Source organism: Bacteroides sp. MSK.20.12 (assembly GCF_019052435.1).
Lineage (GTDB): Bacteria > Bacteroidota > Bacteroidia > Bacteroidales > Bacteroidaceae > Bacteroides > Bacteroides xylanisolvens.
Window position 1 is genome coordinate 173015 of record NZ_JAHQVH010000001.1, and the last position, 57671, is coordinate 230685.

The window sequence follows — 57671 nt, forward strand, 5'->3', positions numbered from 1 at the left end:
ATTGAATACATACGTGTTTACACTTCCCGGATATCCTCTGGTAAGATAATAGTTTGGGTCATCTTCCCTTCCCAGACCTGCTATCAGATTGGTGACATGGTCGAATCCCACTTCAAATTCTTCAGGTATAATGATGTTTCCGGCTTTTACTGCTTTTTCCAATACGGGAGCCAATATCATTTTCCGGCGTCTGTCAAGGAGTGCTCTGTCCGTGGGAATTAAATAAGGATCGCTGGGATTGTCTTCTCCAAACATACAAGTGCACCAATAATCCAGCCCATCGTAATTTTCGTGTATGGGTACAATCCAGCTTGCTAGGATTACGCCTCCAATTTCTAATACGCTTTTACTATAGACATTGTATCCTAAATACCAATACATCGGCAGAACTTTAGAAGTGATCGGCGGATTCAAGTATGCAAAGATATGCTTTTTCATAAATTCGACATAGTAATTGGTCATTTCATCATTTACACAGCCTTGGCCTTCGTAGCCACTACCATATGATGTACCTGTCCAGCTACGGTTAAAATCAGCTCTTTGCAGATCTTTATAAATAAGATATACATTATAGTTTTCGTATATTTGGGCGATGTCATCGTCCCAACTATTATTTCCTTGAGGTACTTTGAAACGTAATTCAACGCCTCCTTCTGTAGGAGTCAGTGTGTCTTCTTCGTAACATGAGGTGAATGCCATACAAGCAAGTAATCCCCATAATATATATATATTTCTCATATTCATTTCTTTTGTTTAATTTATAAGATATATACTATTAATTTTCACGTTTTGGCGCTAATGGATTCTGTTCCAGTTTTTTATTTTTAATTAAGACGGCGTCTGGTATAGGCATGGTATAGGAAGGATCATTCTGTTTTAATGTATATACTTGTTCTCCCCATCTATGAACAATTTGTGGCATTCCGTAGCGTCGGAGATCAAACCATCGTTGCCCCTCAAAACAAAGTTCTTTTCTTCTTTCATTTTTGATGAAAGTTTTGAGCGCATCACCTGTTAATCCGGTAGGCTCAACAAATTTGTCGGGTTCATAACGTTTAGCCAGTAAGGTTTTTAAAGCAGAGAGTGCTGTACTTTCGTCATTATTATGAGCAGCTGCTTCTGCTAGATTTAAATAAGCCTCACCTAGTCTGAAGGATAAAGCAAAGTTTTCCGATCCACTAGGCTCACCTGTAGCCGAAAGTTTGTATTTGCCGAAAGTAGTATAAGAGTCTTCATAGAAAACTTCATCATCTTTATTGAACTCTTTTGCTATATACTTTTCTTTTCTTAAATCTCCATCTTCAAAGCTTTCAATCAGGTTATCAGAAGCGATAAAAGCTTCTCGGTAGTAGGTGGTATTACCGAAGTAACCTTGTTCCTCATACTCTACCGACTGATCATTGAATACAGTTAAGTCTGAAACGCTTCCATATAACCAAATAACCTCAGATGATTTTAAAGATGTAAAATTGTAATAAGGCTCTGCCACTGTTGGAGAAGGGAGGTTATTTAAGTCTACTAAAGCGAAGGACCAGTCTTTTATTACTTTGTTGGCGTATATAGCAGCATCTTTCCAGTTTTCCATATAAAGAAAGACACGTGATTTCAGTAATTGTATCATTGGAAGGCTGACCAGATAATTCGGCTCATATTGTTTATCTTTGCTCAATGTAAGAAATAAACGTTCAGCTTCATTCAGGTCGTCCACAATTTGGTTGTATACTTCCTCAACGGTGTTTCGTGTCATTAATAGTTGGTCTTCAGGGAGCAGGTTGCTGTCTAATTTGAGCGGAACTCCTAAAGCTTGTTTGTTATAGTTGTATGGTGCTCCAAAATGATTAACCAACATAAAATAATAGAAAGCTCTTAATCCGAGGGATTGGGCTATTACATAATTTTTTTCAGCCTCCGTACCATTTACGTCGTCGATATAATCAAGAGCTGCATTTGCGCCTAAGATATAGTTATAGTATCCTTCCCAGATATTCTGAAGAGGATAACCATTCCTTTCCATAATAAAAAACATATCCGGTTGCCATGTATAAACAGCTTGTTTGGCTTCCACATCTTTTAGAGAGTTAGTGCTAAATTCATAGTCAGTTTTATGGAACTGAATGTCATCGTCTAAGAAGCTAAGAAAGGGTAGTAGGAAATTGCTTTTATCCTGTTTGGGATAAGCAGAACCGATTAACATTTCTTGCAAAGCATTTGCATCTTTGGGAACGTACTCACTTTGAGATTTAGGCTCTAGAAAATCTGAGCAAGAGGATAGTGATAGTAAGACTATTCCTGTTAGTATATATATAATTCTTTTCATTGTCTATCTTTTTATTTTTTTAGAAACCAATGTTAATACCTAATGAATAATTCCGTGGAAGTACACTGTTGCTAACTTCCGGGTCGAAACCGTTGAAACGTTTGCTGGCGATAACAAAGATGTTATCCATGTTAAAGTTGAGTGATAGATTTTTCATATATATTTTTTCGCACCACTCACGTTTCATTTGCCAGGATAGGCCGATGTTACGGCAGCGTAAGAAAGAACCACTGACCACCATAGCGTCAGATTGTTCCCATAATGGAATGCTATAAACATTCTCATTGTTGGGCAATTCTATATAAGCCATTCCTGCTTTGGGTAAAGAAGGAATGATTGTATGGGCTTCGTCTCCCGGTTCTTTCCAACGGTTCAGTAAATCGCGGTTTATATTTGTATATGGATCCGGCATATAATAAGAACTAGCGAATTGGTTGTATGGTGATGGCAGACGCTTCTTGTTGCCGAGTAAAAGTGAAAAACTGGTGTTTAAAGTTAATGATTTATAGCGGAAACTTAAGCTCAATCCACCGGTGAAATAAGGCTCTTTCTGACCAGAATATACCAGATAAGTAGTCGGATCTATTTGTCTGCTACGTTCTTCTTCCGGAATATCCAAAAGATTGAATAAAGCTTCACCGGTTTTTCCGTCTAATCCTGCAAAAGAGTATGACCAGAAACTGCTGAGCGGATATCCTTCTTTTAATACAATATCTGAACGTCCACTTAAGAAGGAAGCTGCATTGACATCAATGTCTGTATGTCCGCCTTCATTCCAGTTCTTGGAAGCATTCAAACTGACACTTAATGCATAGTCCCGTTTCTGTATCGGGGTAAAAGTTAATGTGTATTCGATACCTCTGTTGTGGATAATACCACCGTTGCGTTTCATGGATGTTATTCCATATTCATAAGGTAATTCCAGTTCAACAATGGCATTGGAGCGTCTTGTATAATATTCCAAATTCATATAAAACATACTGAATAATTCCAGGTCTACACCGAAATTCCATGATTTGGTACGTTCCCATGATAGATTCGGATTTGGGATTTGGGAGATGGTAGACTGATATCTGTTGTATAGATTAGCCACTTTCCCCTGATTTAAAATCAAATCCGGACTAATGCGCGTTACTGCATTTCCTTGAATACCATAGGTGCCGCGGAAGTTTAAAGTTGTTATCCATTTTACATATTTCCTCATGAAGTCCTCTTCTGAAGCTCTCCAGGAGAAACCGAATGAATAGGTAGGATCAATACGGTGATTGGCATCCTGACCGAAACGGTTGGATGCATCATTACGTATATTTGCATTAACAACATATCGGTTTTTGAGTGAATATGCTAGTGTGGCGAATACGGAAAGATAATTGTCTGTAGTATTGACTTTTCTCCATCCACCATCATATATCTTTTTTAAAAGCCCCCATCCTTCGTCTTTAGAACCTGTAATAGGTGTAAAAGCTTGTGGAGTGGTTGGTAATGTTATTACTTCTCCTCTATCTGGGGCATATCCCCATACCGTATTGCTGACACCTTTATTAGTGGAAGAACGTAATTCCATACCTACTAAAGCATTAATTCGGTTCTCATTATTAAAGGCTTTACTGAATTGCAGTTTATTTTGGATGTTGTAAGAGTATTGCTGTGCGTTATTTGTGAATAATTCGCCTCCGAATGGGAGTAAGGCTGCTCCAAACTCTTTACTGTTTGGTGAGACAGAGTTGAAATCATAACCACGATATGTTTCAGCAATATAAAACGTTTGTTCAGTTTCCCAAGCTTCGTTTGTGCTGTTATTATTGGAATATCCACCAGTAAATTGGTAAGTTAACCAGTCCAATATATTCCATTTCAAGTCTAGCGAAGCTGACATGAAACTTGATTTTGATTTAGAACCACTATTATTCCGTTCATTTTCGAAATTGTATGATAATGATTTGACTCCGCTATTGTATGGGTATGAGGCTTTCATTTGATAGTAAGCATCAGGGTCTATAGAACGATTGGTAGTAGTAGCATACCCCATAGGATTGACTCCTCCGGCAAAACCGTTATTCGTACTTACGCTACCGTTGATCGTTGCATTAATCGTTAGTTTTTGTACCGGGCGTATGGTGATGGCAACGCGTCCGGTCATACGTTCACTGTCGTTTCCTATTTCCTGCCCTTCGCTATTGGAATATCCCATAGAAGCTGCATAACTGTATTTATTTGTTCCACCGGAAACACTTATATTATGGTTATGGCTAAAAGAACGGCGGGTTAGTAGTTTGAACCAATCTGTATTTTGTGTTTCCAGAACGTTGCGTTGTGCCAGAAAATCTTCAGAAGATATATCGTGCGATAGATACATATTCAATAATCCTTCATAAGTATATATTTGTTTGATTGGTTCTGTGCCATAAGGTGTTCCCCAGTTAAAAGCTTCTTGTGAGAATAGTACTCTTTCTTTGGAGTTCATGTAATTAAACTGTCCATAGTTGGGACGCGTGCCCATTACAAAGTTAGATGTGTAATTGACGCTTAGACGATCAGTTGTATTCTTTTTGGTTGTGATTTCAATAACACCATTCGATGCTTTTGAACCGTAAATAGCGGTCGCAGAAGCATCTTTTAAAATACTAATGCTTTCGATATCAGCAGGATTCAACCAAGAAATTTGATTACCGATAATGTTTTTCAAGTCCTCTGTCATGAGAGAAGATGCATTCAATTCCAGGGGGTCTTCCTGAATGATGCCGTCGACTACCCAAAGTGGGTCTTGATTACCCAGTAAGGTACTGGTACCACGGATTTGAATTTTCGGGGCAGTACCTACACGACTACTTGTATTGGTGACAATCATACCTGCCACACGTCCTTGCAACATTTGGTCAATAGTGGTATATGAAGGCATTAAAATATCTTTTGCTTTTACTGTGGTAATAGAACCTACTAGGTCACGGCGTTGAATATTCTGATAACCGGTTACAACTACTTCGTCGATTTCAGTACTGGAACTGTTTAGAGTGACATTAATCGTTTTCTTTCCTGTATATCTTACAGTCTTTTTCTCCATTCCGATGAATGAATAAGTTAATATTAACCCTTCTTGCGCAGGAATATTGAAAGTGTAATGTCCGTCTAGTCCGGCGATAGCTCCATGCTTTGAACCTCGGACAGTGACCGTAGCTCCGGGAAGTGCTTCACCGCTTGCATCACGTATCCATCCACTAATCGTGATTTTATTAGTCTTTCTTTTCTTAATAACGATAGCAGTACCTGATACTTCATAAGTTAGGTTAGTTCCTTCCAGACATTCATCCAGAATCTCGGTGATCGTTTTGTTTTTTGCCCTTACGCTGATATCGGTTATGTTAGCGATATCTTCTGTTGCGTACATAAAGATGAATTTTGTACGGTTTTGCAAATACCAAAGTGTAGATTCCAGGCTTTCGCCTCTCAGATCAACGGAGATTCGCTGATTGTCTTGTGCTTGAATCATAAGTGAAGAAAGGGAGAATATCCATAAAAGGCAGAACTTAACGAATTTTCTGCTTACATAAGATACTCCCTTTGAGGAGGGTTGTGTTCGTTTTTTCATAATGCGTTAGTTATAATATGTATTAATAGTTATTGTTTATAAGAAATGTGCAGTATACCTTCTCTCTGTTTTATGTCTACCATATTTAATTCCATTATCATGTTGATAATTGGGTTCATGTTTGCATAGCGGTTGAGATAAGCTCCAATTTGTACCTGTCTGGCTGCGTCGTCTTCAAAAGTGTATTTGAATCCGTACCATTTGGAAAGATACGACATTACATTCTGGAGAGGAACATTTATAAAAATGAATGATCCGGACTCCCAGGAAGTATATAATTCAGTATTTACGTTAGATACGGTACTTTTTCGACTGTTTTTGTCATATACGAAATGTTGGTTTGGAATCAATTCATAATCTTTATTTTCACTGCTAATTTCTATAGCTCCACTAACTAGTGTAGTACTTTCTACTTCTTCATCCGCATAAGCCCTTACATTGAATGAAGTTCCTGTCACTCGAATAGAAGTATGCGGTGTTTGCACGATAAAAGGATGTGCTTTATCCGGAGCAACATCAAAATAGGCTTCACCTTCAACCTGTACGATACGTTCCTTATCGCTGAAACAAATCGGATAAGTCAGTTGTGATTCTGCGTTCAGATGTACTTTTGTTCCATCTGAAAGGACAATGTGACATTCCATACCATGCAGTGTACGAAGCGTATTTTTGATTTCTTTCACTTTGGGCTTGTTGGCAGGAGTATGATAATTAATCCCTTTGGAGTCAATGATGAACACTTCAGTTGCACCCTCCGGAAGGACATTCTCAAAAAGGTTGAAGGTGTTGCCATTACTTAAAGTCAGTTCTCCGCCATGGGTTCCTGGAGTAATTTCACCGATTGGTTCTCCGATTGCCCAATTATATATAAGGAATGAAGCCGGTATTATCAATAGCAAAATAAGAGCCGCATATTTCAGACTCCTTTTCCACGAAAAAACAATACCAGATTGATTGCCTCCTAGTAGCGGGTAGACTTTCTCCCATGCCTTTTGTGAAGAGAAACTTTTTATTAACCGGCTGTTTTCTTCATACGTTTCCTTATTTAATATCCGGTCTGCTATTTTTTGATGTTCCGGATTTTCATCCAACCACGCGCGATAGTTTTTTTCCTCTTCGGGAGTAGACGAATGAGTAAATAAGGAAGCTAAGATTTTTGCAATTTTAAGTTTTTCTTTGAATGAATTCATCGTTTTTTCGATTTGTTATATAAGTAAAACAATCCAATCGGAAAAACGGGGTAATCAAAAAGTTACTTTATTTGCATAAAAATAGTAATAAGGTATAATTTATGCCTTTGAGACTTTCGCGAAGTTTGCGATAGGCGAATTTCTTTAACGTATGGACAGTACCCTCTGAAATTTGCAATTTGTCAGCAATCTCATGGTTTTTTAACCCTTTCATAGAGTATAAGATGATATTTCGCATTTGGGTAGGCAATTCTTCTACCGCTTTGCGAATCATGTGGAATGTTTCCTGTTCGATAATGGCAGCTTCGAAGCCACTATCGAATTCTTCCTGTCCGGAAAAATTAGGAATATCTAATTGTTCATGTTTTAGGTGATTCAGACATTTATTTCGGGTGACGGTATAAAGGAAGCTTTTTACTTTCAAAATGTCGTCGAAATCTTCTTTCCGTTCCCAATAAGCTAACAATACATCTTGCGCGATGTCTTTGCAGACTTCTTTGTCATCAATATAATGGTTGGAGAAAACACAAAGAATAGGGTAGTAATTATCAAATAGCTTTTTGAAAGCCTGTTTGTTACCACGCCTGATGTCTGCAATTATATTTTCTATATGTATGTTCACTATTTAGGGTGGAGCGATTGGTGCAGGAATTTTCTTATCCAATCTTACTTATTTTCTTCAGCTTTTCTTCTTCGATGATTTTTATTTTTCTTCCGTCGATCGTAATCAGTCGTTCCGTAGCGAACTGCGACAATGTGCGGATAGCATTCGAAGTCGTCATATTAGAGAGATTAGCTAAATCTTCGCGTGAAAGATAAATGCTCAAAGTAGATCCGTCCTCTTCCAAGCCGTAGCTTTCTTTCAGGAAGATGAGAGATTCGGCCAGGCGTCCGCGGATATGCTTTTGTGTCAGATTGACGGTACGTTCATCAGAAATACCGAGATCAATAGACAGCTGGCGGATAAAAAACATGGCCAGGTCATTATTCTGGGCAACTAAAGTTAAGATAGCATTCATGGGAATCAGACAAACAACAGAGGGTTCGAAAGCTGCTGCGGCAGTTACAAAATCTTGTTTGGCAAAATAAGCACGATAAGCAAAGTATTCGCGTGGTTTAATCATGCGAATAATCTGACTTCTACCCCCTACGCCATCTTTGAAGATTTTTACTTTCCCACTGATAAGGCACATCAGATGAGAAGGAGTTTCTCCTTCGCAGTAGATGGTTTCATTTTTTTTGTAGGTTTGTATCGTATAATTGTTCATCAGAAACTCCTTTTGCTCGTTATTTAAAGGAGCTAACATATCGGATAACGGTTCCGAAATATCGATGTCTGACATATTCATTTTTACCATGAGTGCTACAAAACTGTGTTATACAGCACAAAAGTAAAAAGAAAAAATGAAAAAATGAACGAATCTATAAAAAGATTGCACAAAAGTGGGAGCTTTCGTGCAATCTTACAGGCATTTTATTTAGCAAACAACAGTTCTCTGTATTTGGGTAACGGCCATATTTCATCGTCCACTTCCATCTCCAGGTGGTCGATGTGGTCGCGGATCTGGTCGAGATACGGGCGTACTTTTTCTTCATACTCAAATGCTCTTTCCTTGTAGTTCTCCATGTGGTTGGCAACTTTTCGTGCTTCGGTCATTTCGCGAACCAGTACTTTGATGGAAGTGACCCGGTGTGAAATTTCACGGATCAGCTCTTTGCGGTCGGCACTCAACACTTCGTACTCTTCAGCCGGGAATATTTCTTTCAGTCCGCGAAGATTTTCGAGCAATCGGTTCTGATAGGCAACGGCAGTCGGTACGATGTGATTGATGGCGAGGTCGCCCAATACACGGCCTTCGATTTGCACCTTCATGGTATATTTCTCCAGTTCCACTTCCAGACGGCTGTTCAATTCGGTTTCGTTGAAGATACGTTCGCCAATCAGCACTGATTTGGATTGGTTGTCAATATAGTGCATCAGGGCTTCCGGTACGTGGCAGATGTTAGTCAGTCCGCGGCGTGCGGCTTCCTGTTTCCATTCTTCAGAATAACCGTCGCCCTCAAAACGAATCGGTTCGGAGGCGATAATCGTTTCTTTCAGTATGCGGAAGATGGCTTCATCTTTGCCTACTCCTTCTTCCATCAGCTTTTCTACTGATGCGCGGAATTCGTTCAACTGGTTTGCCATGGCGGCATTGATTGCAATCATGGAGGCGGCACAGTTGGAAGAAGAACCTGCGGCACGGAATTCGAAACGGTTTCCGGTGAATGCGAAAGGAGAGGTGCGGTTACGGTCGGTAGTATCCAGTAGGATTTCGGGAATACGTCCGATACCTAATTTAAGAGTAGTTTTTTCTTCCGGTGTCATTTTCTCGTTTCCTACCTGGCGGACAATTTCGTCGAGAGTGGACGATAGTTGTGAACCCAGGAAGCAGGAGAGAATGGCGGGAGGAGCTTCGTTGGCTCCCAAACGGTAGCTGTTGCTAGCGCTCATGATGGAGGCACGCAGTAAATCCTGGTTTTTATAAACCATCATTAAGGCGTTTACCAGGAAAGTGAGGAATAGCATGTTTCCTTTTGGATTCTTTCCGGGGGCGAACAAGTTGATGCCGGTGTCGGTGCAGAGCGACCAGTTGTTGTGCTTGCCCGAACCGTTTACTCCGCTGTATGGTTTCTCGTGCAGGAGTACATTGAAGTGATGTTTCCTTGCAATACGTTTCATCAAATCCATGACAAGTTGGTTGTGGTCGTTGGCAAGGTTGCAGTTTTCGAAGATAGGGGCCAACTCAAATTGGTTGGGGGCTACTTCGTTATGACGGGTTTTGGCAGGAATACCCAGTTTGTGACACTCAATTTCGAGTTCTTTCATAAATGCCGTGACACGTGGAGGGATGGAGCCGAAATAGTGGTCTTCCAACTGTTGGTCTTTGGCGGAAGAGTGTCCCATCAGTGTCCGTCCTGTCAGGCAGAGGTCGGGGCGTGCATTATATAAGGAAGAGTCAACTAGAAAATATTCCTGTTCCCATCCTAAATTGGTATATACGCGGGTGATGTTCTTGTCGAATAGTTGGCAGACATCCGTTGCTGCTTTATCTACGGCGGCAAGTGCTTTCAATAAGGGAGTTTTGTAATCCAGTGCTTCACCTGTATAAGAAATGAAGATAGTGGGGATACAAAGAGTGGTGTCTACCACGAATGCCGGTGAAGAAACATCCCAGGCTGTATATCCTCGTGCTTCGAAAGTGTTGCGGATACCGCCGTTAGGGAAAGAAGAGGCATCCGGCTCTTGCTGGATCAGTAGTTTTCCGGAGAAGCGTTCGATTACTCCGCCGTCTTCGCCGAATTCGATAAAACCGTCATGTTTCTCGGCTGTTCCGTCTGTCAGAGGCTGGAACCAGTGTGTGTAGTGAGTGACGTTGAGTGACTTGGCCCAACTTTTCATGCCGTTAGCAATCAAATCTGCTATTTCGCGGCTGATAGGCGTACCTTTTTCGATAGCATCGGTTACAGCTTTGTAGGCTTCTTTGGGAAGATACTCCTGCATCTTCTTGCGGTCGAACACGTGGCTACCATAATAATCAGAGAGTTTGTTGGAAGGAGCAGTTACTTCCAGAGGTTTCCGGTTGGAAAGCTCTTGTAAGGCAAAAAAACGCATTTTTGACATAAATGGTCTACTTTTTATCGGTTGATGGTGCAAAATTATATGTTTTTTCTGAAAGTACCCCTATTTTAAAGGGGGTATTTTTAGAAATGAATGTATTTTTCTAAAGATACCCCCTCTGTTGATTCTCCAACTTCTGTTCTTATTGCTTCTGTTGGTCCATTTCTTTAGCCATCTGTTTAACCAAACTTTCCACTTGGATATAATGGTTGTGGTAGTTCCTGAATAACTGTTTGAACACTGGACTGTCCATAGCCATTTGGGTGAGAAATTGTAGGTGTTTACCCGTAGAGGTGTTCATTTGCATACGTTTTTCTTTGCTCAAGTTATCTTGTAGGGAGTAAACACCGCATGAAATTTGGATTTCTGCGATGCCTTCATCCCAAGGATGGGTGTTGAGGTGAGTCAATGCTGCCAAGATTTTTTTCAGGTCTTTCAGCAGAATGTTTAATAGTTCGAATTCGGTGCGGTTTACGGAGCAGGAATCCGGGTTCAGGAGGAAAGCGAATTTAAGGTAGAAATCCTTTAATTCTTCTTTAGGAATAACAAATGAATCTTTGGAAGCCTTTATCATGCCTCCTACCGCTGGTTGAACGGTAACTTGTTTTGTTTCCATAATATAATTATGAATAAGGTGGTAGGCGAAGATTTTCTATGAAATAAGAGCGGTTCCGCCTTTCCCGTTACTCTTCACCAACCAGGCAGTGGGTGCATTAACACTCCACACGGGGGTACGAAACCGCCATATGAAGCATCAGGACAGGCATAAAAATGCCTGCCACGAAAACGAGGCAGGTTCCCTGCCTGGTTGATATGAAGAGTATCACAAAGATACTACAATTTTTTTCTTTGTCAAGAATAAAAGGAGAAATAAAAAGGTAAGAGTAAGTATTTCTCTTTTTTATGCAGTTTTTAATTAAATGAGAATTTAGCAGTTAGGCTGAAAGCCTTACAATTATATATTTATTGGGGTGCCCTGAAAGGGCTTAATTATATAGCGTAGGGCAACGCCCTACGAAAAAAACACACCAGCCACAAGCCCTGAAAGGGCGGAACTGTATACAATTATGCCCTTTCAGGGCGCAAATTCAGATTGTCGTTTTTACGTAGGGCGTTGCCCTACGCTATATAATTAAGCCCTTTCAGGGCACTCCGCAAAATTATCATTTAGTTCATTTATGCACCGTTATGAATCAAACTAGCGGTGGTTTGATTATTTTCAAAAATCATGGTAAAATAAAGTATATCAACTTCTCTGTCAACTTAGAAATAAAAGTTTACTTTTGCCTTCCACAAGTTTCACAGACTCGTAAGTTGTAGTATGACAGATGTTTGCTGTGATTTAATGACCTCGTTTTAGCTTTTCACATCCTTCACACTCTAACGAAAAGCCCCCCAGTTCAAACAAAAGCTTAGGCGTTTCTTTATATGGAAGGATATAAGAAGATGAATATGACCGGATAACAGATTGAAATAGTTAACATGGTATCAGCCGACTGCCGTTGACCATACAGCCGACTGCAGTTGTCTAAGTCGCTGACTTTAGTTGACCGAACAGACGACTCTAGTTGTCTATTCATAAATCAACTTTAAAATCGTGATATAGAGTCGATATTGCGTAGTATCAAACCATATACTTCATGTTAGGTATTGGTTTTATTTTATTTTATCCCATACTTGACACTATTCAACAAAAAAACTCTATCTTTGTTCTATAATTGAGATACAAGAAATAATGGGAAGATTTATCAATCCCTTTACCGATTTTGGCTTTAAGTTTTTATTCGGCAGAGAGGTAGAAAAGGAGTTATTAATCGACTTCTTGAATGATTTGCTCGTAGGAGAGCATGTAATTACCGACATCCAGTTCCTAAACAACGAACAGCAGCCGGAAGTAAAAACAGAACGAGGACTTATCTATGATATATATTGTAGAACCAATACGGGGGAACATATTATCGTAGAAATGCAGAACCGGGAACAGCCTTACTTTAAAGACCGTGCCCTTTTCTATCTCTCTAGGGCTATTACCCAACAAGCGAGAAAAGGGATTTGGAACTTTCAATTAGATGCTGTGTACGGAGTGTTCTTCATGAACTTCGTGATGGACAAGGATATACCCTCTAAAATCAGAACGGATGTTGTCCTTTCTGACAGGGATACAGGTAAGCTTTTCAATAGTAAGTTCCGGCAGATTTTTATTGAATTGCCGAACTTTAATAAAGAAGAGGATGAATGTGAAAATGATTTTGAACGCTGGATTTATATATTAAAGCACATGGATACACTTGATCGAATGCCTTTCAAGGCTCGTAAAGCCGTTTTTGAACGACTGGAAAAGTTAGCCTCCAAAGCGAATATGACCCAGGAGGAAAGAATGCAGTACGAGGAAGAATGGAAAGTTTACAACGATTATTTTAATACGTTGGACTTTGCAGAACAAAAAGGTATACAAAAAGGTATACGAGAAACAGCCCGTAAATTGAAAGAATTAGGGGTGGATAATGATATTATCATAAAATCTACGGGTATTTCGAAAGAAGAAATAGAGAAATTATAACCTTTCTCCTATTATTAATAGACGACTCATGCATTCAAACATGAGTCGTTTTTGTTTATTCTTATATTTATATTAATCAAGTGTGAAAAGCTTCCTTCCCCTGATAACTCTTTTTAGTAGCTTAATTCCATTGCTTTTCGATATTCTTTTTTATATTTGCCTACGTTAATGAAGGAGATACGACAATTGAGAGATAAAATATTGATAGGATGCATATTGTGTCTGTTCTCTTTTATATCAAAGGGGGCAGCCAATAATTATATAATGAATCCTTATACCCATCAGGAAATCTCTGCCGACTCCATCATAGAACGTGTGATGACCTTTGCGCCTTTGTATGAAACGATAGTCAGCGATTATCGCGCGAACCTATATATAAAAGGTAAGATGGACATTCAGAAGAAGAATTTTATTCTCCGTTATGTGCCTTCCATGTTTCGTTTGCAAAAGGGTGTTCGCGAATATCTGCTTGAAACGTACAGTGACCTGCATTATACGGCTCCCAATATTTACGACCAGAAAGTAAAAGCCTCCCAGGGAACGGTGAGAGGAAACAGGGGATTGCCGGGCTTGCTCGAATACTTTAATGTAAATATCTACTCTTCGTCTCTGCTGAATGATGAACGCTTGTTATCACCACTGGCTAAAAACGGACAGAAATACTATAAATACCAGATAGACAGTGTGATGGGAGATCCTAATAATCTGGATTATCGAGTCCGCTTTATTCCCCGTACCAAGAGCGATCAGTTGGTAGGTGGATATATGGTGGTTAGCAGCAACGTCTGGAGTGTTCGTGAAATCCGTTTTTCGGGAAGATCGGAACTGATAACATTTACCTGTTGGATTCAGATGGGAGATGTCGGCAAGAAAAATGAATTCCTGCCGGTGCGTTATGATGTAGAAGCCCTTTTCAAATTCCTCGGAAATAAGGTGGATGGTAATTATACCGCTTCTTTAGATTATAAATCCATCGAACTGAAAGAAAAGAAGGTACGTAAGAAAGAGAAGAGGAAATATAATCTTTCGGAATCTTTCTCCTTGCAGTGTGATACGAATGCTTATAAGACGGACGCCTCTACCTTTGCTATCATGCGCCCGATCCCTTTGAACGAGAGCGAGAAAAAACTATATTTCGACAATGCGCTTAGACGTGACACGGCTACCATACAAAAGCCATCCAAGAGTCAGGCCTTTTGGGGAACAATGGGTGACTTGATGGTAGAAGATTATAAATTCAATTTGTCCAATATCGGAAGCGTACGGTTCTCTCCGTTTATAAATCCGCTTTTATTCAGTTATAGCGGAAGCAACGGTTTGTCTTATCGACAGGATTTCCGTTACAACCGTCTTTTCAGAGGGGATAAATTACTTCGTATTGTGCCGAAACTCGGATATAACTTTACGCGTAAAGAGTTCTACTGGTCGTTGAATGCCGACTTTGAATACTGGCCGCAGAAACGGGGATTCTTCCGGTTGAATGTGGGTAATGGTAACCGTATTTATAGCAGTAAGGTGCTGGATGAACTGAAAGCTATGCCGGATAGTATCTTTAATTTCGATTTAATTCATCTTGATTATTTCAAGGACTTGTATTTTAACTTCCGCCATACAGTTGAGATAGTCAACGGACTGGATATCGGTCTGGGTTTCTCTGCCCATAAAAGAACAGCCGTAGAGCCTTCCCGTTTTGTGATTACCGGTGATTATCCGATGCCGCCTCCGGAGTTTATGGATAAATTCAAGAACACTTATATCAGTTTCGCTCCCCGCATCCGGATAGAGTGGACGCCGGGACTCTATTATTATATGAACGGAAAGCGAAAGATAAACTTACATTCTATCTATCCAACTTTCTCGGTTGATTATGAACGGGGAATTAAAGGAGTATTTAAAAGTACGGGCGAATATGAAAGAATAGAGTTTGACCTTCAGCATCAAATCCGGATGGGATTGATGCGTAATATTTATTATCGTTTCGGATTCGGGGCATTCACCAATCAGGATGAACTGTATTTTGTGGACTTTGCCAATTTCTCCCGCCATAATCTTCCCGTAGGTTGGAATGATGAAATCGGCGGAGTATTTCAGGTGCTTGACTCACGTTGGTATAACTCCTCCCGTCGTTATGTGCGGGGACATTTCACCTACGAAGCTCCGTTCCTTATTCTCCGGCATCTGATGAAGTACACCCGTTATGTGCAGAATGAACGTATTTACATCAGTGCACTTTCTATGCCGCATCTTCAACCTTATCTGGAAGTCGGATATGGCATCGGTACGCATGTTTTCGACGTGGGAGTCTTCGTAAGCAGCGAAAACTGGAAATTCGGAGGAATAGGCTGTAAGTTCACGTTTGAGTTGTTCAACCGATAGTTTTTCCCCGTTCCGGTTGTTTTATCGAAAGATTATACTTATCTTTGTATAAGAGAGGATGAGGGCCGAATTTAGCATCAAAGAGGTGTAGTCGCCTCGTAAGCACAGGTATTTTTCCTAGAAAATAAATTCTAAGGTATAAATACCTAAATTTATTTTAGTAAATAACTCATCCTCTCTTCTCTTTGTTTATATACATAATACAAAATGGACGGAATTCTAATAACGATACTTATTGTCACTGGTTTTCTGATTTATAAGATGATTTCCTCAAGCAGAAAACAAGAGGGGTATAAAAGATGGAAAGCGACAGACGGTAGTAAGGAAGAAAAGACTACTAAAGTAAAATGGGAGCATGGAGCCTGGCTTAGGCATGCTTTGGGAGCGACAGTTTCAAGAGCACAGTATGTTCAAAAGTATGATGAATCGGCTGTTGTCTGGTGTGCCAATCTGTTGGGAATGGAAACGGGACAATTGAAGGAAATACTACGAAACGTTTCTGTACATTACCGGGAATTTTGGATGAGAAAAAGAAAAGGAGGGTATCGTATGATCTCTGCTCCTAACAAAACAATGCAATCCATTCAAGCGACTATTAATTCTCGTATATTATCACCTGTAACGATGATTCATCCGGCAGCGGTAGGTTTCCGGAACGGTCATTCTGTAGTCGACAATGCCAATCCTCATTTAGGAAAGCGGTATGTGTTGAAAATGGATATTCATGATTTTTTCTTTTCTATACGGAGTCCGAGAGTGAAAAAGACATTTGAGAAGATCGGTTATCCGGAAAATGTATCTAAAGTATTGGGAACGTTGTGTTGTTTGCACAGACACTTGCCGCAGGGAGCGCCTACAAGTCCGTCGTTAAGTAATATCGTTAGTTATGAGATGGATAGGAAGTTGGCGGCATTGGCAGCGGAATACGGACTGACTTATACCCGGTATGCCGATGACCTGACTTTTTCGGGAGATGTATTTCCCAAAGAGCAGATTATTCCCCGTATTAAACAAATCATTCGTGATGAGAAATTCGAACCGAATCATAAAAAGACCCGTTTCATCAATGAGTATGGTAGAAAGATTATCACGGGAGTGTCCATCTCTTCCGGTGTGAAACTGACTATCCCTAAAGCCAGAAAGAGGGAAATCCGGAAGAATGTCTATTTCATTCTGACGAAAGGTTTGGCAGAACATCAGCGACGGATTGGTTCGAGTGATCCTGTCTATCTAAAACGGCTGATTGGAGAGCTGTGTTATTGGCGGTCAATAGAACCGGACAATAGCTATGTATCCGATTCTATTGCTGCCCTGAAACGTTTGGAGAAAGGGTATTGATCTAATTCCTGTCACCTGAATCTACTAGACAGGATCACTCGAACCAACATTTAATCCGCAATCGTCACCCGTTCGTTTTCAATTTTGGCATAATTCCTTTTCACGGCTTCGCGAATACCTCTTTGCATGGCAGCGTCTATGTTCGATCCCATACGGGCAAAGCCGAATTGTTGTGCACATGCTTTTATCAAATCTGCCACAGGCAGGCTGATGGAGTCTGTCAACAGTTGTCGGATGGCATTGGCTATCTCTTCAGGAGCTATATCTGTCGCTTCCCGCTCGGAAACCGGACGATAAATAGAGTAGGAGATACATTGCTCTCTGTTTTTCCAGCAGAAAACAAATCCTTCATGTTCGGTGCGATAGATATTTAGTGTATCTAAAGCCGTCTCTATCTGTGTTTCTACCCGTGCTCCCAAACGACTGATTCCCCATTCAGACAGAATCTTCTTGCAAAGCAATGATTTGCTGACCGGAGCTTCGTTCTCTATAATCTTCTGTATTTGAGAAGTGAGGATAGAATAGCTTTCACTAAAGAAAAAGTCTTCCGGCGAATAGCTGCCTGGAGTGATCTTTGCCGATCGGTACTTTTGCTGTATTCCGCTTTGTGCGGAAGATGCGGAAGCAGTTTGCTTTTCAGAAGTGGCAGGTGATGCTTTGAGTACAAATGAAATTTCATTGTTATCTCTCTCTGCAGTCGGTACTGCTTCTTTTATTGACTCTTCTTTTGTTATTTTTTCTTTGTCTGTCGACTCTTTGTTCACAGATTCTTTTTCTGCTGTCATTGGATCAGATCCAATTCCGATGCTTGTCGTTGTTTTGGCATTAACCTTTGAACTCATTTTGCGTGCGATAGCCTCTTGAATAGCTGCTATTACTTCGTCTGGTTTTTCCCACCAGTCCATAGTCCATATTCGGTAGATATCCCAGCCGAGTGCTTTCAGTACATTGTTTTGCACAATTTCCCGGTCACGTGCGGTCTTGGTACGTTTGTAGTTTTTGCCGTCGCAGATAATACCTAATTGATAGTTGGAGGTATTTTCGGTGTCAACGATACCTATATCTATTTTGTAACCGGAGCATCCGATGTCTGTATGCACGGTGTATCCCAATGAACGCAGTTTATCGGCAATGATATTCTCGATGGAGGCTGCTGCTTCCGTTGATTGGGCTGTCACACTGTTGATTGTATTCCTAGTTCCTTTCTCCGCATATTCGAGGAAACGTTTTAATCCGGCCACTCCGATAGAGGAAGTCCGGTTCAGGTCAATCATATCCGATCTTAAAGTGGAATAGATAATCATCTCATACCGGGCACGTGAAACGGCCACATTCAACCTTCTTTCGCCACCTACCCGGTTCAATGGGCCGAAATTCATGCTGACACGTCCTTCTGCATCCGGACCGTAGCCCACAGAAAAGAGAATAACGTCCCGTTCATCTCCCTGCACATTCTCCAGGTTTTTGATAAACAACGGTTCGTCACATTCCAGGGCAAGAGTTTCCAGTTCAGGATGGAAGATAAAGAGGTCGGAAAGTAAGTCTTCTATCAAGGCTTGCTGAACGATGCTGAAAGTCACCACACCGATACTTTTCTTTCTCAATTCCTCGCTTCTCAATCTTCTGGCTATTTCGTCTACTACCGCTTGAGCTTCCGCCCGGTTTTGGCGCGATTTGCCTTTATCATAATAACCGTTGATGTTGACTATCCTGACTTTCGATTCAATGTTGTCTGGAGAAGGGAAAGTCATCAGTTTGTTATCGTAATATTCGGAGTTGCTGAAAGCGATGAGGCTCTCATGTTTGCTCCGATAATGCCATAATAAATATTTGGAAGGGATAGACAAAGCAAGGCAGTCGTCAAGAATACTCTCCAAATCCTCCATCTCAATATTATCTTCATCTACGGTGCTGACCGAGAAGAAGCTGGTAGGAGGCATCTGTTTCGGGTCCCCCACGATAATCACATTTTTGCCTCGGGCAATAGCGCCCACCGCTTCATAAGTAGGCATCTGTGATGCTTCATCAAAGACAATCAAATCGAATTTGTCGGCATCCGTATCAATGAATTGAGCGACGGAAAGCGGGCTCATCAGCATACACGGACACATACGCGACAATAAAGTAGGAATCTGGTCGAACAGCTTGCGGATGGATATACCACGGGCATTGTTGCGGATATTCTTTTGAAGGATGCCCACTTCGGAACTTTGGATAGCTTCGTGAGTAAAAGACGGAATGTTGGAAGCCAGTCGCGCAAACAATTCTTTTTTGGTCGTTTCTTCGAATTTGGCGGATATTTGTTTGTATTTAGCAATAATATCGTTGAAAATCTTGCCGTTGAATAATTCCAACGTGGGTTCTTTGGCAATGATATACTGAATAACCGCCTGGTAGAAACTCTTGCAGAAGATGTCTGTCAGTTGGTCGGTAGGGATATTCTTTTCCTTATATTCTGTCGCGACAAATCCGATTCCCAGTTTATTCAGAGTTTGGTATGCTTGTAACCACTGATACCAGTCTTTGAGTTTGTCGAGGTTATCTTTCCAGGTTTGGGCTTTTGATAGCGCAATCGTTATCCAGTCGGCTGAAGAGGTATAAAGCTCTTCTGTTGATATACCCAACGTGCCGGACAACTTCTTTTCAATGACTGTGAGTGTATCCGACAACTGGTACAGTTCATTGAAAGAGTGAGCGTGAATATCTCTGAATGTTTGAATTCCTTCTGTGAGCTGTACAGACAAATTCTGTTTGATTTGTGACACCTTGGCTATGTCCTTTGCGTAATTCAGCAAATGTGAGTGAAGAGAAGCCATATCATTGATAATCTGCTCAATGGCAGTCCAATCCTCATTCTTGCCGAATCGTCCGAACAAAGAGGGGAGTTGGCCGGTGTATTTCTGAACAGCGTCCTCTTCTTCCTGATACCGGATAATCCGGTGGAGTAGCGGTTTGATGTCTTCTGTTTCAATGGTTTTTAAAGCATAGATGTTGATAGCCTTTTTGATTTTTCGCTGACCGAAATATCTGGGAAGGAACCATTGATCGGATACCCGGTTCCATTCGGCTACCGTCTGCTTTGCGTTGATAGACAGAATCTCTTTGGTGAATCCTGCCTCTATTTCTTTTCTTTGTTCATCACGTTTTTGCCCATGAACCACCACTTCACGATATTCATTCAGCGTTTCATTCAATAACGGCAGAGTCAGCAATCCCGGAGTCAGCTCCGGAATATCGAGTATTCTCCGGATGATACAGGCAATCGTTTGGAAATCCTTGCGTGTAGGATGTATATCCGTATCTTTCAGAAGTACGGAAAATACATCCAACTTCTGCCGAATGGTATTTAATAAATCAATGAAACCGGTAAGTAATTGAGAGGCTTCTTCTTTTCCGGCAGATGAATATTCGGAAATCGAGATACCTGTTAATGGATGCCGATAAGGGTGTCCGCACGCATTGGCGGTTCTGACCAACGATTCAATAGCCTCTTCCCATTGCGCAAATGTATCCTTGTCTAATGTATCCAGATAAGGTTGTGGAATCTCAAAACAAGGTTCGACGTCTACAGATTGATAATGGATAATGGCGTCGTATAGTGAAATTCCGAACGGATATTCTTTATGCAGGGCTTCAATATACTGATTCAGTTCTGCCCGCAAATTCAGCAAACGTTCCGCTTCCTTTTTGAATTCTTCGGGAGGTGTCTGCCTGATAATTTCCGTTGTTTCTTTCAGTTGTGAAATAACGGCGGATTTCTTTGTTTTGTTGGAATGAATTTCCAAACAGAACGGAGCCAAACCGATAGCTGCCAGTCGGTTTTGAACAACGGAGAGGGCAGCCATTTTTTCCGCAACGAATAAGACACGTTTTCCTTTGTAAAGCGCGTTGGCGATGATATTGGTAATTGTTTGCGATTTACCCGTTCCCGGAGGGCCGTGCAGGATAAAAGTCTTATCGTGTACGGCTTCGTAAATGGCTTCCAATTGCGAAGAATCGGCGATGATAGGCAAAACGATGTCCGTTGGCGACAGTTGTTTGTCCATATCCGTTGCGTCTATTTCTTCTGTTGCGGCTTCCCATTCTATCTTTCCGTTAATGAGGCTTGAAACAATTTTGTTCTGAACCAGTTTATTGGCATTATTGTGAATGTCATTCCACATGATGAACTTATTGAAAGAGAAGATGCCTAAGATGGCCTGCTCTTCCACGTCCCATTTGCGTTGGTTTTTGATACTGTTACGAATGATGGAATAAATCAGTTTGACGTTAACGCCGCTTTCATCGGTGGGCAACGGGTCTAATCCCGATACGGTAATTCCGAAGTTCTGGCGAAGCATTTCTAATAACGTAATATTCATCATCGTTTCCTCTTCCCGTGAACGGATCACATAGCCTTTAGCTGCCGATTTACGGATGATTTCAACCGGCATTAGCAGGATGGGAGCGTAGCGGGGACGTTCGCTGGAAGGAGTCTCGTACCATTTCAAAAGTCCGAGAGCCAGATAAAGAGTGTTGGCCCCGTTCTCTTCAATAGAGGTACGCGAGGAACGGTATAGGTGAGTCAGTGCTTTGCCTAAATCGTTTTCGGACAGATAAAAACGCAGTCTTTTCTGTGAAAGCTCCGAGTTGATGAAACCAACCACCGGATCAGACTCCGGTACAGAGGAATAAATTCCGAAATCCATCGCCGGGCTTTCCCAATCGGCAGGGCGGTGCAGGATGCGGAATTCTTCTCCGTCAGCTAATGCATCTTCCAGGCAAGCCAGATTAGCCGGGATCAGTTGGAGCGTGTTTTTGGTAATCCGGATATTCAGCAGGTTGTTGCGAAGGCTCAAGTCCAGCAATCGCCTTTCCCATAACAGTTGTTTGGTGATTACGGTCTGGGTTTCATTGCCCGATAAATCATACGGATTGATACTTTGCGGGGTGGCATGAACGGCACTTTTCTGAATGTTGGTCTCTTTTTCGTCGACTTCCCATACCTGTCCGTGCAAAATACGTTGAGGGATGGGGCGTACACCCGAATATCTCGCTCTCTTGATGTCTATTGCAAGAAGGAAGTTATTCCCGTCTGCCAACTTTCCGTTTGCTTTCTTCACCGCATCGTCAAAATCGGACGAATGTCCCATATTCATGCAGGTCGTTTCAACCAAAGTAATGTCGTAGATTCCTTCCGCTGTTCTTTTCGTTAATAGAGAAACATCATCAATCGTAGGATCCGGGAAAGTTTCCGGCACCAGCCAGGCTCCTGCAAAGGCATGCCCTTGCGTGATGACGATTAAAGCATTCAGCCCGATTGCCTCCAGACAGGAAGCATAGAGCAAAGCCATATCCAGGCAGGTTCCCAATTTCTGTGCCATCACAGAATCGGCTAACCGGACACGCTGCCCATATTCTTCGAAACTGGCGGGAACGGTACTATATATAATCTGTTGCTCCGCGATAGCCGTATAGATGGCAGCCATCTGTTTCCTCACCCTGTCCGGAGTGCGGCTTTGATATTCATCGAGAGACGGGTTGCCGGTCCATTGCCCCAGGATGGAAGCTGCTCTTTTGATAATCGGTGAGATAGCCGTATGATTGGGAGTGATAAAAGCAGCCAGCATTTCGGGCAATACGTTGAGTCCGCCCCATTGGTCGTATGCCAGGATGTCGATAGGATATGTTTGGCAGAATATCGGTTCCGCTTCAGCAGTAATTTCAATTTTCAGGTTGCCGGATAAACGTTCGGTCAGTTGTGTGAAGTAGTTGGCGGACAAAGTGAGATTGAATGACGACAGACGGATCGAACCGTTTGCCGGGATCTGTTCCACAGCCATCGGAGCGGCGTTTCCGAAAGTCGGTTCTGTCGTGATTACTACTTGAATGTCCTTCAGTGGGACAGATGTCGTGTTCTCAATAGAAAGCTGATGAATGACCGATGCTCCGTTTTGTTGTATCGCAAAATTAATAAGCGGTAAATAGTCGCATTGCACCTTGACTTTGTCCAATCTCTCGTCCATGGCAAAAACTGTATAAATTAAGAATTGCAATATTACAAAAAATACGGATATAAATCTCTTTTCTTCTGCCATTCTTTTGTCAATCAAGAAAATATTTCTACCTTTGCGCCCGATTTATAGATAATATAATGTCTTATTTAATTAAAGTATTAAACAATTTTATTATTAATGGAAAACTTAAAGAACGTAGCTCCTATTGAAGATTTCAACTGGGATGCTTATGAAAATGGCGAAACAGTAACCAACGTTAGCCACGATGAACTTGAAAAAGCTTACGACGGTACGCTTAACAAAGTGAACGACCGTGAGGTTGTTGACGGAACCGTAATCGCAATGAACAAGCGTGAAGTAGTTGTGAACATCGGTTACAAATCAGACGGTATCATCCCTTTGAATGAATTCCGTTACAATCCGGACCTGAAAGTAGGTGATACTGTAGAAGTATACATCGAAAACCAGGAAGACAAAAAAGGACAGCTCGTTCTGTCACACAGAAAAGCCCGCGCTACTCGTTCTTGGGATCGCGTTAACGCTGCTCTGGAAAATGAAGAAATTATCAAGGGTTACATCAAGTGCCGCACGAAGGGTGGTATGATCGTAGACGTATTCGGAATCGAAGCATTCTTGCCGGGTTCTCAAATCGACGTTAAACCGATCCGCGACTATGATGTATTCGTTGGCAAAACAATGGAATTCAAAGTGGTTAAAATTAACCAGGAATTCAAAAACGTTGTTGTATCTCACAAGGCTCTTATCGAAGCTGAACTGGAACAACAGAAGAAAGAAATCATCGGTAAACTCGAAAAAGGACAAGTTCTTGAAGGAACTGTTAAAAATATCACATCTTACGGTGTATTCATCGACCTTGGTGGCGTAGACGGTTTGATCCACATCACTGACCTTTCTTGGGGACGTGTTAGCGATCCGAAAGAAGTGGTTGAACTGGATCAGAAGCTCAACGTTGTTATCCTTGACTTCGATGACGAAAAGAAACGTATCGCTCTTGGCTTGAAACAACTGACTCCGCACCCATGGGATGCTCTTGATACTGACTTGAAGGTTGGTGACAAGGTGAAAGGTAAAGTGGTTGTTATGGCTGACTACGGTGCATTCATCGAAATCGCTGCTGGCGTAGAAGGTTTGATCCACGTTTCAGAAATGTCTTGGAGCCAACACCTGCGTTCTGCACAAGATTTCATGAAGGTAGGCGACGAAGTAGAAGCTGTTGTTCTTACACTTGACCGCGAAGAACGTAAGATGTCTTTGGGTATCAAACAACTGAAACAAGATCCATGGGAAACAATCGAAGAAAAGTATCCTGTAGGTTCTAAGCATACTGCAAAAGTACGTAACTTCACTAACTTCGGTGTATTCGTAGAAATCGAAGAAGGTGTAGACGGCTTGATCCACATCTCTGACCTTTCTTGGACTAAGAAAGTAAAACACCCATCAGAATTTACTCAGATTGGTGCTGACATCGAAGTTCAGGTATTGGAAATCGATAAAGACAACCGTCGTTTGAGCCTTGGCCACAAACAACTCGAAGAAAATCCTTGGGATGTATTCGAAACTGTGTTCACTGTAGGTTCTGTACACGAAGGTACTATCATCGAAATGTTGGATAAGGGTGCTGTTGTAGCTCTTCCTTACGGTGTAGAAGGTTTCGCAACTCCGAAACACCTTGTAAAAGAAGACGGTTCACAAGCACAGTTGGATGAGAAACTTGAATTCAAAGTGATCGAGTTCAACAAAGACGCTAAGAGAATCATCTTGTCTCACAGCCGTATCTTCGAAGATGTAGCTAAAGCTGAAGAAAGAGCAGAAAAGAAAGCTGCTTCTGGCGCAAAGAAAGCATCTTCTGGTAAGAGAGAAGATTCTCCGATGATCCAAAACCAAGCTGCTTCAACTACTCTGGGCGACATCGACGCTCTGGCTGCATTGAAAGAACAGTTGGAAGGAAAGAAATAATCTGAACAGAATATTTTTTGATGAAGGCGCTCCCGGTTGGGGGCGCCTTTTTTTATTCACCACAGAGGACGTAGAGGACACAGAGGGTAAGAAGGGTAAGGAGGATATGGAGAGGATATGGAGGACAGGAAGGATATGGAGAATACAGAGGGTGTGAAAGCTTGATTTAACAAACTAACGATGGCGATATATTTTATTTATATAAATCTACCCTCTGCGTCCTCCGTGTCCTCTGTGGTGAATAGAAAAAAAAGTTTCTTCCTTTGCGAGATTGAATCTGAAATGCTTTATCTTTGCATACCATGGAAAAATTTGAGTTACATATATTGGGATGCGGTTCCGCTTTGCCTACCACGCGACATTTTGCGACCTCTCAAGTCGTGAACCTGCGTGAAAAACTATTTATGATTGATTGTGGCGAGGGAGCACAAATGCAGTTACGTCGTTCGCGACTGAAATTTTCCCGATTGAATCATATCTTCATCTCTCATCTACATGGTGACCATTGTTTCGGATTGTTGGGGCTGATTTCTACATTCGGATTATTGGGAAGAACAGCCGATTTGCATATTCATTCTCCACGAGGACTGGAAGAACTGTTTGCACCGATGCTTGCTTTCTTTTGTAAGACTTTGACTTATAAGGTGTTCTTCCATGAATTCGAAACGAAAGAACCGATGCTCATTTACGATGACCGTTCGGTGACTGTGACCACCATCCCTTTAAAACATCGAATTCCCTGTTGCGGTTTCCTTTTTGAAGAGAAACAGCGTCCGAACCATATCATCAGAGACATGGTGGACTTTTATAAAGTCCCGGTCTATGAACTGAACCGTATCAAGAACGGAGCAGACTTTGTAACTCCCGAAGGAGAAGTAATACCCAATTTGCGTCTGACCCGTCCTTCGGCTCCGGCTCGTAAATATGCTTATTGCTCCGATACAATCTATCGCCCGTCGCTTGCCGAACAAATCAGCAATGTAGATTTGCTTTTCCATGAGGCTACCTTTGCGCAGACAGAGCAGGCACGTGCCAAGGAAACTTATCATACTACGGCTGCGCAAGCCGCACAACTAGCTTTGGACGCCAATGTGAAACAATTGGTGATCGGACACTTTTCAGCCCGTTACGAGGATGAATCTATTCTATTTGATGAAGCATCCGCCATTTTCCCGCAAACCATTTTAGCGAAAGAGAATATGTGTATTGACGTTGATGGAGGAACTGTGTATGAGAAATAGACGCCTGCTTTGGGGAGCGGTAATCCTGTTCGTCGTTTGTTTGGCAGCCTGTAAGAAAGAGAAACCCCAATCTCCGATACCGGACTCATTGGCTTCCCTGCAAGAACTGTTCAACCCTGCTTATCAAATAGATGCCGACAGTATTCGTCTGATGATTCGTTCCTATTTGAACGAAAGCCCCGTAACTCCCTGGGATTCGGCTTTGTTGGCCCATTATCGGGAAAAAGATGAATTCTTCTGGTTGAATGACTCGCTCGTGTCCGATAAACCTGCCGCACAGGTGGCGGACTCTATGTTGTTCTGGCTGGGAGACATTTCACGGCATGGTATTAACCCGAATCTTTATTCGGTCGATAGCATCCGTGAGAGATTGCAACAAATACGTTCTTTGAAGTTGCAGGAAGGAAAGACAATGAACCGTCTGTTGGCAGATGTGGAATATCAGTTGACAGCCGCATATCTTTCGTATGTGTGCCAGTTGAAGTTTGGTTTCCTGCCTTCGGAACGCAGATGGAATGATTCGATCAATCGTATTCCCTTAAAACATTGTGATGTTACTTTTGCAAATGCCGCCCTCGATTCATTGCGTGCAAATCCAATTGCTGCTCTTCGTGGAGCACAACCTTCTTCTCCGCTTTATCGCAAGATGCAGGAAGAACTGGTTCGTGTAAATGCTTGGGGGAAAACGGATACTACGGATTATTACCGGAATCGTCTGTTGGTAAATATGGAGCGGGCACGTTGGCAATATGCATTGGATAAAGGACAGAAATATGTGATAGCCAATGTGGCGGCATTCATGTTGCAGGCAATCAACGAAGAAACGGACTCTATTCTGGAGATGCGTATCTGTGTGGGGAGTGTGAAAAATAAAACTCCTCTGTTGTCGAGCAGGATTTATTATATGGAACTGAATCCGTATTGGAATGTACCTCAAAGTATTATCCGGAAAGAAATCATCCCTACTTATCGCAGAGATACGACCTATTTCACCCGTAACCGCATGAAGGTATACGATAAGAACGGCTTGCAAGTAAATCCTCATCAGGTTAATTGGGCTAAATATGCAGGAAAAGGTGTACCTTATACGGTGAAGCAGGATAATAAAACGGGGAATTCATTGGGACGCATCATCTTCCGTTTCCCTAACCCTCATTCCGTATACCTGCACGATACTCCTTCCCGGTGGGCTTTCACGTTGAAGAACCGGGCAGTGAGCCACGGTTGCGTCCGCCTTCAGAAAGCACTCGACTTCGCTTTCTTCTTGTTGAAAGAACCGGATGAATTATTGGAAGACCGTATCCGTATTGCAATGGATATCAAGCCGGTGAGTGAAGAGGGGAAGAAGCTGCCTGTCAGTGCGGCCTATCGCGAACTGAAACATTATAGTTTAGAGAAATATATACCTTTATTTATAGATTATCAGACGGTTTATCTGTCTGCCGATAATAATTTGAGGTATTGTGAGGACATTTATAAATATGATTCGTCTTTACTAGAAGCAATGAACAACCTGAATTTGAAACCATAAATAAACATACAGATACAAGAGATTATGATTCCTTATAACGAACGCGAAGTTCTGAAACTCCTTCAGGAGGAGAGTACACAGCGGAAAGGATTTGAAATGATTGTGGCGCAGTATAGCGAGCAATTATATTGGCAAATCCGCCGGATGGTACTGTCGCATGAGGATGCGAACGATCTCCTGCAAAACACTTTCATCAAGGCATGGACGAATATTGATTATTTCCGTGCCGAGGCGAAACTGTCTACCTGGCTCTATCGCATCGCGCTGAACGAATGTCTTACCTTCCTGAACAAGCAGCGCGCTATGACTACCGTGGATATTGACGATCCTGAAGCTGCGATTGTGCAGAAGCTGGAAAGTGACTCCTACTTTTCGGGCGACGAAATACAGTTGTGTCTGCAAAAAGCTCTATTGACTTTGCCGGAAAAACAACGTATGGTGTTCAACCTGAAATATTATCAGGAAATGAAATACGAAGAGATGTCGGAAATCTTCGGTACATCGGTTGGTGCGCTCAAAGCGTCATATCATCATGCGGTGAAGAAAATAGAGAAGTTTTTAGAAGAAATAGATTAAACCTTTTAAATTGGACGTTGTCTAAGTAAAAGAGAGGAGAAAAACGTATGAAAGAAGAAGATATCCTATTGAAGAAGCTTGGTAAGGAAAATTCCTTCAAAGTGCCTGATGGTTACTTTGAAAACCTGACTTCGGAGGTAATGAATAAACTTCCTGAAAAAGAAAAAGTAGTTTTCAAGGAAGAATCTGTCAGCACATGGACAAGACTGAAACCATTGCTCTATCTCGCTGCTATGTTTGTAGGTGCGGCCCTGATTATCCGGGTAGCGTCGACAGATCACAAGCCTGCTGCGGTCGATGAAGTGGCGGTGACGGAGGTGGATACTGAAGTCGTATCGGACGAAATGCTGGATGTGGCACTAGACCGTGCTATGCTGGATGATTATTCGTTATATGTTTATTTGAGTGACACAAGTGTAGAATGATTTATTAAAACTGATTGAATACAGAAAATGAGAAAACTAATCGCATGGGTTGTTTTGTTGTGTGGCTTTATGCCTGTTCTTTGGGCTGCTGACGGATGTGATCAGCATTTATCCCGGGAGGAGTTCAGGGCAAAACAAAAGGAATTCATTACCGAACAGGCAGGATTGAGTAAAAAGGAGGCAGCCAAGTTCTTTCCCGTCTATTTTGAACTCCAGGATAAGAAGAAGAAGCTGAATGATGAATCGTGGGATTTGATGCGCAAAGGTAAAGATGATAAGACAACGGAAGCTCAATATGCAGAAATCAACGATAAGATAGCCAACAATCGTATTGCTGCCGATCAGCTTGATAAGACTTATCTGGGTAAGTTCAAAAGGATTCTTTCCAGTAAGAAGATATTTCTCGTGCAGCGTGCGGAAATGCGCTTCCACCGGGAGATGATAAAAGGAATGAATCGTGGCAAGGATAAAGGAAACGATTCGAAGAAGAAATAAAGAAAAACAGAGCGTCTAACTCGTATGAATAGACGTTCTGTTTGAGTAAAATAGAGGCTCTACTCGCACGGAATAGAGCCTCTATTTTTTTATTTAGATAGCATTGATTTTAAGTATTCTATTTCTGCAATCAATAGTGGAATATCCTGTTTGGCATGTATTATGAACTCCCAATCATCTTTCAATGATGGCATGTAAATCAATGTTACTCATAGGTCTTACAGTCCTTTTTTCTTTGCTTCATTCCAAATAGCATCCATCTCTTCAAGAGACATATCCTTCAGGCTTTTTCCTTCCTTGATAGTATGTTCTTCCAAATAATTGAAGCGACGGATAAACTTTTGGTTGGTAAGTTCCAAAGCGTTATCAGGATTGATCTTGTAGAGACGCGCTGCATTGATAAGGCTAAACATAACGTCGCCGAATTCAGCTTCCGCCTTGTCCTTATCCATATTAGCTACTTCATCCTGAAATTCTCCGATTTCTTCCTTCACTTTATCCCATACCTGTTCACGCTCTTCCCAGTCGAAACCTACATTACGGGCTTTGTCTTGAATACGATAAGCCTTGATGAGCGAGGGGAGGGCAGCGGGTACACCGCTCAATACACTCTTATTGCCGTCTTTCTCCTTTAGCTTCAACTGTTCCCAATTTTCGGAAACTTGTCCTGCTGTCTCTGCTTTTACCTCTCCGAATACATGCGGGTGACGGAAAATCAGTTTATCACACAGTTTGTCGCAAACATCTTTGATGTCAAAATCTCCTGTTTCCGAGCCTATCTTGGCATAGAAAGCAACGTGCAATAATACGTCGCCCAATTCCTTGCAGATTTCTTTCTTGTCATCCCTCATCAGGGCGTCGCAAAGTTCGTAAGTCTCTTCTATGGTGTTGGGACGCAGACTTTCATTGGTCTGTTTGCGGTCCCAGGGACATTTAACACGCAGTTCGTCGAGAATGTCCAGGAAGCGTCCGAAGGCTTCCATCTGTTCTTGTCTGGTATGTGACATAAATATATCTATTTTTTGTTCTTGATTTTTATTTCTTTTTCCACTCCTGATAGGAAATCAGCAGTCCCACAACTTCCGAATAGTTTTGCCGTCCGCTTTCTATCTTATTCCCTTTCAGATAAAGATCATATATCCAATCCTGCACAGCACCGACCACAGGGCTATACTTGGCAGCCCAATACGCTTGATTATTCTTAGCCAATTCGATAATTTCCGGTCGGATACGTTTAAACAGTCGGGTGTATTCTTCTTCCGGGAGTAATCTTTGCGCATTTCCCAATACATGTCCCAATATAGAAAAATATCCGGAAAAACGGATTCCCATCGCTTCTGAACGGGTGCAAACCTGATAAGCATAGAAATTAGCTTCCGCTTCGCTGGTGATACCTAATAAATGGGCTAATTCGTGAGCATAAGTGGCCGGATAATTAACGGGAAGCAAATCTCCGTTAAGTGTAAACTCGCAGAAGAAAGGCCCCATGCTACCCGTTACCCCTACCATCGAAATGAAGGGAGTGAATAACATTGTTTTCACCCTCGGATGCTCGTGTGGAGGGTGATGTACGCCCAGACTATCACTTAACTGATGATAGATTCGTACAGTTTCCTCTCGTATCAAATCTTGATTGATACTATTGACAGGAGTATACGAACGGTTCAGTTGAGTAATATAATCATCTACGAATTCTTGGAAAATCTCGGGAGTATAGGCGGTATACGGGATTTCTGTTCGTTGATAGAAATTTTTCTGCGAGTAGTTCAGTCCCCATGCCAGATAGAACCATACATAAATCCATAATAAGTATTCACCGTCGCGCAATAAGATTTTCTTCCAAGGCAACTTCTTGCGGAGACGGGCATAAAAGGGATAAACAATCACGCCCGTGATGCTAAGGAAAATAAATAAATCCCCTATGGCAAAAGGAAATAAACCGGAAAAAAACGACAGGACGTAGGAGATAAGGGGATAGATTGTTTGAGAATAGATCGTTGCCAGAGCAGGAATCCATTGCGTTAGCCACACCAGGATTAATAATGCTCCTAAGGCTAAATATCTTACATTTGGCTTATTTTTCATCATTTGTATAAAATCAGTCAACAAAAATATGCATTTAATAAACGTCGCGCGAAAAAATACCTCTATATTTGCAAAAAATCTGTTAACAGTGACTTTGTGTACCTGCGTAATCAGAGAAAGTTATTCAACATAAACCGGATAAGATGGCTACATCAGAAGAAATAGAAAAGTATTGCAGGAATTGCGTGTCACGTGATTTTGTGAACGGAAAAGGACTCGTTTGTAAACGTACCGGAGAACTTCCCGCTTTTGAAGAAGAATGTGACAGTTTTGAGCAAGATAAGGAACTGGAAAGATTAGCGCCTCCCAAGCCGGAAGACTTTCCGGTATCCATGACAGAAGAGGAAATGCTTGCCGAAGAGAACCTGCCCAAAGGAGTATTGTGTGCAGTTGTCGCATGCATCGTTGGTGCGGTGGCATGGGGCTTGATCTCCGTTTCTACAGGTCGTCAGATAGGATTTATGCCCATTGCTATCGGATTCATGGTAGGTTTTGCGATGCGGCAGGGCAAGGGAATACGTCCCATTTTCGGAATTATCGGTGCGGCATTATCTCTGGTTAGTTGCATCTTAGGTGATTTCTTGTCTATTATCGGATATATCTCTCAAGATTACGATATGGGCTATTTTCAAGTCCTGGCAGGTGTAGACTATGGAGAGATATTCTCTATTCTGTTGAAAAATGTAATGTCGATGACTGCCTTGTTCTACGGATTCGCTCTTTATGAGGGATATAAATTCTCTTTCCGTGCACAGAAACACCCCGAGGGTGGTAAGATTTGAATTTAAATTATTAATTTTGCACCCGTTATTTTTAGAATATACATTATCATATACATAAAACAATATGGAATTAGCAAGTAAGTACAATCCCGCTGACGTGGAGGGAAAGTGGTACCAGTATTGGCTGGACCACAAATTATTCAGTTCAAAACCCGATGGCCGTGAACCTTACACCATCGTCATCCCGCCCCCGAACGTCACCGGTGTGTTACACATGGGACACATGCTTAATAATACCATCCAGGATATTTTAGTTCGTCGTGCCCGTATGGAAGGCAAGAATGCTTGCTGGGTGCCGGGAACTGACCACGCTTCTATTGCTACCGAAGCTAAAGTTGTAAACAAACTCGCTTCTCAAGGTATCAAGAAAACCGATCTATCTCGTGACGAATTCTTGAAACATGCCTGGGAATGGACAGACGAGCACGGTGGTATTATCCTGAAACAACTCCGTAAACTCGGCGCATCCTGCGACTGGGATCGTACTGCTTTCACTATGGATGAGAAACGTAGTGAAAGTGTAATCAAGGTATTTGTCGATCTGTTCGATAAAGGATTGATCTACCGGGGCGTCCGCATGGTAAACTGGGATCCGAAAGCCTTGACTGCCCTTTCTGACGAAGAAGTAATCTACAAGGAAGAACACGGAAAACTGTATTACCTTCGCTATAAAGTAGAAGGTGATCCGGAAGGTCGCTACGCGGTTGTTGCAACAACCCGTCCTGAAACAATTATGGGTGATACGGCTATGTGTATCAATCCGAACGACCCGAAGAACGAATGGCTGAAAGGAAAGAAAGTGATCGTTCCGCTGGTAAACCGTGTCATTCCTGTGATTGAGGATGATTATGTAGACATCGAATTTGGTACGGGTTGTCTGAAAGTAACCCCGGCCCATGATGTAAACGACTATATGCTGGGTGAAAAATACAACTTGCCTAGTATCGATATTTTCAATGACAACGGTACATTGAGCGAAGCTGCCGGTATGTATATCGGCATGGACCGTTTCGATGTTCGTAAGCAAATAGAGAAAGACCTCGAAGCTGCCGGATTGCTCGAAAAAATAGAAGCCTATACTAATAAGGTAGGATATTCGGAACGTACCAACGTTGTGATCGAACCGAAATTGTCTATGCAATGGTTCCTCAAGATGCAACATTTTGCAGATATGGCATTGCCTCCGGTAATGAACGACGATCTGAAATTCTACCCTGCCAAATACAAGAATACCTACCGTCACTGGATGGAAAACATCAAAGACTGGTGTATCAGCCGTCAGTTGTGGTGGGGACATCGTATTCCTGCATACTTCCTGCCGGAAGGTGGTTATGTAGTAGCCGCTACTCCCGAGGAAGCTCTGGCAAAAGCAAAAGAAAAAACGGGTAATGCCGCCCTGACAATGGAAGACCTTCGTCAGGATGAAGATTGCCTGGACACTTGGTTCTCTTCCTGGTTGTGGCCTATCTCTTTGTTCGACGGAATCAACAACCCGGGCAACGAAGAAATCAAATACTACTATCCGACAAGCGACCTTGTGACAGGACCGGACATTATCTTCTTCTGGGTAGCCCGTATGATTATGGCAGGCTACGAATACGAGGGACAGATGCCGTTTAAGAACGTATACTTCACAGGAATCGTTCGTGATAAACAGGGACGTAAGATGTCTAAATCGCTCGGTAACTCTCCCGATCCATTGGAACTGATTGAAAAGTATGGTGCCGACGGTGTACGTATGGGTATGATGCTTTCAGCTCCCGCCGGAAACGACATTCTTTTCGACGACGCCCTTTGCGAACAAGGACGTAACTTCTGCAACAAGATATGGAATGCTTTCCGTCTGATTAAAGGATGGACTAATGGCAAAGGTTCCATTCCGGTTCCACCCGAGGCTCATCTGGCTGTTCAATGGTTCGACCAGAGACTGGATGCAGCTGCGGTTGAAGTTGCCGATTTGTTCTCTAAATATCGTTTGAGCGAAGCATTGATGTTGGTTTACAAACTGTTCTGGGATGAGTTCTCTTCCTGGTTGCTGGAAATTGTGAAACCTGCTTATGGACAGCCCATTAATGGTTTTATTTATAGTATGGTGCTTAGTTCTTTCGAACGTCTGCTTGAGTTGCTTCATCCTTTCATGCCGTTTATCACAGAAGAACTGTGGCAACAACTGCGTGAGCGCGAACCGGGTGCAAGTTTGATGGTTACTCTCATGAAGGAGCCTCTTGAGGTAAACGAGCAATTCCTGCAAGAATTTGAATTGGCTAAGGAAATTATCAGCAATGTTCGCAGTATTCGTTTGCAGAAGAATATTGCTTTGAAGGAACAACTCGAATTGCAGGTTGTGGGTAGTCATCCGGTAGAAAAAATGAATCCGGTGATTATCAAGATGTGTAACCTTTCTGCTATTAATGTAGTATTCAAAAAAGCAGAAGGTGCTGCTTCTTTCATGGTTGGAACGACAGAATTTGCCGTACCATTGATTGACATGATTGATATAGATGCGGAAATCACTCGTCTGTTGGCCGAACTTAAACATAAGGAAAGCTTCCTGCAAGGCATCGTGAAGAAATTGAGCAACGAGAAATTCGTGAACAATGCTCCGGCAGCCGTCATAGAACTTGAACGCAAGAAACAGGCGGATGCGGAAAGTATCATTCGTTCTTTGAAAGAAAGCCTTACTATCTTGTTGAAGAAATAACTCTTTGATACCTGGTTTTATATAATATAAGGCATCTCAATTAATTTTGAGATGCCTTTTTTTGCGAAATAGAAATAAATACTACCTTTGCCGTAGCTATTATAGAACATCACAAATGAAACAAGTACTCCGAACCATCTCATTCTTAGGCTTATTCCTTTTTATAGAAGGATTCTTATTATCTGTGTCAGCCCGAACTGAAATAACAAATAAAGAAGTACTGGTTTTAAACTCCATTAATTTTAATCTGCCTTGGGCTAAAAATTTCTATTGGTGCATACACGATGCTCTTCAGAAGCAGGGGATATCTGCCAAAGCGGAATCTCTTTCCGTACCAGCTTTGGTGGATAAGATGGAAGCAGATGCCGTAGTCACCCATTTGCGTGAGAAATACCCGGTAGCTCCCGCTGCCATCGTCCTGATTGGAGATCCGGGATGGATTGTCTGCCGTGAACTGTTTGATGACGTATGGAAAGATGTTCCGGTAATAGTGACAAATGCCCGCGACCGCCTGCCTGCTTCTCTCGACGTTTTGCTGTCTCATGCTCCACTAACAGAAACCAATAGTGTCCCCGGTGAAGAATGGAGAAGAGGCTACAATCTGACACTTTTAAAGCAGCATTATTATGTGAAGGAAACAGTGGAACTGATTTATAAACTAATACCGGATATGCAACGTCTGGCATTTATTTCAGACGACAGATATATTAGTGAAGAAACCCGTAGAGATGTAAAGGAAGCCGTCGAAGAGAATTTTCCGGATTTACGTCTGGATTTGCTTTCTACCACTCAATTATCGACAGAAATGTTGCTGGATACCCTGCATAGTTATAAACCTAATACAGGGATTATTTACTATTCCTGGTTTGAGTCTCATAATGAAAATGATAACAATTACCTTTTCGACCACATACAGGAAATTATAACCAATTTTACTCCCTCACCTCTGTTTTTGCTATCTCCCGAAAATTTATCGAACAATACTTTCGCAGGAGGGTATTATGTATCGACGGAGTCTTTTTGCGATTCTTTGCTGGAAATCCTGAATCGCATATTGAATGGAGAACAAGCCCGCAATATTCCCGGTGGAGTGGGAGGGGAAGGAAATTCCTATCTTTGTTATCCTGTATTAAAGTCTTATAATATTCCGTCAAGTCGTTATCCCGACGATGCAGTATATATTGATAAACCTCAAACTTTTTTTCAGCAACACTATGTTAAGATTATTGCTAGTTCTGTTTTTCTATTACTTTTGATAGCTGCTATTGTCTATTATATTCGTATTCTTCGGAAAACGTATAGCCGTTTGAGTGAAGCGGTGGAGAAAGCGGAGCAGGCTAATCAATTGAAATCTGCCTTTCTGGCGAACATGAGCCATGAAATACGTACTCCTTTGAACGCAATCGTGGGCTTTTCAAATATGCTTCCCCATACAGAAGATCCTGTCGAAATGCGCGAGTACGCAGATATCATCGAAACAAATACCGATTTGCTACTCCAATTGATAAATGATATCTTGGACTTATCGAAGATTGAAGCCGGTACATTTGATTTCTATCCTTCCTCGATCGATGTTAATCAGACAATGGAGGAAATCGAACAAAGTATGCAGTTACGTTTGAAAAACAGTGATGTTACCCTTGCATTTACCGAACGCTTGCCGGGTTGTCTTTTTTATATTGATAAGAATCGACTGATACAATTGCTTGCCAACTTTGTCAATAACGCTATCAAATTTACTCAAACAGGCACTATCTGTATGGGGTATCGTATGACAGACACCGATACTATTTATTTTTATGTATCAGATACCGGCTGTGGTATGTCAAACGAACAGTGTGAACATGTTTTCGAACGATTCGTAAAATATAACCCATTCATTCAAGGTACCGGCTTAGGACTTTCCATTTGTCGTACGATTGTTGAGCGTCTCGGGGGGGAAATAGGAGTAGATTCAGAAGAAGGGAAAGGATCTACTTTCTGGTTTACGCTTCCTTATAGAAAGAGATGAAGTTAGTTAATAGATAAGTTACTGTCTCCTTATTGCAAACTTCCTTTTCCTTACTGCCAAAGTTGTTTTTGTCTAAGAGAAATCTATAAACGGAAGCTTTGTTTTTATAAATGAAACTTGCATTTATAAAAATGAAGGTTGCATTTATATAATTGGAACTTTTGTTTATAGTTTGTTTCAGGTCAAAGGGAACTTTTGCCTTAGAGGAACGTAAGTTTATCTTTAATACAACGTAAGTTGTCTATTAATACTTTAGCTGACAGGTAATAGCCAAATGGAATAATATTGGTGGTTACTTATATGTTTCGTCTCTCTAGGGAAATAAGAGAGGTAGTAGTAACGGGAGGTAATCTTTCAAATCCACGCGCAGTTGCTTTAACGCTTGTTGAATACGGTAATCTATTGTTTTGGGAGATACCCCCAGTGTTTCTGCAATCTCCTTGTAACTCATATCCCGGAATCGGTGCATCACAAAAGCTTCCCGATAACTTTCGGGCAGTGCCGCGACAGCATCTTCAATCCGTTTCGCAAGTTCTTCAATCTGATAATAGTCCGTATCTTGCAGCATTTCCTGCATTTCTTCATAAAAGCGGGTATCCGCCCGTTGGGTGGCATCGATATGTGCAAGCTTGTTCAAAGCCCTGCGATACACCATCTTAAAAAGATAAGAATTAAGAGAAGACTCGATAACCAGTGTTTCCCGATTTTCCCAAATCCATAAAAGAGAATCCTCTACAATCTCTTCTGCATCTTCCAACTCGACAAACCGGTGACCATACGCGCACAGCATCGGATAATATCTCCGAAACAGTGTATCGAACGCTTTTTGATCTCCGCGTTGAACGGCTGATAATAGAAAATCATTGTCTGATTGATAAGTTCCTTTCATGTATTAGCTCCATAATTTAACTGCAAATATAGCTTTTTTAGATAGAAACAGAGATTTTTTGAAAAAAAATGGTTTTTAGTTTAGGAGTCTTCCTATTCTCCCTTGTCTTATAGTAAAAGGCAATAAAAGCAGATATGGATAAAACAGATAGAAATACGATAGAAGAACTGCTTCCCCGTTATTGTGAAGGGGTGGCAACGGAAGAAGAACGTCTGCAAGTTGAGATGTGGATGAGTGAATCGGACGAAAATCGACGGATGGCAAAACAGATACATGCTCTTTATCTTGCCACGGATACAGTTAATGTTATGAAGAAAGTCGATACGGAGAAAGCATTGTTGAAGGTGAAAAGTAGAATGTCGGGTAACAGACACAAGGGAACGATGTGGTGGCAATGGGCACAACGTGCGGCAGCAATTTTGTTCATTCCACTTCTCGTTACATTGATGCTCCAGTATTGGGGAGGAAACGAACAGGAATTGGCACAAATCATGGAAGTGAAAACAAATCCTGGGATGATGACCTCATTGACCCTGCCCGATGGTACGCTTGTTTATCTGAATTCGGAATCAACACTAAGTTATCCTTCACGTTTCGATAATGATACAAGAAATGTGACTTTACAGGGAGAAGCTTATTTTGAAGTGGCTAAGAATCCGGAAAAGAAATTTATAGTCTCCACTTCCCATCAATCACAAATAGAAGTACTGGGAACTCATTTTAATGTAGAGGCTTACGAGAAAGAAGATCGGATTTCAGCGACATTGGTAGAAGGAAAGATCGGTTTTATTTATAAATCAAATGATGTCTCGAAAAAAGTGATGATGGATCCGGGACAGAAATTGGTCTATGATTCAAAAGATAATAAGGTTCAGCTTTATGCCACTTCCGGAGAATCGGAGATTGCCTGGAAAGAAGGTAAGATTATATTCAGAAATACTCCTTTGGAAGAAGGCCTGCGAATGTTGGAAAAACGGTATAATGTGGAATTCATTATTAAAAACGATCGTTTGAAAGGAGATTCATTTACGGGAACATTTACCAACCAACGCCTGGAACGTATCCTTGAATACTTCCAGCTTTCTTCTCAAATCCGCTGGCGGTATCTTGATTCGGCGGATATGAAGGATGAAAAGAGCAAAATAGAAATATACTGATTGATTAACCTTAAAACAAAAAATGCAATGAAAGACAGAGCCCCTTAATTAAAAAACATACGGGATGATATTGGCGTATCTTCCCGTATGGAAATCGGTAAATCTTTTTGATGCTTGTTTGGCGACAAGCTTAGATAAACTTTTTATTAACTTTAAGTCATCACAAATTTATGCAAAATTATTTTAGCATCCAATTTTTATGGGTGGTAAAGTCGCTTTGGCGAGTTTCTAACAAAATCCCATTATCTATGAGACTTTTGATTTTATTCTTGGTATGCTCTATCGGGCTATGTTATGCGTCCGATAGTTATGCACAAAAAACTTTAATCAGTATTGATGTACACAATCAGCGGGTGGAGGATATTTTAAAAGAGATTGAAGAGCAGTCTGATTTTGATTTCTTTTTCAATAACAAACATGTGGATTTGAATCGCCGCGTATCTATATCAGTTGATAGAAGTAATATATTTAGTGTGCTTAAGGAAGTTTTTGCTGGCACTAATGTGCGATATTCAGTGCTAGACAAGAAGATTATACTGTCTGTTGAGGTACAGTCACCGCAACAGGAAAAGAAAATGATTGTATCTGGTATCATATCGGATGTACAGGGAGAGCCGGTAATAGGTGCCAGTATTCAGGAAAAAGGAGTGGTCGGGAAAGGTACAGTTTCCGATTTGGATGGAAAATTTAAGTTGACGGTTGCCTCCGATGCCATATTGGTGATTTCATATATTGGCTTTCAGTCTCTTGAAGTAAAGGTGGGAAACCGTACAAACTTGTCAGTGGTATTGAAAGAAGATCATCAGTTGCTGGATGAGGTAGTCGTTATCGGTTATGGAACGATGGAGAAACGTGCAGTGACCAGTTCCATCACTTCCATATCATCCAAAGATTTAGTGACTGGAATGGGAGGCTCCACTATTGCGACAGCTTTAAAGGGTAAAATCTCCGGTATGAATGTTTCCGAGACTTCCAGTCCGAATGCTTCTGCCAGTTTCCAGCTGCGTGGAGTAGCGTCCATCAATGCTTCCTCTTCTCCTTTGATTGTGATAGACGGAATTCCCGGAGGTGATTTACGTTCTATCAGTCAGGAAGATATTCAGTCTATTGATGTATTGAAAGATGCCTCTGCAGGTGCTATTTACGGAACAAGAGCAGCCGGTGGTGTCATCTTAGTGACTACCAAGAAAGCAAAAGAAGGTCCCATAACCTTATCATATACGGGCGAACTCTCTACCGAGCAAGTTTCCAGGAGACCGCAGGTCCTTGATCGTGATGCTTTCGTTAGGTTCGGAGTAGGAACAGATTTAGGTGCATCCACCGACTGGTACGGTGAACTTTTGAATGAAGGAGCACTCTCCCAACGCCATGTTGTCAACCTCTCGGGCGGCGGCCATACAGCTAAAATATATGCTACTATTATGGCACAGGATCAAAAAGGTATCGCAATTGGTGACAACCGTAAAGACTATTCGGGGCGCATCAATGCAAATTTTAACCTTCTCGATGATTTGTTGGAAATAGGTTTGCACACAGAATACCGGGAAGCACACCGGGATCAGCGGAGCAGTAGTTCCTATTTCGACATGGCATTGAAGATGAATCCGACGGAACATGTATATGACAGCACTAGTGAAACAGGATATAATGTATTGGTTGGTGGTAGTGAATATTACAATCCTTTAGCAGAAGTTATGTTGAAGCAGGCAGATAATGTTGACAAATGGCTGAAGGCGGATGCAACGGTAAAGCTCAATTTGCCTGCCGGATTCTCGGCACAAGCCACTCTTGGCTGGGAAGATCGCCAGTATCAGCAGACACATTATACGTCCGCATTACACAGAACCTCTTTAAATGGAAGTTATAAAGGAAGAGGATTTCATGCATATAGCAAAACAGTTAATGTCTCTTTTGAACCTACCATCAATTTCATGCGTGTTTTTGCAGACGACCATACGGTTAGTGCGGTAGCCGGATATAGTTATTGGGAAAATAACTCTGAAAACTTTAATATGACTAACTACGATTTTCCTGTGGATGGAGTAGGGGCTTGGGATATGGGGACAGGTAGCTGGCTTTCCGACGGAAAGGCGGCAATGTCTTCCCACAAATATCCCCGTGAACGTCTTATCTCATTCTTTGGTCGGGCGAATTATAGCTATAAAGACCGCTATATGCTTACAGGAAGTGTTCGCCACGAGGGCTCGTCAAAATTCGGAAAGAATCATCGTTGGGGAACATTTTGGGCTGTATCAGGTGGATGGCGTATATCCAATGAAGCCTTTCTGCGTGATGTCAGTTTTCTCGATGACCTTAAAGTACGCGTTGGTTACGGTGTAACGGGAAATAACAATTTCTCTGCAGGAGCATCCACTGCCATGTATTCTTCCAATTCAATGTGGCCGTATAACGGTACATGGATCACCTCTTATGGACCGGCCCGTAACGTCAATTATGACTTGCACTGGGAAAAGAAAGCAGAGCTTAACATCGGCTTGGATTATGCATTTCTGAATAACCGTCTTTTTGGTAAGTTTGATATTTATAAGAGAAGAGTTTCCGGAATGCTATATAATATCAACGTTCCCAATCCTCCCGCTGTTTATGAAACAACTACCATGAATTACGGTAATCTTGAGAATACCGGATGGGAGTTCGAGATAGGAGGAGTACCCGTCAAAACCAGAAACTTTAATTGGACAACTACTATGCGCCTATCACACTCCTCCTCCAAAATAACCTCTTTGTGGGGCAATAATACCTATCAGGATCGTGTAGGATTTCCGTCACCGGGTACAAACGGATCAGCCGGTAGAATTGAGGCCGGAACAAAAATCGGAAGCTATTACATCTGGAAATATGCCGGTATCACGGACAATGGCAGGTGGCTTCTGTATGATAAGAATGACAATGTAATCCTTAGCGATAAAAAAACGTATGACGACAAACGATATATCGGCAATGCCATTCCTGCATTGATGGTATCATGGGATCATACCTTCACTTACAAAAATCTCTCTTTAGGCATCAACCTGCGTAGCTGGATCGATTTCGATGTGTTCAATACCATAAATATGTACTATGGACTTTCTGAAGTGGCAGGCCAGAATGTTCTTCGCAACGCATACATTGATAACCGGCACATCAAAGAAGTAAAGCAACTTTGCGATTACTGGCTTGAGGATGGTACATTCTTGAAGATTGATGCCATTAGCCTGGGGTATTCTCTTAACATGAAAAAATGGCAAAAGTATATAGATAAGATTGAGCTTTACCTGACCGTCCGTAACGTTGCCTGTTTTACAAAATATTCAGGATTGAATCCGGAAGTGAATGTGAACGGTTTGGATCCCGGTTATGAATGGTTTAATAATATTTACCCTGAAACTCGTAGATATACCTTTGGTATGAAAATCCAATTCTAATAGTAAAGTACCTATAAACTAATATAATGATATGAGACGAAATATTCTAATTATAATCTCTTTCCTCACCCTTTTGGTGGCCTCCGGTTGTACTAATCTGGATGAGAAGTGGTATTCCGAAGTAACTCCGGATACTTATTTCACATCTAAGGAAACTGTCTACTCTTTTCTGGTACGCTCTTTCACGCACTGGCGTTGGTTTCACGGATTCGACCGTGCCATTCTTCAGGAATGTACAACAGACGAGATGTGTGTCACACAAAAAGGAATACATTACAATGATGTCCGATACGCCCAGCTGCAACACCATGACTGGACACCACTTCACCCCAACAACGAAGAAACATGGCGTGGAGTAGGTATGGGAGTAGCCATGGCTTTAGCCTGTAAAGAAGACTTAGCTGGTGTAGACTATGTTTCATTAGGTATGACGGAAGAACTGAAGGCAGATCATCAGATGCAGCTCCAGACATTAGTGGCCTATTTCTATTTGAGAGGACTTGATTTCTATGGCGGTATGCCTATTTACCGACGTTCTACCACAGAGGAATCTCCACGTTCCACAGCACGGGAAACCTTTAATTATGTGGAAGAACTCCTGCTTGCCGCCATCCCCAAACTAGAGAAAAAAACAGCAGATATGCTGGAAGAAGGTTACTTACGCCAAGGAACCGCGGCTGCTCTACTTGCTCAATTATATTTTAATGCAGAAGTCTATACAGGGGAAAGTCGCTTTGCTGAATGTGCGCAGATTTGTCAGGATTTACTAGACGGTAAATACGGCTATTACGAGTTGGAAGAAGACTGGTTCGGTCCTTTCACCTTCGAAAATAACAAGTCGAAAGAAGTGATGTGGTCCGTTCAGTCGCAATATGCAAAAGGAACTCTGTTTCAGTGGCAGTTCGAACGTTATAATCATTATAATGCGAAGAACTATTTCGATCTTAGCGGCTATTCCTCTACGAACGGTATGCATCTTCAACCATCTCTGAAACCCAATGGTGATCCCTATACGGACAAACTCGGACGTCCTTTTGCCAAGTTTCATGCGAAAGACCTTCGTAAGAAATTGTATGTATATAAAGGAAATGGCAAATACGAAGGAATGTTTCTTTACGGAAAATTACAACGTATATCAAGAAGTGGAACAGAGGTGAAATGTACGGGACTGTATGAATACCCGGGTGAGGTTCTTGAATTTGTTGACCAGGTAGCACAATTTAAGAAAGTGAAAGACGGAGAATATTCTTCCGTAAATGAACTTCCTTCCAATATAAGTACCGGAGAAGAGAATTCGGGAATACGTTTGTGCAAACTGCCGGTGCCGGACAATACAGACAAGACACTTGCTTTTAATCCTGACTATCCGGTTCTTCGTTTTGCAGAAATCTATTATATGCTTGCCGAATGTAAATACAGAAGCGGATATAAGAAAGAAGCAGCCAATCTTTTCAACGAAGTGCGTAAACGCAACTTTGAGAATGAAGTAGACCCTGATCCGGTGACTGAAACGAATATTGACAAGTATCGGATTCTCGATGAGTGGATGGTCGAATTTCTTGGCGAGCAGCGTCGTCGTACCGATCTTCGTCGCTGGGGCTTATATACAACAGGCACCTGGTGGGATCACAAAGCTACTAATGACGATCATTATGAACTCTTTCCTATTCCGGAAAAGTCAATTTCCGTCAGCAACGTCTTGAGACAGAATCCGGGATATGGAGGCGGCGATGAAATGACGAAAGAGGAAGCCGGTATATACAGTGTTAAACAAATTGATTAATAGAACATTAAAGAATAAAACAATGAATAGTAAGATATTATTTCTAGGAGCCGTTATGATGCTGCCTACATTCGCTAGTTGCCAACAGGAAAAGCCTTTTCCGGATGATGCTGTAGATAAAGTGTATGAATACCTTCCGGAGTGGCAGGCTGGTTATTTGGACATTCATCAGATTAGCACGGGAAGAGGGAATGCAGCCTATCTTATTTTCCCGGACGGGACTACCATGTTGCTGGATGCAGGAGATTTGGGAGTACACACCGGTACCCAGGAGATTATGAAAGCAGTTCCTAATGACTCTAAACGGCCTGCTGAATGGATTGCCCAATATATAAAACATTTTTCATTGCCGTTGAAAAATAACGGTGCTATTGATTATGCCTTGCTCACTCACTTCGATACAGACCATATCGGACAAAATGGAAAACTGGCAATCGAAAAAGTAGGGCTGGACTACAAACTTACCGGAATAACTCATGTGGGTAATCTTCTGGATATTTCCACATTGATAGATCGTGGCTACCCTACATACGATTATCCGACAGCGGCTAAAGTTACGGGTGCCCATATCTCAAACTATAAATTATATGTTGCCGCTCGTGACCGGGAAGGTAAAAAGAATGAAGGGTTTGTGACAGGAAGTAACACACAAATCAAACTATTAAAAGCTCCGGGTTCCTATCCTACATTCGAAGTACGTAATATTGTGGGTAACGGTAAGATTTGGACAGGCAGCGGAACGACTTCCAAAGAGCTTGTGCCATCTACCGCTTCTTCGAGCGAACAGTTGAACGAGAACCGTTGCAGTTGCGGAATACGTATCACATACGGTAATTTCGATTACTTCTCGGGCGGAGATATCCTTGGAGTGGAAAAAGCGCCGGAATGGTTTGACATAGAAACACCTGTAGCTACATTGCTGGGCGAAACAGATGTGGTAGTGGCCAATCATCATGCATACTCTGACGCTATGTGTGATACCTACATTTCCCAAGTGAAAGCGCAAGCCTACGTGATTCCCGTGTGGGATTACTATCATCCTCAACCGGCTCCGCTAAGCCGGATGCTGTCTCAAAGCCTTTATGCCGGTGAACGGTCGGTTTTTGCCGCCGGTATGGTAGACAGTAACAGGAGCAGGCTGGGTGAAGACGGTTTGAAGATAAAACCAGCCGGACATGTTGTTACACGTGTTTATCCGGGAGGAGAGAAGTTTCAGATCTTTGTGTTGAATGATCGAAATGAAGCTTATGAGATACTATATAAAACAGGTGAAATTAAATCTAATAATTGATGAATATGAAAATTAAAGATTCAATAGCCTGGGCAGCTTTTGGGGCTGTGATGGCAATTATCATGTTTCCGTCATGCTCTGACGAAAATGAAGCCGGCATATTGGAAATAACAAATAATGAGATTATTCTTCAGGCTGAAGGTGCTCCGGTTCAGGTTGAAGTGAAATCCAATACCGAGTGGCGCATAGACTTTGCAGAATCAACCTGGTTTTCTACAGATATACGTGGAGCCCAGTCATCAAGAACTTATTTCACAGTGACTTATGATGAAAATATCAGTGATTCCGAACGTTTCTGTGATATTCGTGTGTTTACAAAAGATGGGAAGACTTCGGATGTAATCAAGATAAAACAACTATCCCGTTATCCATTTATAGTTCCTGCCAGTGATAATATGGAACTCTTTACCAAAGGAGGCGAATATAATATGGATATTTCGACCAATGTGCCTGAAACGGATATTGTGATTACGCCGACAGTGGAATGGGTGAAAGAGTATCGGATAAGTGACGGAAAACTTTATTTCAATACGGAAACAAATTCTCAATCACCCCGTACAGGAAGTATCGTATTGAGTTATGACGATCAATACCAACGTAAAGCCACGACTACAATCAACCTGTCGCAAGCATATTCTGAATATGCGAATGCAGAACTTGTCAGCTATCCAACCGTTTATGGCTATCCTGTCGGTGGAATTACTAACAATGTATATATTGAAGGAACGATCGTTGCCACTGGTACATCGAAAAACTTCCCGAACAATCGTTATGTCATTCAGAATGAGACCGGGGAGACAGTGGTATTTGAATCAGAGTCTCTGATTACATTTGCGCAATTTGCCAAGGTCTCATTGTGTTTGAAAGATGGAACGATAAAGGAAGAATCAGAGGGCAGCTTTACCTACAGACTGATTAGCGGTATCACTGCCGCCCATGTTATCAGTTCGGAACTTTCCACCTTCACGATTCCTGAAAAAACAATCGCAGAACTAACGGATAATATGGTATTCAGCCTTGTGACCTTAAAAGATGTCGAGATTGCCTCTCCGGTAGGCGCATTTACTAATTTCAAGACTACCGATCCGGGAGCTGCCGACCGTAAGGCGAATAAAAATTATTGGGTGGAGAAATTCCCGGCATACTACAGATACTATCCAACCTGCATCAGAGATAAAAACGGCTCTAATACATATATGCTTACTTCGCTCGATGCTCCTTATGCGCATGAGACACTTCCTAAAGGTTCAGGAACCATCACCGGAATCGTAGCGAAAGTCAAGCTTACCAATTTTGACATCTCCGAAAGCCGGTTGTGTATTCTTCCACTTCATAGAGAGGACATCAATATCGGTGATATGAACGAGATCACTTCGGTGCTCGTGGAGTGGGATTGTAATGTGCCCGATTGGAAAGAAATAGGTGCTTCTACATTTACGGAGTATCATCCGACAGGCGGAGAAGCATCGCAGTCAAATGCTATTCTTAATAAAGACGGGAATAAGCATTTCCAGCAAACCTATGCAGATTACATATTAGGTTTCCAGGATGATTTCCGGGGAGATATGAATCTTAATACCACAAATGGATATTATGGTCGTATGCAAGGTGGAGCCTTCAATAGTAGGCCATGGTCTACAAGTTCATATTTCTATGTAGATAAAATATCGACAGTGGGGATTTCTACCTCACTTTCTCTTCAGGTTGAAATGAATTCAAGTTGGGGAGGTGGGCCTGTGGCCGTGGTTGAATATGCTTATTCGATGAGTGGTGAATGGGTAAAAGTAGATAATTCTGAATTCACAATCTTGGGACAGTTTGACAGAACGGCTGCAGGAGGGCAGACAGAGAAAAATATTCCGGGTTATAAGGTCTATGATTTTAAACTGCCGGATGCCTTATTGAACCGCGATAATATCTGTATCAGATTGCGACCTGTTCGACTTCCGTCCGGTGTATCGAGCTTCATGCCGCTTCGACTTGCTAATATCTCGATCAAATATAATAAATAACCAATAGGGAAGTATCTATAAAAATAATCGGAAGCAACAGGAAATACCCTGTTTACTTCCGATTCTCTTTATATAATGATTTCGGATATTTATATTAATCCTGAACGAACTCTATCCTAAAAATGCTGTATATTATTTTTCCAACAATTCTTTTAAGAACTCGTCCAATTCCTTATCCAACCCTTTCAGCAATTCATCGTTCACCAGGATCGTATCATCGTCCACCAGTAACAATTCCGCTATGGTTTCTTTCTCTTCATCTACCAGAACGAAAGAGTAAGGCTTCAGGATAGTCACCTTGTCGAAGTCTCCAGCATCTTTCATTCTGCAAAGAATGTTGCGTAGAGAAGGTTCCACGCTTTCAAGGAAATCATCCCCTTCATACGTAGCCCATTCTTCGACCATGATGTTCGCCAGTTCTTCATCATCATCATTGTAAATATTAAGTTGTCCCGATGTCTGGTCCGGTTGGAGATGGATGTCGGTTACAACTGTTTGTTCACAGTTACATGTATATTTAGCGACTGCCTTTTGGATAGCCGATTCGATAATGGATAGTGATTGTTGGCTTAGTTTCATGGGTTCCTTCTTTTTATAAGTTCAAAGGTATAAAAAAAATAAGATTTGATACACAATTTCCTTAAAAATCATCATTAAATCGGCTCATTTGTAATTTTAACTTAGGTAATTGAGCGTTTCTCTCCTTCAATTCGGCTAAATACAAGGACGTAAGATAATAATTCGGCACATCGTCAATGCTGGCCTGAACACTATCTGTGATATTCTTTTTATCAATTTTCTTGGCTAGTTGCTGTGCTTTTTCCGCCCATTCTTCCGCTTTGGCGAGACTATCTTTCATTTCATAATAAACAGCTATGTTGAGAGCTGCCCGCATCTTCTTCTTTTGGTTCTTGGTACCTTCGAAAGCCTGGTTCCAAAGTTCGTATGCGTCGTCCCATGAATTTTCGCGTACATAGATGGCAGCATCACGCATGGGAACCGAGCCTCCGGTATACAGATATCGTGTTCCTTTTTTCCACATGGGGACGAGATATTTCACCGGAACTGTCCCTGCAAATACCGCCGCTTCCTCCAGCATTTGTTTGTCGTGAATCATGCGGGTGGCAGTTTCTACGGCAGTACCTCCAAACTCTTCCCAAAAGATGCTGTCGTTAGGATGGAGCGTAGTCATCGGCCGGCTACGTTCGGGAAGATACACTTTCACCGTGGGATATACTTTTACGTCTACTGCTCCTTGAAAACAGTTGAACTCATTCAGAAAACGGACTGATTTAGTGGCTTTGAGTTGCAGATTTTCCAATGCAATGATAAAATCCACTCCCAAACTAGAGGCTAACTGACGGACTTCCTCCTGGCTCAATGTACTTTCGCGGGCCAGTTTATCATTTGCCCGCAAAGCAGAGTCACAGATGACTACTTCTTCAAAATAATTCTGATGTGCGATTTCTTCAGCCAGTGATTCGGTGGCAATCTTGGGATCTCCGTTGGCGTATGCAGTTGCACGACTTACGAGCGGTGTACCTTCTTTGATTTTTTCAGTCGTTGTTATTAGTTTGTTATCCGGGGTGTTGCTGGTGTTATTCACGATAGCTACTTTCCGGAGTTGCGGAGGAAAGCTCAAGTCGGCAGGTTGCAGATAATCAATGGAAATCTGTTCCAAACTCTGACAGCTGCCCAGTGTCAGTAGGAAGATAGTGACGAAAGCCAGTGAATAAGATTTTGCCATAGTTTTGTTCTATTTAGTAATTTGAACAAAAGTACAATTTTGGAGGAATAAAAGAAAGTCTCAAACAGTTTTTAACCGTTTGAGACTTTCTTTTGTGTATTGAAACTTGAGATTATACCTTAATGTTAAAAATTAAATAAGGCTTTTGAGCGAAGCTGATTAAAAAATGAGCACAAAGAAATAGAAACTCCTACTTACCCAACTTTTAACTCTCAACTCTCAACTCTCCCTTCTCAACTTCTTAAAGGTTTTTACCGTGACAGTTCTTATACTTCTTACCGCTTCCGCATGGGCAAGGATCGTTACGTCCTACAGTCTTTTCTGCACGGATGGGTTCACGTTTCTGCTGTTCACGAGTATCCTGGCTGGCAGCAGCCTGCTGGTTCGGATCACTCAAGTCCTGCTTGTTTTCGCGATACTTGCTCATATCCTGACGTTGTTCAGGAGCGGCCTGACGCACTTCCACACGACGGGCAGCCTGTTCGTCCGGAGCTTCCTGTACAGGAATTTGTCCGCGCATCAAGATAGATATAGTCTGGTTGTTGATCTTGTTCACCATGGCGTCGAACAAAGTCACAGATTCCAGTTTATAAATCAACAGCGGGTCTTTCTGTTCGTAACTTGCGTTCTGTACGGAATGTTTCAGTTCGTCCAGTTCGCGGAGGTTTTCTTTCCATGCTTCGTCGATGACGTGGAGCAGGATTGATTTTTCGAACGATTTCACCACTTCTTTAGATTCCGATTCGTAAGCCGCTTTCAGGTTACAAGAGATATTATACATTCGTTTACCGTCTGTAATAGGAATCAGGATGTTTTCGTACATGTGTCCCTGGTTTTCATATACCTGTTTGATAACCGGATTAGCGATCTGTGCCAGACGTTCAGTTTTGCGTTTGAAGTTATCCATCGCAATGTTGAAAGTCTTTTCGGCCAACTTTTCTTTCTTCTCGTTACGGAATTCTTCTTCAGTGAACGGAGTTTCCATCGCCAATGTCTGAAGCAGTTCCATTTGGCAGCCTTCATAATCATTGTTTTCGATAGCATTGGCACAACGGTCCCAAATCATGTTCACGATGTCCATACCGATACGTTCACCCATCAAAGCGTGGCGACGTTTGGTGTAAACCACTGTACGCTGCTTGTTCATCACGTCGTCATATTCCAACAGACGTTTACGAATACCGAAGTTGTTTTCTTCCACCTTCTTCTGGGCACGTTCGATAGAGTTGGAAATCATCTTGTGCTCGATCATTTCGCCTTCCTGGAAACCAAGTTTGTCCATTACGCTGGCGATACGGTCGGAGGAGAACAGACGCATCAAATCATCTTCCAGTGACACAAAGAATACAGAAGAACCCGGGTCACCCTGACGTCCTGCACGACCACGCAACTGGCGGTCTACACGACGGGATTCGTGACGTTCCGTACCGATAATTGCCAAACCTCCCGCAGCTTTCACTTCCGGACTTAACTTGATGTCGGTACCACGACCAGCCATATTGGTAGCGATGGTTACTGTTCCGCTCAAACCGGCAGTAGCAACGATGTCCGCTTCTTTCTGGTGCAGTTTGGCGTTCAATACCTTGTGCTCAATCTTACGCATGGTAAGCATTTTGCTCAACATCTCGGAGATTTCTACCGAGGTAGTACCCACCAATACCGGACGTCCTGCCTGAACCAATTTTTCGATTTCCTCGATAACAGCTTTATACTTTTCGCGTTTCGTCTTGTAAACGCGGTCGTTCATATCCTTTCTTGCAATCGGACGGTTGGTCGGGATCACGACTACGTCCAATTTGTAGATGTCCCAAAGTTCGCCTGCTTCCGTTTCAGCAGTACCGGTCATACCGGACAGTTTGTGATACATACGGAAGTAGTTCTGCAAAGTAATCGTTGCAAAGGTCTGCGTAGCAGCTTCCACTTTCACACGTTCCTTGGCTTCGATAGCCTGGTGCAATCCGTCAGAGTAGCGGCGACCTTCCATGATACGGCCTGTCTGTTCGTCTACAATCTTCACCTGTCCGTCGATCACTACATATTCATCATCTTTCTCGAACATGGTGTAAGCCTTCAACAACTGGTTGATGGTGTGTACACGTTCCGATTTGATGGCATAGTTTGTCAGAAGTTCATCTTTCTTTTCAAGCAGTTGTTCGTTAGTCAGATGTTGGTTTTCCAGTTCTGAAAGTTGTCCGGCGATGTCCGGAAGAACGAACAATGTCGGGTCTTCAGAGTTACCGGTAATCAGGTCTACCCCCTTGTCTGTCAGGTCTACACTATTCAGTTTCTCGTCGATCACGAAATACAGCGGATCAGTAACTTCATGCATACGCTTGTTGTTCTGTTCCATGTAGATTTCTTCCGTTTTGAGCATACCTGCCTTGATACCCTGTTCACTAAGGAACTTAATCAAAGCCTTGTTTTTCGGCAATGCCTTGTGGCTGCGGTATAACGCGAGGAATCCTTCTTCCACCTCTTTCTTATCGTTGGATGCGATCAGTTTCTTAGCTTCGGAGAGATATTTGGTAGCCAATACTTTCTGTGCTTCTACCAGACGTTCTACTAACGGACGGAGTTGTTCGAACAATTGGTCGTCACCTTTCGGTACAGGACCGGAGATAATCAACGGAGTACGGGCGTCGTCAATCAATACCGAGTCGACCTCATCGACGATGGCATAGTTGTGCTGACGTTGTACAAGGTCTTTCGGGCTGATAGCCATGTTGTCACGCAGGTAGTCGAAACCGAATTCGTTGTTCGTACCGAACGTGATGTCTGCCAGGTATGCCTGACGGCGCGCGTCGGAGTTCGGTTGATGGCGGTCGATACAATCCACGCTCAAACCGTGGAACATATAAAGAGGCCCCATCCATTCGGAGTCACGTTTGGCGAGGTAATCATTCACGGTAACCACGTGCACACCGTTTCCGGTCAGTGCGTTAAGGAATACCGGGAGAGTAGCCACCAATGTTTTACCTTCACCGGTTGCCATTTCCGCAATCTTACCTTTATGCAGAACGACACCACCGAAGAGCTGTACATCGTAGTGAACCATGTTCCATACCGTATCGTTACCACCGGCTATCCAGTGATTCTGATAGATGGCCTTGTCACCTTCGATGCGTACAAAATCTTTCGTTGCAGCCAGTTGGCGGTCAAAATCCGTAGCGGTAACAACGATTTCTTCATTTTCTGTGAAACGTTTGGCAGTGGCCTTCACGATAGAAAAAGCAACGGGCAGTACTTCGTCCAGTGCTTTTTCATATTTCTCCAGAATTTCTTTTTCTGTCTTATCGATTTGTGCGAAGACTTCTTCGCGGTCTTCCAGTTCCAGTGTCTCGATGCTTGCCTTCAACTCTTCCACTTTCGCACGTTCGGCGGTAGCCGATTCATGGATATATTTTTTGAGTTCTTCCGTTTTGGCACGGAGGGCGTCGTTGTCCAGTTTCTCAACCTCCGGGTAGGCAGCTTTGATCTTTTCCACCCAGGGCTTGATTTCTTTCATGTCTCGTGTGGATTTGTTTCCGAAAATCGAGCTTAAAAATTCATTAAATCCCATGTTATATTATTTAGTTTATTATTTATCTTTTTCTGCACCACAGATTTCACGGATTTACACAGATTTTTTCATATAGAACACGGATCTTTCTTTTTAATCTGTGCGAATCTGTGGGATTTGTGGCGAATAATCTCCGCAAAGTTACATTAAAATGCTGATTTATTTATGTTTTGCTCCCTGTTTTTGTGAGTAAATTTTTACCGTAGGTCGGTAATAGGAGCAGAAGTACAGGCATTGGGAGCCCGGATACGCATGAAATGTGCCAGTGTGGGCGCAATATGTTCAATGGTTACAGGTGTCCGGATAATGGCCGGTTTTACGGAATGTCCCATGAAAATCAGCGGTGAAGGGATATAAGAATGACGTACCACTTTGTTTTCGCCGCCGTTCTCGTTGACGATGGTCCATCCGGGAAGGACGTCGATTACGAGGTCGCCCGAACGTTTGCGGTGGTAGCCGTTGCGTATTTTATGAATTTCCGGTGTCCATGAACCCAGCAACAGCCGGTTGGCTGAATATGCTTCGTTCACTCCGCTGAACTGCATCAGGAATTCTGCTGACTTTTGTTGGATCTCTGCCAGATTCAGTTCCTTCTTTTCCAGTAATTTATGATTCAGATAAATCTGCTGGTTGTGGTGAGCTTCCACATACTTTCCTTCGCCATACGTAGCCATCAGGTACATATTCAATAGGGCGGCACAACGGTTGAGATAAAACTCTCCGCCGGGAATCTTGTACAATCCCGAGTCAGCCGATTCGCTGTCCGTATATCCGGTGGAAGTGACGAAAATAAGCACGTTTTGTAGTCCTACTTTCTTGTCGAGCGCTTCGAGCAGGTTTTCGATGCTGCGGTCGAGACGCACGTAGGTGTCTTGTATTTCCATGGCACATTCCTGTACGGATTTATGTGCGTAGTTTCCTGCATAATAAGTGAGTGCCAATAAGTCAGTAATGTCATCCATGCCGATGGAGCTTTTGTTCAATGCTTCTTCGGCAAGTGCGTTCACTTCGTCATTCACAAAAGGGCTGGCGATGAAGCGTCTGTACTTATTGTTACGGTCGTCATCAAATTTATATTTGAAGAGTATATCCCGCCAATCTAGCAGAAAAGTGTACATGCCACGGGGGAATACCGGTTCCCATGTCATACCCGCAATACGGAAATCAATCGCCTGCCGGTCATTGTATTGGCTTGCCCACCACGGAAACTCTCCATAATAGGTCGTTCCGCTCCATTTTCCGGTGTTGGGATTGAGCCAGAAAGCGCCGTTTCCGGCATGTCCGGCTGCGAAAAGCGCGGCGTCGCAATCGGGGGCGATGGCATATACGAGTCCTTTGCCTTGGGTAGCTATTTTAAGCTCGTCGGCAATGGTGGAAGTCAGTAATTTGGTGGGTGCGGCCGTTTGGTCGGTGTAATATCCCATGAATGCTGTGTCGTCGGTGCTGTTGACGGGGCGAAGGGTAGAGGCGTCCATCCATCGTTGGGAGATGATTCCGTTCATGGAAGGCGTCGTGCCGCTGTAAATGGCTGCGATGGCAGAAGCGCGGTCTACGTTGCAGAAGGTATATTCGGCGTTATGGAACACTCTTCCCTCTTTCCAAAGACGTTTGAAGCCTTTCTCGCCGTAGAGTGACGAAAATGCTTCCAGATAGTCCGTACGCAGTTGGTCGATAGTCAGCCCTACCACTAATTTAGGGGCGGAAGGCAGTGACTGGGCTTGTAGCCCGGTGAAAGTCAGTACGGTGATGAGGGAAGTTAGTAGTCCTTTCATTATTTCTTTTTAGATGTCACAATCAGATTGCTTGCTGAACGTATCAGCAAAACGAGTGCCAAAGGTACAACAGCAAAGTCAAATCTTTGCGGAATTACAGGAAAAAGCACTATAAAAAGTGTTAAAACGACCAGATTCAAGGTCAAGTACCAGCATTTCTTCCCTTTTCGGACACAATATACGATGTAGGGAAGGAAAAGAAGTTGTCCCGGATGGAAAACCAATAACAGGAAATTGGAGCTGACTGCCGGGTGTTGGGAGAAGAGGGCGAGGAAGGCGAGGACGCATCCCACGATACCTGCTATGCCAAAAAGAACAAGGTCGATTCCCCATAATCCGGTTCTCCGGCGGATGCCATAGATCGTGGCGGCGGCTGTCAGTATAAATAAGAGTAACGAGCATTGGAGCGGAGTGGGCATCCAGCCGCTTTCATCCGGTTCGGGAGTGACGTCGATTATCAGTTCGTTGGCCTTGACAAGCGGACGGGAATAGGTATCTGTGAAAATCTGTGCGCCGTCGAAAGCATCCATCAGATAGAAGGGGGCAAACATCATTTGCCGTTGTGTGACGGGCTGGTCGGCTTCGCTTCCGATGCAGAGGTCGATGCCGAAACGCGCCCACGGATGTCCTTTGCAATATTGATGTACGATGTCGCGGAAAGTGCGCGAACAATCCTGCGGTTCCGTCGGATAAACCACCTTTCCTGCAATGCTTTCTTCTATCTTGTCCCGGGGACGGGTGGCGCAATTGTCGTAAAAGAAATTATAACGGTACACCCGGTTTTCCGGGCGATAATTTTCTTGTAATAACTGGATTAGTTTTGTTTTCTCTTCATCAGTCAGGTTCAGTGTTTGCTGCCACACGCTGCGTCCGTAGAATGCGTATTCAGCCGCAAAATGCTCATAATCCGTTACCCCCAGTTGGTAATCGGTTTCTCCGAGCGAGAAGCGGAAGATGAAGTTAGGAGTGTTGAAACTGAATAATCCGTAATTGAACACAATGTCAATCCCTTGTGACGGGTTTTCATAGCGGATGGCAGTGTGTCCGAACAGGGAATATATTTCTTCTCCGGGAGCGCAAGTCAACAAACTCAAGCGGATGGAGTCGTTGCTGTTGGCAGGTGCTTGTCCGGCGGACGGAAGCAACAGGAAGAAGGAGAGGATTGTATATAAGAAAAACCGTTTCATTAGCAGGCTCGTTTTATTTTGGTGGCAAATATAGGAAGAATTGTTGGATTCGGGAAAACGGTGGTTCTGTTTTATCGGAATAGAGTCTCTATTTCATACAAACAGAGGCTCTATATGGCTTAAACAGAGGCTCTGTTTCCCTCAAATAGAGCCTCTATTTTGGGGCTAAAAAATCGAACAGCCAAACGAACACCCCCTGAAGGTGGCTCAACTGCTTGTCTGTCATGCGTTTGCAACGCTCGAAAAAAAGTAGGCGAACCACCAACCGAACATATATAAATACTAAAATATAATAATCTATATAATATAGTTCGCTCAACACACTTTTTCTGTGTTTTGTGAATGAAAAAATGAAGATGATTCAGGAAATTTGCCTTTAGATGAGATAAAACGGAGCCTCTGTTTGGGTGAAATAATGTTTCTGTTGGAACGGAAAATTGATTACAAAATAGTGAAACGCTTTGTGGAACGCTGTTTTTCTCTTGTAATCTATTGCTTATTAGTTGTTTATGATGTAATGAAAAAGGACTGCCGAACGCAAAGTGGAATACATAATAAACAATAAAAGATAATTGATCTATTTAAAAATAGATAGTTCGATTTTTTGTTTGGGGGGATTTCTAAAATGAAAAAAGAAGATAATTCCTCTTCTATGCTTCAACTTTTCTTTTTTTACTTTACCTTTGCGCCCGCTAAAGAACCAAAAGATTTGAATTTAATAATCGACATAGGAAATACAAAGGCAAAGATTGCTTTCTTCGACGGCGGAGAAATCGTGGATGTAGTAGCTGAATCCAATCAGTCTCTAGGTTGCTTGAAAGCTCTTTGTTCTCAATATCCGGTTGAACAGGGGATTGTGGCTACTGTCATTGATCTAAACGAAAAGGTATTAGCTGATTTGGCCGCTTTGCCGTTTCCTTTGCTCTGGCTCAATCATCAGACTCCGCTTCCGGTTGTCAACCTGTACGAAACTCCCGAAACATTGGGATATGATCGTATGGCTGCCGTAGTGGGTGCTAATGAGCAGTTTCCTCATCGGGATATATTGGTGATTGATGCGGGAACTTGCATTACTTACGAGTTTATCGACTCAAAAGGCCAGTATCATGGCGGTAATATTTCTCCCGGTATGCAGATGCGTTTCAAGGCATTGCATCAGTTTACAGGACGTTTGCCCCTGGTAGACACCAACGGGCGCAAACTCCCGATGGGACGGGACACCGAAACGGCTATACGCGCCGGAGTGATGAAAGGGATGGAATACGAAATTTCAGGTTATATTGAGTCTATGAAGCATAAATATCCTGAACTTTTGGTTTTTTTAACGGGCGGAGATGATTTTTCTTTTGATAGCAGCGTAAAAAGTATCATCTTTGCAGATAGATTTTTAGTGTTGAAAGGATTAAATAGAATTTTAAACTATAATAATGGTAGGATTTAAACACACACTTTGTGCGCTTTTGCTCACGATGGTTACCGGAATGGCAATCGCTCAAAATAATACAAACTCTCCTTATACACGATATGGCTATGGCGACTTGTCCGATCAGAGTTTCGGGAATAGCAAGGCGATGGGGGGAATTGCTTTTGGACTTCGGGATGGAGCACAGATCAATCCGCTGAATCCTGCTTCGTATACAGCCATTGACTCGTTGACGTTTATTTTTGAAGGAGGCGTTAGTCTGCAAAATATGAATATTAGTGGCGGTGGTGTGAAACTGAACGCTAAAAACTCTAGCTTCGACTATCTGGCTATGCAATTTCGTTTGCATCCGAGGGTAGCGATGAGTATCGGTCTGTTGCCGTTCTCCAATGTGGGATATTCTGTATCGGAAAGCAATGAGGCTACAGAAACTTCACCGTATAGCACGAAAAGCCTTACTGGTGAGGGAGGTTTACATCAACTGTATGTTGGTGCGGGTGTAAAAGTCTTGAAAAACCTGTCTGTTGGTGTGAATGCTTCTTATTTTTGGGGAGACATAACCCGCTCGTTGACGCAGC

General features: G+C 42.3%; 36 protein-coding genes (2 of these 36 running past the window's edge). 19 read left to right on the forward strand and 17 right to left on the reverse strand.

The features are described 5' to 3' along the window. From KTR06_RS00655 to KTR06_RS00690, 8 genes are all read right to left on the reverse strand, one after another. Positions 1-744, reverse strand: the 5' portion of a protein-coding gene (locus tag KTR06_RS00655; protein WP_081354168.1) for a hypothetical protein. The gene continues 267 nt to the left of window position 1, outside the view; the window shows 744 of its 1011 coding nt (coding positions 1-744); it begins with the start codon at positions 742-744; its stop codon lies off the left edge, out of view. Between the two features lie 31 nt (positions 745-775). Then, positions 776-2317 (reverse strand): RagB/SusD family nutrient uptake outer membrane protein, encoded by a 1542-nt coding sequence (locus tag KTR06_RS00660; protein ID WP_074707505.1) that lies wholly within the window; start codon positions 2315-2317, stop codon positions 776-778. 19 nt (positions 2318-2336) lie between these two features. After that, positions 2337-5903 (reverse strand): SusC/RagA family TonB-linked outer membrane protein, encoded by a 3567-nt coding sequence (locus KTR06_RS00665; protein ID WP_074707502.1) that lies wholly within the window; start codon positions 5901-5903, stop codon positions 2337-2339. 29 nt (positions 5904-5932) lie between these two features. After that, positions 5933-7093 carry a FecR family protein gene (locus KTR06_RS00670; protein ID WP_074707499.1) on the reverse strand — a complete coding sequence of 387 codons (1161 nt, stop codon included), beginning with the start codon at positions 7091-7093 and terminating at the stop codon, positions 5933-5935. Between the two features lie 67 nt (positions 7094-7160). After that, a complete protein-coding gene (locus KTR06_RS00675) occupies positions 7161-7715 on the reverse strand; it encodes an RNA polymerase sigma factor (protein WP_074707497.1) in 555 nt (184 codons plus the stop codon). A gap of 34 nt (positions 7716-7749) precedes the next feature. After that, on the reverse strand, positions 7750-8451 hold the full coding sequence (locus tag KTR06_RS00680; RefSeq protein ID WP_009039694.1) for a Crp/Fnr family transcriptional regulator: 702 nt from the start codon (positions 8449-8451) through the stop codon (positions 7750-7752). A gap of 116 nt (positions 8452-8567) precedes the next feature. Next, positions 8568-10757, reverse strand: coding sequence for a glutamine synthetase III (locus KTR06_RS00685; RefSeq protein ID WP_074707494.1), 2190 nt, complete (start codon positions 10755-10757; stop codon positions 8568-8570). A gap of 139 nt (positions 10758-10896) precedes the next feature. Further along, positions 10897-11370, reverse strand: coding sequence for a hypothetical protein (locus KTR06_RS00690; RefSeq protein WP_074707492.1), 474 nt, complete (start codon positions 11368-11370; stop codon positions 10897-10899). A gap of 1119 nt (positions 11371-12489) precedes the next feature. Here KTR06_RS00690 and KTR06_RS00695 point away from each other — a divergent pair. The 3 genes from KTR06_RS00695 to KTR06_RS00705 all read left to right on the forward strand — a co-directional run bounded on the left by KTR06_RS00695 (position 12490) and on the right by KTR06_RS00705 (position 17028). Further along, positions 12490-13314 (forward strand): Rpn family recombination-promoting nuclease/putative transposase, encoded by an 825-nt coding sequence (locus tag KTR06_RS00695; RefSeq protein WP_008645685.1) that lies wholly within the window; start codon positions 12490-12492, stop codon positions 13312-13314. Between the two features lie 168 nt (positions 13315-13482). Continuing rightward, the gene (locus tag KTR06_RS00700; protein WP_074707487.1) at positions 13483-15690 is read left to right on the forward strand and encodes a DUF5686 family protein; all 2208 of its coding nucleotides are present in this window, start codon (positions 13483-13485) and stop codon (positions 15688-15690) included. 207 nt (positions 15691-15897) lie between these two features. Further along, positions 15898-17028: a retron St85 family RNA-directed DNA polymerase gene (locus tag KTR06_RS00705; protein WP_049703296.1), complete on the forward strand. Its 1131-nt coding sequence runs from the start codon at positions 15898-15900 to the stop codon at positions 17026-17028. 50 nt (positions 17029-17078) lie between these two features. Here the strand turns inward: KTR06_RS00705 and KTR06_RS00710 are convergent, their stop codons facing one another. Next, positions 17079-23105, reverse strand: a complete 6027-nt coding sequence (locus tag KTR06_RS00710; protein WP_217289851.1) for a DUF3320 domain-containing protein — start codon at positions 23103-23105, stop codon at positions 17079-17081. A gap of 96 nt (positions 23106-23201) precedes the next feature. On the opposite strand from KTR06_RS00710, the gene rpsA reads away from it, so the two are divergent. The 6 genes from rpsA to KTR06_RS00740 all read left to right on the forward strand — a co-directional run bounded on the left by rpsA (position 23202) and on the right by KTR06_RS00740 (position 29269). Beyond that, complete coding sequence (gene rpsA / locus KTR06_RS00715; protein WP_008645692.1) at positions 23202-25001, forward strand: 30S ribosomal protein S1; 1800 nt, start codon at positions 23202-23204, stop codon at positions 24999-25001. 302 nt (positions 25002-25303) lie between these two features. Continuing rightward, complete coding sequence (locus KTR06_RS00720; RefSeq protein WP_049703294.1) at positions 25304-26242, forward strand: ribonuclease Z; 939 nt, start codon at positions 25304-25306, stop codon at positions 26240-26242. Further along, the gene (locus KTR06_RS00725; protein WP_254306384.1) at positions 26232-27773 is read left to right on the forward strand and encodes a L,D-transpeptidase family protein; all 1542 of its coding nucleotides are present in this window, start codon (positions 26232-26234) and stop codon (positions 27771-27773) included. Before KTR06_RS00720 ends, KTR06_RS00725 begins: the two co-directional genes overlap by 11 nt. Before the next feature lie 24 nt (positions 27774-27797). Continuing rightward, positions 27798-28349 carry an RNA polymerase sigma factor gene (locus tag KTR06_RS00730; RefSeq protein ID WP_008016827.1) on the forward strand — a complete coding sequence of 184 codons (552 nt, stop codon included), beginning with the start codon at positions 27798-27800 and terminating at the stop codon, positions 28347-28349. 47 nt (positions 28350-28396) lie between these two features. Beyond that, positions 28397-28774: a hypothetical protein gene (locus KTR06_RS00735; RefSeq protein ID WP_074707479.1), complete on the forward strand. Its 378-nt coding sequence runs from the start codon at positions 28397-28399 to the stop codon at positions 28772-28774. A gap of 27 nt (positions 28775-28801) precedes the next feature. Beyond that, on the forward strand, positions 28802-29269 hold the full coding sequence (locus tag KTR06_RS00740) for a hypothetical protein (RefSeq protein ID WP_074707476.1): 468 nt from the start codon (positions 28802-28804) through the stop codon (positions 29267-29269). Between the two features lie 218 nt (positions 29270-29487). On the opposite strand, the gene mazG is transcribed toward KTR06_RS00740, so the two are convergent. Both mazG and KTR06_RS00750 read right to left on the reverse strand, forming a co-directional pair. Further along, positions 29488-30276: a nucleoside triphosphate pyrophosphohydrolase gene (mazG, locus tag KTR06_RS00745; protein WP_008020955.1), complete on the reverse strand. Its 789-nt coding sequence runs from the start codon at positions 30274-30276 to the stop codon at positions 29488-29490. Positions 30277-30304: 28 nt separating this feature from the next. Further along, positions 30305-31357, reverse strand: a complete 1053-nt coding sequence (locus KTR06_RS00750) for a DUF3810 domain-containing protein (RefSeq protein ID WP_074707474.1) — start codon at positions 31355-31357, stop codon at positions 30305-30307. A gap of 140 nt (positions 31358-31497) precedes the next feature. Here KTR06_RS00750 and KTR06_RS00755 point away from each other — a divergent pair, with 140 nt between their 5' ends. From KTR06_RS00755 to KTR06_RS00765, 3 genes are all read left to right on the forward strand, one after another. After that, positions 31498-32136, forward strand: coding sequence for a hypothetical protein (locus tag KTR06_RS00755; RefSeq protein ID WP_074707471.1), 639 nt, complete (start codon positions 31498-31500; stop codon positions 32134-32136). Positions 32137-32200: 64 nt separating this feature from the next. Further along, on the forward strand, positions 32201-34837 hold the full coding sequence (locus KTR06_RS00760; RefSeq protein WP_074707468.1) for a valine--tRNA ligase: 2637 nt from the start codon (positions 32201-32203) through the stop codon (positions 34835-34837). A gap of 115 nt (positions 34838-34952) precedes the next feature. Next, positions 34953-36848 carry an ATP-binding protein gene (locus tag KTR06_RS00765; protein ID WP_217289852.1) on the forward strand — a complete coding sequence of 632 codons (1896 nt, stop codon included), beginning with the start codon at positions 34953-34955 and terminating at the stop codon, positions 36846-36848. A gap of 313 nt (positions 36849-37161) precedes the next feature. On the opposite strand, the gene KTR06_RS00770 is transcribed toward KTR06_RS00765, so the two are convergent. Beyond that, positions 37162-37737: an RNA polymerase sigma-70 factor gene (locus KTR06_RS00770; RefSeq protein WP_004315857.1), complete on the reverse strand. Its 576-nt coding sequence runs from the start codon at positions 37735-37737 to the stop codon at positions 37162-37164. A gap of 134 nt (positions 37738-37871) precedes the next feature. Here KTR06_RS00770 and KTR06_RS00775 point away from each other — a divergent pair, with 134 nt between their 5' ends. The 5 genes from KTR06_RS00775 to KTR06_RS00795 all read left to right on the forward strand — a co-directional run bounded on the left by KTR06_RS00775 (position 37872) and on the right by KTR06_RS00795 (position 47405). After that, positions 37872-38894 (forward strand): FecR family protein, encoded by a 1023-nt coding sequence (locus KTR06_RS00775; protein WP_074909416.1) that lies wholly within the window; start codon positions 37872-37874, stop codon positions 38892-38894. Between the two features lie 248 nt (positions 38895-39142). Continuing rightward, a complete protein-coding gene (locus tag KTR06_RS00780; protein WP_217289853.1) occupies positions 39143-42319 on the forward strand; it encodes a SusC/RagA family TonB-linked outer membrane protein in 3177 nt (1058 codons plus the stop codon). A 31-nt stretch (positions 42320-42350) separates the two neighbouring features. After that, positions 42351-44102 (forward strand): RagB/SusD family nutrient uptake outer membrane protein, encoded by a 1752-nt coding sequence (locus KTR06_RS00785; RefSeq protein WP_217289854.1) that lies wholly within the window; start codon positions 42351-42353, stop codon positions 44100-44102. 22 nt (positions 44103-44124) lie between these two features. After that, a complete protein-coding gene (locus KTR06_RS00790) occupies positions 44125-45393 on the forward strand; it encodes a hypothetical protein (RefSeq protein WP_008645339.1) in 1269 nt (422 codons plus the stop codon). Further along, positions 45393-47405: a DUF5689 domain-containing protein gene (locus tag KTR06_RS00795; RefSeq protein WP_212134725.1), complete on the forward strand. Its 2013-nt coding sequence runs from the start codon at positions 45393-45395 to the stop codon at positions 47403-47405. The genes KTR06_RS00790 and KTR06_RS00795 overlap by 1 nt, the downstream gene beginning before the upstream one ends. A 132-nt stretch (positions 47406-47537) precedes the next feature. On the opposite strand, the gene KTR06_RS00800 is transcribed toward KTR06_RS00795, so the two are convergent. The 5 genes from KTR06_RS00800 to KTR06_RS00820 all read right to left on the reverse strand — a co-directional run bounded on the left by KTR06_RS00800 (position 47538) and on the right by KTR06_RS00820 (position 55670). Next, positions 47538-47984 (reverse strand): hypothetical protein, encoded by a 447-nt coding sequence (locus KTR06_RS00800; protein ID WP_008020975.1) that lies wholly within the window; start codon positions 47982-47984, stop codon positions 47538-47540. 61 nt (positions 47985-48045) lie between these two features. Further along, positions 48046-49152, reverse strand: a complete 1107-nt coding sequence (locus KTR06_RS00805; RefSeq protein WP_217289855.1) for a DUF6340 family protein — start codon at positions 49150-49152, stop codon at positions 48046-48048. Positions 49153-49393: 241 nt separating this feature from the next. Next, the gene (gene secA / locus KTR06_RS00810) at positions 49394-52711 is read right to left on the reverse strand and encodes a preprotein translocase subunit SecA (protein WP_009039709.1); all 3318 of its coding nucleotides are present in this window, start codon (positions 52709-52711) and stop codon (positions 49394-49396) included. Positions 52712-52908: 197 nt separating this feature from the next. Then, positions 52909-54483: an alkaline phosphatase family protein gene (locus KTR06_RS00815; protein ID WP_217289856.1), complete on the reverse strand. Its 1575-nt coding sequence runs from the start codon at positions 54481-54483 to the stop codon at positions 52909-52911. Then, entirely contained in the window at positions 54483-55670 is a 1188-nt protein-coding gene (locus KTR06_RS00820; protein ID WP_217289857.1) for a DUF4105 domain-containing protein, read from the reverse strand. Before KTR06_RS00820 ends, KTR06_RS00815 begins: the two co-directional genes overlap by 1 nt. 652 nt (positions 55671-56322) lie before the next feature. Here KTR06_RS00820 and KTR06_RS00825 point away from each other — a divergent pair. Next, a complete protein-coding gene (locus tag KTR06_RS00825) occupies positions 56323-57111 on the forward strand; it encodes a type III pantothenate kinase (protein ID WP_008645330.1) in 789 nt (262 codons plus the stop codon). Beyond that, on the forward strand, positions 57098-57671 hold the beginning of the coding sequence (locus KTR06_RS00830; protein ID WP_087318636.1) for an OmpP1/FadL family transporter. Its footprint extends 704 nt past the window's final position; the window shows 574 of its 1278 coding nt (coding positions 1-574); its start codon is at positions 57098-57100; the stop codon falls past the right edge of the window. The genes KTR06_RS00825 and KTR06_RS00830 overlap by 14 nt, the downstream gene beginning before the upstream one ends.

Excerpts from the sequence above, each read along its gene's own strand:
- KTR06_RS00795 (WP_212134725.1), top strand. The coding sequence starts at position 45,393 with ATGAATATGAAAATTAAAGATTCAATAGCCTGGGCAGCTTTTGGGGCT.
- KTR06_RS00785 (WP_217289854.1), top strand. The coding sequence starts at position 42,351 with ATGAGACGAAATATTCTAATTATAATCTCTTTCCTCACCCTTTTGGTG.
- KTR06_RS00750 (WP_074707474.1), bottom strand. The coding sequence starts at position 31,357 with ATGATGAAAAATAAGCCAAATGTAAGATATTTAGCCTTAGGAGCATTA.
- KTR06_RS00700 (WP_074707487.1), top strand. The coding sequence starts at position 13,483 with ATGAAGGAGATACGACAATTGAGAGATAAAATATTGATAGGATGCATA.
- KTR06_RS00720 (WP_049703294.1), top strand. The coding sequence starts at position 25,304 with ATGGAAAAATTTGAGTTACATATATTGGGATGCGGTTCCGCTTTGCCT.
- KTR06_RS00735 (WP_074707479.1), top strand. The coding sequence starts at position 28,397 with ATGAAAGAAGAAGATATCCTATTGAAGAAGCTTGGTAAGGAAAATTCC.
- KTR06_RS00730 (WP_008016827.1), top strand. The coding sequence starts at position 27,798 with ATGATTCCTTATAACGAACGCGAAGTTCTGAAACTCCTTCAGGAGGAG.
- KTR06_RS00765 (WP_217289852.1), top strand. The coding sequence starts at position 34,953 with ATGAAACAAGTACTCCGAACCATCTCATTCTTAGGCTTATTCCTTTTT.
- KTR06_RS00815 (WP_217289856.1), bottom strand. The coding sequence starts at position 54,483 with ATGAAAGGACTACTAACTTCCCTCATCACCGTACTGACTTTCACCGGG.
- KTR06_RS00820 (WP_217289857.1), bottom strand. The coding sequence starts at position 55,670 with ATGAAACGGTTTTTCTTATATACAATCCTCTCCTTCTTCCTGTTGCTT.
- KTR06_RS00665 (WP_074707502.1), bottom strand. The coding sequence starts at position 5,903 with ATGAAAAAACGAACACAACCCTCCTCAAAGGGAGTATCTTATGTAAGC.
- KTR06_RS00790 (WP_008645339.1), top strand. The coding sequence starts at position 44,125 with ATGAATAGTAAGATATTATTTCTAGGAGCCGTTATGATGCTGCCTACA.
- rpsA (WP_008645692.1), top strand. The coding sequence starts at position 23,202 with ATGGAAAACTTAAAGAACGTAGCTCCTATTGAAGATTTCAACTGGGAT.
- KTR06_RS00710 (WP_217289851.1), bottom strand. The coding sequence starts at position 23,105 with ATGGCAGAAGAAAAGAGATTTATATCCGTATTTTTTGTAATATTGCAA.
- KTR06_RS00780 (WP_217289853.1), top strand. The coding sequence starts at position 39,143 with ATGAGACTTTTGATTTTATTCTTGGTATGCTCTATCGGGCTATGTTAT.
- KTR06_RS00825 (WP_008645330.1), top strand. The coding sequence starts at position 56,323 with ATGCTTCAACTTTTCTTTTTTTACTTTACCTTTGCGCCCGCTAAAGAA.
- KTR06_RS00800 (WP_008020975.1), bottom strand. The coding sequence starts at position 47,984 with ATGAAACTAAGCCAACAATCACTATCCATTATCGAATCGGCTATCCAA.
- KTR06_RS00740 (WP_074707476.1), top strand. The coding sequence starts at position 28,802 with ATGAGAAAACTAATCGCATGGGTTGTTTTGTTGTGTGGCTTTATGCCT.
- mazG (WP_008020955.1), bottom strand. The coding sequence starts at position 30,276 with ATGTCACATACCAGACAAGAACAGATGGAAGCCTTCGGACGCTTCCTG.
- KTR06_RS00770 (WP_004315857.1), bottom strand. The coding sequence starts at position 37,737 with ATGAAAGGAACTTATCAATCAGACAATGATTTTCTATTATCAGCCGTT.
- KTR06_RS00660 (WP_074707505.1), bottom strand. The coding sequence starts at position 2,317 with ATGAAAAGAATTATATATATACTAACAGGAATAGTCTTACTATCACTA.
- KTR06_RS00725 (WP_254306384.1), top strand. The coding sequence starts at position 26,232 with ATGAGAAATAGACGCCTGCTTTGGGGAGCGGTAATCCTGTTCGTCGTT.
- KTR06_RS00685 (WP_074707494.1), bottom strand. The coding sequence starts at position 10,757 with ATGTCAAAAATGCGTTTTTTTGCCTTACAAGAGCTTTCCAACCGGAAA.
- KTR06_RS00680 (WP_009039694.1), bottom strand. The coding sequence starts at position 8,451 with ATGGTAAAAATGAATATGTCAGACATCGATATTTCGGAACCGTTATCC.
- KTR06_RS00670 (WP_074707499.1), bottom strand. The coding sequence starts at position 7,093 with ATGAATTCATTCAAAGAAAAACTTAAAATTGCAAAAATCTTAGCTTCC.
- KTR06_RS00695 (WP_008645685.1), top strand. The coding sequence starts at position 12,490 with ATGGGAAGATTTATCAATCCCTTTACCGATTTTGGCTTTAAGTTTTTA.
- KTR06_RS00705 (WP_049703296.1), top strand. The coding sequence starts at position 15,898 with ATGGACGGAATTCTAATAACGATACTTATTGTCACTGGTTTTCTGATT.
- KTR06_RS00805 (WP_217289855.1), bottom strand. The coding sequence starts at position 49,152 with ATGGCAAAATCTTATTCACTGGCTTTCGTCACTATCTTCCTACTGACA.
- KTR06_RS00775 (WP_074909416.1), top strand. The coding sequence starts at position 37,872 with ATGGATAAAACAGATAGAAATACGATAGAAGAACTGCTTCCCCGTTAT.
- secA (WP_009039709.1), bottom strand. The coding sequence starts at position 52,711 with ATGGGATTTAATGAATTTTTAAGCTCGATTTTCGGAAACAAATCCACA.
- KTR06_RS00690 (WP_074707492.1), bottom strand. The coding sequence starts at position 11,370 with ATGGAAACAAAACAAGTTACCGTTCAACCAGCGGTAGGAGGCATGATA.
- KTR06_RS00760 (WP_074707468.1), top strand. The coding sequence starts at position 32,201 with ATGGAATTAGCAAGTAAGTACAATCCCGCTGACGTGGAGGGAAAGTGG.
- KTR06_RS00755 (WP_074707471.1), top strand. The coding sequence starts at position 31,498 with ATGGCTACATCAGAAGAAATAGAAAAGTATTGCAGGAATTGCGTGTCA.